The 54,029-nt window shown below is 59.9% G+C and carries 60 protein-coding genes, 1 tRNA gene and 1 other RNA gene (1 of these 62 only partly in view); 33 read left to right on the forward strand and 29 right to left on the reverse strand.

Annotated elements, in window-relative coordinates:
• The first annotated feature begins 32 nt into the window (after positions 1 to 32).
• Positions 33 to 1,103, forward strand: a complete 1,071-nt coding sequence (lptG, locus tag BN1123_RS01485) for an LPS export ABC transporter permease LptG (protein WP_042025012.1) — start codon at positions 33 to 35, stop codon at positions 1,101 to 1,103.
• Between the two features lie 64 nt (positions 1,104 to 1,167).
• On the opposite strand, the gene BN1123_RS01490 is transcribed toward lptG, so the two are convergent.
• Positions 1,168 to 1,701 (reverse strand): RDD family protein, encoded by a 534-nt coding sequence (locus tag BN1123_RS01490; protein ID WP_042025013.1) that lies wholly within the window; start codon positions 1,699 to 1,701, stop codon positions 1,168 to 1,170.
• 143 nt (positions 1,702 to 1,844) lie between these two features.
• Between BN1123_RS01490 and BN1123_RS01495 the strand changes: the two genes are divergently transcribed.
• Positions 1,845 to 1,930, forward strand: a tRNA-Leu gene (locus BN1123_RS01495).
• Between the two features lie 237 nt (positions 1,931 to 2,167).
• On the opposite strand, the gene BN1123_RS01500 is transcribed toward BN1123_RS01495, so the two are convergent.
• From BN1123_RS01500 to BN1123_RS01520, 5 genes are all read right to left on the reverse strand, one after another.
• Positions 2,168 to 2,848 carry a PepSY-associated TM helix domain-containing protein gene (locus BN1123_RS01500; RefSeq protein WP_224212428.1) on the reverse strand — a complete coding sequence of 227 codons (681 nt, stop codon included), beginning with the start codon at positions 2,846 to 2,848 and terminating at the stop codon, positions 2,168 to 2,170.
• A gap of 4 nt (positions 2,849 to 2,852) precedes the next feature.
• A complete protein-coding gene (locus BN1123_RS01505) occupies positions 2,853 to 4,895 on the reverse strand; it encodes a TonB-dependent receptor (protein WP_042025167.1) in 2,043 nt (680 codons plus the stop codon).
• A 221-nt stretch (positions 4,896 to 5,116) separates the two neighbouring features.
• On the reverse strand, positions 5,117 to 6,154 hold the full coding sequence (locus BN1123_RS01510; protein ID WP_042025015.1) for an acyltransferase family protein: 1,038 nt from the start codon (positions 6,152 to 6,154) through the stop codon (positions 5,117 to 5,119).
• 224 nt (positions 6,155 to 6,378) lie between these two features.
• The gene (gene pbpG / locus BN1123_RS01515) at positions 6,379 to 7,290 is read right to left on the reverse strand and encodes a D-alanyl-D-alanine endopeptidase (protein ID WP_042025016.1); all 912 of its coding nucleotides are present in this window, start codon (positions 7,288 to 7,290) and stop codon (positions 6,379 to 6,381) included.
• A gap of 327 nt (positions 7,291 to 7,617) precedes the next feature.
• Positions 7,618 to 8,679: a porin gene (locus BN1123_RS01520; RefSeq protein WP_042025018.1), complete on the reverse strand. Its 1,062-nt coding sequence runs from the start codon at positions 8,677 to 8,679 to the stop codon at positions 7,618 to 7,620.
• 219 nt (positions 8,680 to 8,898) lie between these two features.
• Between BN1123_RS01520 and glpX the strand changes: the two genes are divergently transcribed.
• Together glpX and BN1123_RS01530 are read left to right on the forward strand one after the other, a co-directional pair.
• Positions 8,899 to 9,909: a class II fructose-bisphosphatase gene (gene glpX, locus BN1123_RS01525; RefSeq protein WP_026457183.1), complete on the forward strand. Its 1,011-nt coding sequence runs from the start codon at positions 8,899 to 8,901 to the stop codon at positions 9,907 to 9,909.
• A gap of 158 nt (positions 9,910 to 10,067) precedes the next feature.
• Entirely contained in the window at positions 10,068 to 10,319 is a 252-nt protein-coding gene (locus tag BN1123_RS01530) for a YkgJ family cysteine cluster protein (protein WP_042025019.1), read from the forward strand.
• Positions 10,320 to 10,386: 67 nt separating this feature from the next.
• Here the strand turns inward: BN1123_RS01530 and BN1123_RS01535 are convergent, their stop codons facing one another.
• From BN1123_RS01535 to hemC, 4 genes are read right to left on the reverse strand one after another with little or no spacing between them, the layout of a single operon-like run.
• Positions 10,387 to 11,550, reverse strand: coding sequence for a heme biosynthesis HemY N-terminal domain-containing protein (locus BN1123_RS01535; protein ID WP_042025020.1), 1,164 nt, complete (start codon positions 11,548 to 11,550; stop codon positions 10,387 to 10,389).
• 10 nt (positions 11,551 to 11,560) lie between these two features.
• Positions 11,561 to 12,610 carry a uroporphyrinogen-III C-methyltransferase gene (locus BN1123_RS01540; protein ID WP_042025021.1) on the reverse strand — a complete coding sequence of 350 codons (1,050 nt, stop codon included), beginning with the start codon at positions 12,608 to 12,610 and terminating at the stop codon, positions 11,561 to 11,563.
• Positions 12,607 to 13,341, reverse strand: coding sequence for a uroporphyrinogen-III synthase (locus BN1123_RS01545; protein WP_042025022.1), 735 nt, complete (start codon positions 13,339 to 13,341; stop codon positions 12,607 to 12,609). Before BN1123_RS01545 ends, BN1123_RS01540 begins: the two co-directional genes overlap by 4 nt.
• Complete coding sequence (hemC, locus tag BN1123_RS01550; protein WP_042025023.1) at positions 13,338 to 14,267, reverse strand: hydroxymethylbilane synthase; 930 nt, start codon at positions 14,265 to 14,267, stop codon at positions 13,338 to 13,340. Before hemC ends, BN1123_RS01545 begins: the two co-directional genes overlap by 4 nt.
• A gap of 324 nt (positions 14,268 to 14,591) precedes the next feature.
• On the opposite strand from hemC, the gene BN1123_RS01555 reads away from it, so the two are divergent.
• A complete protein-coding gene (locus tag BN1123_RS01555) occupies positions 14,592 to 17,111 on the forward strand; it encodes a class I adenylate cyclase (RefSeq protein ID WP_042025024.1) in 2,520 nt (839 codons plus the stop codon).
• 80 nt (positions 17,112 to 17,191) lie between these two features.
• On the opposite strand, the gene BN1123_RS01560 is transcribed toward BN1123_RS01555, so the two are convergent.
• Both BN1123_RS01560 and cyaY read right to left on the reverse strand, forming a co-directional pair.
• The gene (locus BN1123_RS01560) at positions 17,192 to 17,845 is read right to left on the reverse strand and encodes an alpha/beta hydrolase (RefSeq protein WP_042025025.1); all 654 of its coding nucleotides are present in this window, start codon (positions 17,843 to 17,845) and stop codon (positions 17,192 to 17,194) included.
• Between the two features lie 14 nt (positions 17,846 to 17,859).
• Entirely contained in the window at positions 17,860 to 18,174 is a 315-nt protein-coding gene (gene cyaY / locus BN1123_RS01565) for an iron donor protein CyaY (protein WP_026457068.1), read from the reverse strand.
• 73 nt (positions 18,175 to 18,247) lie between these two features.
• On the opposite strand from cyaY, the gene lptM reads away from it, so the two are divergent.
• The 6 genes from lptM (at position 18,248) to BN1123_RS01590 (ending at position 23,184) form a co-directional block, all read left to right on the forward strand.
• Positions 18,248 to 18,424 (forward strand): LPS translocon maturation chaperone LptM, encoded by a 177-nt coding sequence (gene lptM, locus BN1123_RS20650; protein ID WP_082037442.1) that lies wholly within the window; start codon positions 18,248 to 18,250, stop codon positions 18,422 to 18,424.
• Between the two features lie 20 nt (positions 18,425 to 18,444).
• A complete protein-coding gene (lysA, locus tag BN1123_RS01570; protein WP_042025027.1) occupies positions 18,445 to 19,695 on the forward strand; it encodes a diaminopimelate decarboxylase in 1,251 nt (416 codons plus the stop codon).
• A 134-nt stretch (positions 19,696 to 19,829) separates the two neighbouring features.
• Positions 19,830 to 20,660, forward strand: coding sequence for a diaminopimelate epimerase (dapF, locus tag BN1123_RS01575; protein WP_026457066.1), 831 nt, complete (start codon positions 19,830 to 19,832; stop codon positions 20,658 to 20,660).
• Between the two features lie 106 nt (positions 20,661 to 20,766).
• A complete protein-coding gene (locus BN1123_RS01580; RefSeq protein WP_042025028.1) occupies positions 20,767 to 21,447 on the forward strand; it encodes a DUF484 family protein in 681 nt (226 codons plus the stop codon).
• Entirely contained in the window at positions 21,440 to 22,396 is a 957-nt protein-coding gene (gene xerC / locus BN1123_RS01585; RefSeq protein ID WP_042025030.1) for a tyrosine recombinase XerC, read from the forward strand. Before BN1123_RS01580 ends, xerC begins: the two co-directional genes overlap by 8 nt.
• A gap of 77 nt (positions 22,397 to 22,473) precedes the next feature.
• A complete protein-coding gene (locus BN1123_RS01590; RefSeq protein WP_042025031.1) occupies positions 22,474 to 23,184 on the forward strand; it encodes an HAD-IA family hydrolase in 711 nt (236 codons plus the stop codon).
• A 59-nt stretch (positions 23,185 to 23,243) separates the two neighbouring features.
• Here BN1123_RS01590 and BN1123_RS01595 read toward each other — a convergent pair whose 3' ends face one another.
• Positions 23,244 to 24,770: a mechanosensitive ion channel family protein gene (locus BN1123_RS01595; RefSeq protein ID WP_042025032.1), complete on the reverse strand. Its 1,527-nt coding sequence runs from the start codon at positions 24,768 to 24,770 to the stop codon at positions 23,244 to 23,246.
• Positions 24,771 to 24,869: 99 nt separating this feature from the next.
• Between BN1123_RS01595 and BN1123_RS01600 the strand changes: the two genes are divergently transcribed.
• Positions 24,870 to 25,298: a hypothetical protein gene (locus tag BN1123_RS01600; protein WP_042025033.1), complete on the forward strand. Its 429-nt coding sequence runs from the start codon at positions 24,870 to 24,872 to the stop codon at positions 25,296 to 25,298.
• A gap of 6 nt (positions 25,299 to 25,304) precedes the next feature.
• Here BN1123_RS01600 and BN1123_RS01605 read toward each other — a convergent pair whose 3' ends face one another.
• Both BN1123_RS01605 and yjgA read right to left on the reverse strand, forming a co-directional pair.
• Positions 25,305 to 26,084 carry a gamma-glutamyl-gamma-aminobutyrate hydrolase family protein gene (locus BN1123_RS01605; protein WP_042025034.1) on the reverse strand — a complete coding sequence of 260 codons (780 nt, stop codon included), beginning with the start codon at positions 26,082 to 26,084 and terminating at the stop codon, positions 25,305 to 25,307.
• 385 nt (positions 26,085 to 26,469) lie between these two features.
• Positions 26,470 to 26,994 carry a ribosome biogenesis factor YjgA gene (gene yjgA / locus BN1123_RS01610; RefSeq protein ID WP_042025035.1) on the reverse strand — a complete coding sequence of 175 codons (525 nt, stop codon included), beginning with the start codon at positions 26,992 to 26,994 and terminating at the stop codon, positions 26,470 to 26,472.
• Between the two features lie 113 nt (positions 26,995 to 27,107).
• On the opposite strand from yjgA, the gene pmbA reads away from it, so the two are divergent.
• Complete coding sequence (pmbA, locus tag BN1123_RS01615; protein WP_042025036.1) at positions 27,108 to 28,451, forward strand: metalloprotease PmbA; 1,344 nt, start codon at positions 27,108 to 27,110, stop codon at positions 28,449 to 28,451.
• 94 nt (positions 28,452 to 28,545) lie between these two features.
• Here the strand turns inward: pmbA and murA are convergent, their stop codons facing one another.
• From murA to mlaF, 7 genes are read right to left on the reverse strand one after another with little or no spacing between them, the layout of a single operon-like run.
• Positions 28,546 to 29,802 (reverse strand): UDP-N-acetylglucosamine 1-carboxyvinyltransferase, encoded by a 1,257-nt coding sequence (gene murA, locus BN1123_RS01620; protein ID WP_042025037.1) that lies wholly within the window; start codon positions 29,800 to 29,802, stop codon positions 28,546 to 28,548.
• A gap of 18 nt (positions 29,803 to 29,820) precedes the next feature.
• Positions 29,821 to 30,078, reverse strand: coding sequence for a BolA family iron metabolism protein IbaG (gene ibaG / locus BN1123_RS01625; RefSeq protein WP_026456362.1), 258 nt, complete (start codon positions 30,076 to 30,078; stop codon positions 29,821 to 29,823).
• On the reverse strand, positions 30,078 to 30,350 hold the full coding sequence (locus BN1123_RS01630; protein ID WP_026456361.1) for an STAS domain-containing protein: 273 nt from the start codon (positions 30,348 to 30,350) through the stop codon (positions 30,078 to 30,080). The genes ibaG and BN1123_RS01630 overlap by 1 nt, the downstream gene beginning before the upstream one ends.
• Positions 30,347 to 30,979: a phospholipid-binding protein MlaC gene (mlaC, locus tag BN1123_RS01635; protein ID WP_026456360.1), complete on the reverse strand. Its 633-nt coding sequence runs from the start codon at positions 30,977 to 30,979 to the stop codon at positions 30,347 to 30,349. The genes BN1123_RS01630 and mlaC overlap by 4 nt, the downstream gene beginning before the upstream one ends.
• 9 nt (positions 30,980 to 30,988) lie before the next feature.
• The gene (mlaD, locus tag BN1123_RS01640; RefSeq protein ID WP_026456359.1) at positions 30,989 to 31,480 is read right to left on the reverse strand and encodes an outer membrane lipid asymmetry maintenance protein MlaD; all 492 of its coding nucleotides are present in this window, start codon (positions 31,478 to 31,480) and stop codon (positions 30,989 to 30,991) included.
• 7 nt (positions 31,481 to 31,487) lie between these two features.
• Positions 31,488 to 32,267 (reverse strand): lipid asymmetry maintenance ABC transporter permease subunit MlaE, encoded by a 780-nt coding sequence (gene mlaE / locus BN1123_RS01645; RefSeq protein ID WP_042025039.1) that lies wholly within the window; start codon positions 32,265 to 32,267, stop codon positions 31,488 to 31,490.
• Complete coding sequence (gene mlaF, locus BN1123_RS01650) at positions 32,267 to 33,067, reverse strand: phospholipid ABC transporter ATP-binding protein MlaF (RefSeq protein WP_026456358.1); 801 nt, start codon at positions 33,065 to 33,067, stop codon at positions 32,267 to 32,269. Before mlaF ends, mlaE begins: the two co-directional genes overlap by 1 nt.
• Before the next feature lie 207 nt (positions 33,068 to 33,274).
• Between mlaF and BN1123_RS01655 the strand changes: the two genes are divergently transcribed.
• The 10 genes from BN1123_RS01655 (at position 33,275) to npr (ending at position 40,092) form a co-directional block, all read left to right on the forward strand.
• Complete coding sequence (locus BN1123_RS01655; protein ID WP_042025040.1) at positions 33,275 to 34,270, forward strand: KpsF/GutQ family sugar-phosphate isomerase; 996 nt, start codon at positions 33,275 to 33,277, stop codon at positions 34,268 to 34,270.
• Positions 34,270 to 34,824 (forward strand): 3-deoxy-manno-octulosonate-8-phosphatase KdsC, encoded by a 555-nt coding sequence (gene kdsC / locus BN1123_RS01660; protein WP_026456114.1) that lies wholly within the window; start codon positions 34,270 to 34,272, stop codon positions 34,822 to 34,824. Before BN1123_RS01655 ends, kdsC begins: the two co-directional genes overlap by 1 nt.
• Positions 34,821 to 35,381: an LPS export ABC transporter periplasmic protein LptC gene (gene lptC / locus BN1123_RS01665; protein WP_026456113.1), complete on the forward strand. Its 561-nt coding sequence runs from the start codon at positions 34,821 to 34,823 to the stop codon at positions 35,379 to 35,381. Before kdsC ends, lptC begins: the two co-directional genes overlap by 4 nt.
• Positions 35,368 to 35,895 (forward strand): lipopolysaccharide transport periplasmic protein LptA, encoded by a 528-nt coding sequence (lptA, locus tag BN1123_RS01670; RefSeq protein ID WP_026456112.1) that lies wholly within the window; start codon positions 35,368 to 35,370, stop codon positions 35,893 to 35,895. Before lptC ends, lptA begins: the two co-directional genes overlap by 14 nt.
• 3 nt (positions 35,896 to 35,898) lie before the next feature.
• Positions 35,899 to 36,624, forward strand: coding sequence for an LPS export ABC transporter ATP-binding protein (lptB, locus tag BN1123_RS01675; protein WP_026456111.1), 726 nt, complete (start codon positions 35,899 to 35,901; stop codon positions 36,622 to 36,624).
• Positions 36,625 to 36,689: 65 nt separating this feature from the next.
• On the forward strand, positions 36,690 to 38,129 hold the full coding sequence (locus BN1123_RS01680; protein WP_042025042.1) for an RNA polymerase factor sigma-54: 1,440 nt from the start codon (positions 36,690 to 36,692) through the stop codon (positions 38,127 to 38,129).
• A gap of 21 nt (positions 38,130 to 38,150) precedes the next feature.
• Positions 38,151 to 38,438: a ribosome hibernation promoting factor gene (gene hpf, locus BN1123_RS01685; protein WP_005336323.1), complete on the forward strand. Its 288-nt coding sequence runs from the start codon at positions 38,151 to 38,153 to the stop codon at positions 38,436 to 38,438.
• A gap of 2 nt (positions 38,439 to 38,440) precedes the next feature.
• Complete coding sequence (gene ptsN, locus BN1123_RS01690; protein ID WP_005336322.1) at positions 38,441 to 38,887, forward strand: PTS IIA-like nitrogen regulatory protein PtsN; 447 nt, start codon at positions 38,441 to 38,443, stop codon at positions 38,885 to 38,887.
• 45 nt (positions 38,888 to 38,932) lie between these two features.
• The gene (rapZ, locus tag BN1123_RS01695; protein WP_042025043.1) at positions 38,933 to 39,799 is read left to right on the forward strand and encodes an RNase adapter RapZ; all 867 of its coding nucleotides are present in this window, start codon (positions 38,933 to 38,935) and stop codon (positions 39,797 to 39,799) included.
• 20 nt (positions 39,800 to 39,819) lie between these two features.
• Positions 39,820 to 40,092, forward strand: a complete 273-nt coding sequence (gene npr, locus BN1123_RS01700; RefSeq protein WP_026456107.1) for a PTS phosphocarrier protein NPr — start codon at positions 39,820 to 39,822, stop codon at positions 40,090 to 40,092.
• Between the two features lie 117 nt (positions 40,093 to 40,209).
• On the opposite strand, the gene degS is transcribed toward npr, so the two are convergent.
• From degS to BN1123_RS01715, 3 genes are all read right to left on the reverse strand, one after another.
• Entirely contained in the window at positions 40,210 to 41,313 is a 1,104-nt protein-coding gene (degS, locus tag BN1123_RS01705) for an outer membrane-stress sensor serine endopeptidase DegS (protein ID WP_042025044.1), read from the reverse strand.
• A gap of 90 nt (positions 41,314 to 41,403) precedes the next feature.
• On the reverse strand, positions 41,404 to 42,765 hold the full coding sequence (locus BN1123_RS01710) for a Do family serine endopeptidase (RefSeq protein WP_042025045.1): 1,362 nt from the start codon (positions 42,763 to 42,765) through the stop codon (positions 41,404 to 41,406).
• Between the two features lie 81 nt (positions 42,766 to 42,846).
• Complete coding sequence (locus tag BN1123_RS01715) at positions 42,847 to 43,227, reverse strand: Z-ring associated ZapG family protein (RefSeq protein WP_042025046.1); 381 nt, start codon at positions 43,225 to 43,227, stop codon at positions 42,847 to 42,849.
• A gap of 139 nt (positions 43,228 to 43,366) precedes the next feature.
• Between BN1123_RS01715 and zapE the strand changes: the two genes are divergently transcribed.
• From zapE to BN1123_RS01755, 8 genes are all read left to right on the forward strand, one after another.
• On the forward strand, positions 43,367 to 44,461 hold the full coding sequence (gene zapE / locus BN1123_RS01720; RefSeq protein ID WP_042025047.1) for a cell division protein ZapE: 1,095 nt from the start codon (positions 43,367 to 43,369) through the stop codon (positions 44,459 to 44,461).
• Between the two features lie 266 nt (positions 44,462 to 44,727).
• Complete coding sequence (gene rplM, locus BN1123_RS01725; protein ID WP_026456103.1) at positions 44,728 to 45,156, forward strand: 50S ribosomal protein L13; 429 nt, start codon at positions 44,728 to 44,730, stop codon at positions 45,154 to 45,156.
• Positions 45,157 to 45,171: 15 nt separating this feature from the next.
• On the forward strand, positions 45,172 to 45,564 hold the full coding sequence (gene rpsI, locus BN1123_RS01730) for a 30S ribosomal protein S9 (RefSeq protein WP_005336286.1): 393 nt from the start codon (positions 45,172 to 45,174) through the stop codon (positions 45,562 to 45,564).
• A gap of 294 nt (positions 45,565 to 45,858) precedes the next feature.
• Positions 45,859 to 46,449, forward strand: coding sequence for a ubiquinol-cytochrome c reductase iron-sulfur subunit (gene petA / locus BN1123_RS01735; protein ID WP_042025048.1), 591 nt, complete (start codon positions 45,859 to 45,861; stop codon positions 46,447 to 46,449).
• Positions 46,450 to 46,451: 2 nt separating this feature from the next.
• Positions 46,452 to 47,669 carry a cytochrome b gene (locus BN1123_RS01740; RefSeq protein ID WP_026456155.1) on the forward strand — a complete coding sequence of 406 codons (1,218 nt, stop codon included), beginning with the start codon at positions 46,452 to 46,454 and terminating at the stop codon, positions 47,667 to 47,669.
• A complete protein-coding gene (locus BN1123_RS01745; protein WP_042025049.1) occupies positions 47,666 to 48,400 on the forward strand; it encodes a cytochrome c1 in 735 nt (244 codons plus the stop codon). The genes BN1123_RS01740 and BN1123_RS01745 overlap by 4 nt, the downstream gene beginning before the upstream one ends.
• Before the next feature lie 87 nt (positions 48,401 to 48,487).
• Positions 48,488 to 49,117 carry a stringent starvation protein SspA gene (sspA, locus tag BN1123_RS01750; RefSeq protein ID WP_026456153.1) on the forward strand — a complete coding sequence of 210 codons (630 nt, stop codon included), beginning with the start codon at positions 48,488 to 48,490 and terminating at the stop codon, positions 49,115 to 49,117.
• A complete protein-coding gene (locus BN1123_RS01755) occupies positions 49,114 to 49,539 on the forward strand; it encodes a ClpXP protease specificity-enhancing factor (RefSeq protein ID WP_042025050.1) in 426 nt (141 codons plus the stop codon). Before sspA ends, BN1123_RS01755 begins: the two co-directional genes overlap by 4 nt.
• A 43-nt stretch (positions 49,540 to 49,582) precedes the next feature.
• Here the strand turns inward: BN1123_RS01755 and dolP are convergent, their stop codons facing one another.
• The 4 genes from dolP to BN1123_RS01775 are packed head-to-tail and all read right to left on the reverse strand — an operon-like array spanning position 49,583 to position 52,866.
• The gene (gene dolP, locus BN1123_RS01760; protein ID WP_026456152.1) at positions 49,583 to 50,161 is read right to left on the reverse strand and encodes a division/outer membrane stress-associated lipid-binding lipoprotein; all 579 of its coding nucleotides are present in this window, start codon (positions 50,159 to 50,161) and stop codon (positions 49,583 to 49,585) included.
• A 4-nt stretch (positions 50,162 to 50,165) separates the two neighbouring features.
• Entirely contained in the window at positions 50,166 to 50,756 is a 591-nt protein-coding gene (locus BN1123_RS01765) for a D-sedoheptulose-7-phosphate isomerase (RefSeq protein WP_026456151.1), read from the reverse strand.
• A gap of 9 nt (positions 50,757 to 50,765) precedes the next feature.
• A complete protein-coding gene (locus tag BN1123_RS01770; protein WP_026456150.1) occupies positions 50,766 to 51,137 on the reverse strand; it encodes a YraN family protein in 372 nt (123 codons plus the stop codon).
• Positions 51,079 to 52,866 (reverse strand): penicillin-binding protein activator, encoded by a 1,788-nt coding sequence (locus BN1123_RS01775; RefSeq protein ID WP_042025051.1) that lies wholly within the window; start codon positions 52,864 to 52,866, stop codon positions 51,079 to 51,081. Before BN1123_RS01775 ends, BN1123_RS01770 begins: the two co-directional genes overlap by 59 nt.
• A gap of 199 nt (positions 52,867 to 53,065) precedes the next feature.
• On the opposite strand from BN1123_RS01775, the gene rsmI reads away from it, so the two are divergent.
• Together rsmI and rnpB are read left to right on the forward strand one after the other, a co-directional pair.
• Positions 53,066 to 53,899, forward strand: coding sequence for a 16S rRNA (cytidine(1402)-2'-O)-methyltransferase (gene rsmI, locus BN1123_RS01780; protein ID WP_041210140.1), 834 nt, complete (start codon positions 53,066 to 53,068; stop codon positions 53,897 to 53,899).
• 61 nt (positions 53,900 to 53,960) lie between these two features.
• An RNA gene (rnpB, locus tag BN1123_RS20430) (RNase P RNA component class A) lies at positions 53,961 to 54,029 on the forward strand (it continues 317 nt past the right edge of the window).

Here is a 54,029-nt window from a genome sequence, read left to right on the forward strand (position 1 = left end):
AGCATGATGCTACAACAGGGGAGTCTCTGCTGATGTTTGGCATTCTCGACAGATATATCGGCCGGATCATTTTCATGTCGATCCTGCTGTGCGAAGTGACACTGGTCGGCCTGGCTGCGCTCATCAAGTATGTGGAGCAGCTCAAGTCGGTTGGGGACGGCAACTACGACATGGTCAATGCGCTCTATTTTGTGCTGCTCTCCATGCCGAAAGAGGCCGTGCTCTTCTTCCCGCTGGCGGCCCTGCTGGGCGGTCTGATTGGTCTGGGCCAGCTCGCTACCAGCTCAGAGCTGGTGGTGATGCAGGCGGCGGGTCGCTCCAAGATCAGCATCGTTATGGCGGCGCTCAAGACGGCCATTCCCCTGATGATAGTGGTGGGCCTGATGGGCGAATACGTGGCGCCCATCGCCAAGCGGATGGCGGATGACATCAAGGCGGGAGCCCTGTCGGAAGGGCGCCTGACGGTTTCGGCCTATGGCGTCTGGGCTCGCGATGGCAACAACTTCGTCAATATCAATGGGGTGCGCAACGATGGCGCCCTGACCGGCATCACCCTCTATCGCTTCACTCCGGATCGCAAGCTCATCGACGTCATCCAGGCGCAGGAGGGCGTGTTCGAGCAACACCACTGGCTGCTCAAGCAGACGCAGGTGACCCGTTTCGATGACCCGACCCGGATCCAGAGCGAGCAGCATGAGAAGATGGAGTGGCGCTCCGAACTCACGCCCAAGCAGCTGGGGGTGGTGAGTGTCGATCCGGAGAACCTCTCGGTCTCCGGTTTGCAGGACTATATCGGCTATCTGGATGCCAACAAGCAGGATGCCGGTCGCTACAAGCTGGAGCTGTGGCGCAAGCTGCTGTCACCTCTCTCCGTGGTGGCGATGATCCTGCTGGCCTCCTCTTTCATTTTCGGCCCGCTGCGCTCGGTGAGCATGGGGGCACGGATGCTGATGGGGATCATGACCGGCTTCGCCGTCTACGTGAGCGATCGGGTGTTTGGCCCCGTCAGCCTGGTCTATTCGGTGCCCCCTATTCTGGCGGCCGTGGCCCCCAGTTTGCTGTTTGGTGGCATCTCCTTCTACATCCTCAGTCGCAAGCAGTAACGCGCTGTTTGAAATGCAAAGAGGGCACCCATCGGGTGCCCTCTTTCGTTGCTGCCGGTGTGAATTACTTGTTCAGCAGCTCCAGGTTGGCCTGTTTGTCCAGCACCACGACCCTGCATTCGGCCCAGATATCCTGGAAGGCACGCGGCTCCTTGCGGTTGAACAGGCACATCAGGTTGCCAAGACCGAAGGCGGCTGTGGCGAGGCGGATCAGCGCCTGGGTGATGCGAATGTTGCTGCCATCTTCATTCTGGATGCGCAGACGCCAGGCGCGCATGCCGATGGTCTGGCCGGCGCGGGTCCAGAACCAGGTGTAGAAGCCGCAGATGACGAAGGCGAGCCAGAGGGTGTAGATCAGGCTGTAGCGGTGGCGGGTCAGCAACCAGAGGGAATCTTCCCCTGCCGGCACGCTGGCCATGCCGGTCACCAGCAACAATTTGGCCACTGCCATGCCGATGAAGCCGGCAATGATGAGCAGGGAGGTCACCACCAGGGAGTCATAGATCAGGGCGCCGAGACGGCGCAGCAGCCCGGCAGACGGGTAGCTTGGTGTAGTGGAAGAGGGGGGCGTTTGTTGGACTTGTTTGCGCTTGGCCATCGTTTTTATTCCATTAAGATGATGGCGGCATTCTATGTAACTGATCCTGCATCGGCAAGGCGTTGAATAAATGAACAAATAGGCGTGGGCAATAGAAAAACACCTTGCATGGTATCGCGCCATTCGTATAATTCCCCGCAGTTGCCCGGGTGGCGAAATCGGTAGACGCAGCGGATTCAAAATCCGCCGGTGAATAACCGTGTCGGTTCGAGTCCGACCCCGGGCACCATCAAATTCATGACAAAAGGCCATCAGCAATGATGGCCTTTTGTTTTTTTGTGCTCCGCGTTTGTTCCGTACCGCCAGCACCATGGTGAGTTATCCCGTTATCCCGTTATCCCGTTATCCCGTTATCCCGTTATCCCGTTATCCCCACCTTTCGTGTCTCCTGCATCGCTCCTCGAATAGCCGATAAATAGCGACATTTACCCGCAATATCCCGTCACTTTATCTTTTTTCACAACTATCACCCCAGCAGAGCAAACAGCAGGGTACCGAGTGTGCCGGCCAGCGTCATCAGGACGAGGATCCCGGGCTTGCCATGGAGCTTGGTCCACATAAACAGGCTGGTGAGGGCGAGCAGCAGCAGGGCCAGTGCGGCCAGATCGCCAAACAGCTGCCAACCGAGGCCGGTGCCCATGCCCCGATGCAGTCGGTTGAGGCTGGCGGCAAAGTTGGCCTGCTGCAATTCGGTGCGCACCAACAGGGTACCTTCCACATAGCTGGCGGCGACGCTTTGGGTGAGGGTGACCGCGCGCATCTCCCAGCGAGCGGGCAGGGTGAGCGAGCCGGTTGGGGTGGGCAGGGTCTGGGCCGGCGTGATCATGGCGTGCCCTTCGTCAAAGCCGTCCGGATAACGCTGGCGCAGCAGGGATTGCAACGCCTCCGGGCTGGTCAGCGGCGCGTCCAGTGCTATCTCTTCGCTCGACTTCTCGGTATGGGGGCCCGGAATGGGCAGGACGGCCCTGTGTTGCAACCAGAGGCCGGTGAGACCGTAGATCAGCATCAGGGTGAGGGTGAAAAAGCCGGCCCAGGCATGCAGGCGGCGCACCCATTTGTTGTTGTGAAGGGGAAGTCGGTGTCGTTTCATGGTGTGGCGCGTCATAAAAAACTGGCCAGCATACGCCGGCCAGTGGGTCTGGGTGATGGGATCAGAAGCGATAGCTGCCGGTCAGGTGCAGCTGGCGCGGCGTGCCCGGCATGATCTGGCTGGCACTGGTGGAGCTGACGAAGTAGTCGTGGTCGGTCAGGTTTTCGGCACTCAGCTGGGCCTCCCACTGCTGCCAGCGATAGCCAACGCGGGCATCGAAGCGGGCATAGCCGGGCAGGGTGGTGGTATTGGCGTTGTCGGCGAAGCGATCACCCACGGCCGTCACCCCGGTTTCGCCGAACCAGCCCAGCTTGCCGCTTTGATAGCCGACAAACAGTTGGCCATTCTGGCGTGAGACGTTGCTCGGGCGCTTGCCTTGCAGATCCGCGTCCGCCTTGACCTGCTCGGCATCCTGGATGGCGACGCCGCCGCGCAGATAGAGCTCGTCCGTCAGGCGGGCATGGGCGCTCAGTTCGACACCTTCGGTGCGCTGCAGACCGGTGAGGATCACCCTGGTGGGATCCAGCGGATCCTTGCTGCGCTTGTTGTACATCTCCAGCCGGTAGAGGGAGAGGGTGGTTGCCAGGCGGCCATTCAGCCAGTCGCTCTTCACGCCACCCTCATAGAGGCGGGTGTTCTGGGGATCCAGGTTGTTGTTCTGGTCTCCCGGCGTCAGCCCAATCAGTTCGCCACCCACAGGGGTGAACGTTTTGCTGTAGGAGGCGTAGAAGGCGTGCTCCTCGAGAGGATTCCATACCAGTCCCAAGCGCGGGCTCAGGCTGGTGACCGAGCGGGTCTCTTCCTTGTTGAGGTCGTTGCGGCGGCTGGTGACGGTAAAGTCGTCACGGCGCAGGCCACCGACCAGATGCCAGTCGCCCAGGGTGAGTTGATCCTGCAGATAGAGGCCGACTCCGCGCACCTTGTGGCTGGCATCGCTGGCGAGCTTCATGGCGCCGTCATGGCGGGGCAGGGCCGATGGATGATAGAGGCTGCCCGCCGGGATGGGGGTCGCATTCTGGTAGAGCTTGGGGGTGCGCTCCTGCCAGCTCTGCTCCAGGCCGACCAGCAGACGATGGCCGACGGGACCAGTCTGCAGCTGGCCTTCCGCTTCTGTGTTGCTGATGAGGCTCCTGGCCTGCAGATCCTGCTGCCAGCGGGCGCGGGTCACCTTGTCCCCTTTCACACTGGTGACATAGGTGTTGTCAAACTGGCTGTCGAGGGTGCTGTAGCCGAGTTGCTGGCGCAGCTGCCACTGCTCGTTGATATCCCAGGTGAGGCGGGAGCGGGTGGATTGCGCCACGTCGTCGATGAAGTCGCGGCTGGTGTCGCTGTAGACGAACTCCCGCGGCACATCGGCCGGATGGCCGTTGACGCCGGGGATGCCGCGATCCGGGGTGCGATCATGCTCGTTGCGCTCGTATTGCACCAACCAGTTCAGGTTGTCGCTGATCTCCCAGTTGACGGAGGGGGCCAGCAGGGTGCGTTTGCCCTCCACACCATCGCGGAAGCTGTCGGTATCTTCCTGGGCCAGGTTGAGGCGCAGCTGCACCCGCTCGCTCGCTTCTCCGTTGAGGTCAGCGGCCAGACGCTGGCTGTCAAAGCTGCCCAGCCTGGCGGTGACGCTGGATGCCTGTCCCTTCTGCGGCGTCTTGCTGACCCGGTTGATGATGCCCCCCGTGCTGCCACGGCCGTAGAGCACGGCCGCCGGCCCCTTGAGGACCTCTACCCGCTCTATATTGCCGAGATCCCGGGTGTACTGCATGTCATCGCGAAAACCGTCGAGATAGAAGTCGTTGCTGGCACTGAAGCCACGGATATTGACGCTGTCGAAGCGGGTGTCGCCGCTGGCGTTGACCCCGGGAATGCCGCTCAGGGCCTCGCTCAGGGTGGGCTGGCCAAAGGCAGTCAGCTCGCTGGCCGAGACGCTGTCGATGGTCTGGGGGACCAGCTTGGCCGGGGTATTGGTGCGGGTGGCGGTGGCTACCTCTTGATGCTGGGTGCGTTTGCCTACCACTGTCAGGGTTTCATCGGCGGCCTGAGCCTGAAACGCCGAGCCAAACAGAGCCAGCGAAACCAGGGTTCTGCGAAAATGAGGGTGCTGCATGTTCAATGTTGATTCTCTAAATGTCGACCGAACGGCCTGAACTTGTTGATTTAGTTGTAATTAATTTTGACCCACACAAATTGGATCGCAATGATATTGATTTTCATTTATGTGGCAAGTGAATTTGGGGAGATAACGGGGGCGTTCGACGAAGGGTGAGATGAGTGGATAAAAAGGAAAGGTGCATCCAGCCCCCTGCGCAGGAGGCCGGATGCCGAGGGTCAACGGATATGCAGCAAGCGGACGGTGAATACGTTGCTGGATAACAGTCCATAGGCCAGCAGAGAAGCACCGAGCAGCAGCGGCACCTTGGTGATCTCCCACAGGAGGGACGCCTCCTGCGGGCCGAATACGAACAGCCACACCACCAGGATCATGTGCAGGCAATAGAGTCCGAGCACCTTGGGGGCCTGGCGTTCCAGCCAACTGCCACGTCCCCAATCCGGGTTGGCCAGCAGCAGGCCAAACAGACCGAGAGCCCAGGGCACGGAACCGTGCAGAAAATCGTGGCGAGTGAGCGGTACCTGCGCCAGCTGATTGAGGGCGATAGCCTCCAGCGCATAGAGCCCCAGCCCCATGACCACCAGTCGGCGGCTCATCCGTGTCGTGGGTTGCCAGGCTCGCGCGCGCAGCCTGGCCCCCAGAGCGACGAACAGCAGGGAGAAGAAGGGGCCGTTGCGGGTCAGGATGGGCCACTCGGCCCCCAGCAAGGGCTTGGCATAGGAACCGCCCAGCAGCGCCAGCAGATAGAGCAGGGCGCCTAAATAGAGTGCCAGCGCCGGTTTGCCCAGCCACTGGCACAGCGCCAGAATGCCCACGGCCAGCACCAAGGCGGGCAGGAACCAGAGGTGGATCATGCCGCCGACCAGCCAGTCGTTGAGGGGATCGCCGAGCTGGAATTGCCACTGCCCGCGCAGGGAGGCCAGATAGCCCTGATTGACGGCCTCCAAGGGGTTGAACGGCAACAGCAGATAGAGAAGGCTCCAGGCCAGCCAGAGCAGCAGCAGGGGGCGGCAGTAGCGCCAGGCCACGCTCAGCGGTGCGGCGCCAGTCAGCTTGGGTTGCAGGAAATAACCGGCGCAGAGGAAGAACAGGGGCACGGCGAAGCGGCACAGCTGATTGATGAGCGCGCTGAGCCAAGGATAGGGAGCGCTCCCCCACAAGTCGGGGTTAAACGGATGGGCGAAGGGAGAGACATGGATGGTCATCACGGCCAGGATGGCCAGCACCCGCCCGCACTCGATACTGGATATTCGCATGTTTGCTCGGCGTCACAGGGTTGTGCCGGTACGCTAAAAGAGCCGCTCCATATTTTCAACCAGTTGATTTTACTAGTGTGAGTCTCGTTGTTGAGTCGTTACGTTTTGTAACCTGAAGGGGGCTGGTGTCCCCCGTGACGAGACCCGGATCCCGTCAGGGGGGCGAGCGTCAGGCATGAAAAAGCGAGGCATTTGCCTCGCTTCCTGATGTCGTCATGGGGATCTTATTGGCTGCTCAGCATGGCATTGCTGTTGGAGGCCAGCGTGGTGCGGCCCGAGGTCTCCAGCCAGGTCCTGATCCGCTTGGCATCGGCAACCCTGTCATTGGTGGTTTCGGCATTGAGCAACACAATGATCACGGGTTCATGATTGACCCTGGTCCCCAGCACCAGGCAGCGGCCCGCCTCGCGGATATAACCGGTCTTGGAGAGGGTGAATTCCCACTGCCCCTCGCGGATCAGTCGGTTGGAATTGAGGTAGTGCAGCTGGCGCTTGTTGGTACGCACATAGCTCTGATCGTCGGTGGAATACTGGCGGATCAGTGGATAGGCGGAGGCGGCGACGGCCAGCTTGGCGAGATCCTGGGCGGTAGAGACATTGCGCGGATTGAGGCCTGTACTGTCGGCGTAGCGGGTGTTCCACATCCCCAGCATGCGGGCCTTGGCATTCATCGCCTCGATAAAGGCACGCTGCCCTCCCGGATAGTGGCGGGCGAGGGCCGAGGCGGCGCGGTTTTCCGACGACATCAGGGCGATGTGCAGCATTTCGGCCCGGCTGAGGCGAGTACCGATGGCCAGTCGTGAGCCCGTGCCCTTGATGCGGTCTATGTCGGCATTGGTGACCGTCAACGTCTCGTTGAGTCGCTGGTTCGCATCCAGCACCACCAGCGCTGTCATCAGCTTGGTGAGGGAGGCGATGGGCATGACCCGGTTGCCATTGCGCTCGGAGATCACCTCGCCGGTTCTGTGGTTGGCCACCACGAAGGCGGCCGAGCTGAGGTTGGGGATGTCCCGTCGTTCGAGAAAGCCGCCGTTACCGTGACCGCTGGCGGAAAAAGGGTTGGCATGGGCACTGTCCATAGTGGCCGGCAGCATCGCTGCGCCAAGCAACAGGGGGAGGAGGGAACGCATCATCATGATCTGCTCTACCGGACGAAATTCAGGGATAACTCGCTAAGTTATATGTCGCGAATTGACGCTTCACAATGCTTCTTGCCTTGATCCTGACAATTTACTGCTTTAAGCCGTCCGTTCAGGGTTTGGGTGGATTTTAGTGAGTCTTTTTTTGGCGGAAATGATGCGAAAAAGGGACCTCATGATGCTCTTGCGGTCACTGGCGGTATTGCCGAACAAAAAGAGTTTTTGGCAAGGATCCGGATAGAGGGACGAGAGGGTGCTGAGATAAATGCCGCGTAATAAAAAAGCGCGATGGCAGGCCATCGCGCTTGATGCCGGGAGGCTCGATCAGAAGTCGTAGCGGGCCGCCAGCTGGAAGTCATCCTGGTTGGCGGTCGCCTTGTTGGCCACGCTGTCCAGGTTGTTGATGCGGTACTCGCCGATCACCCGCAGGTTCTTGTTGAACTTGTACTGGGCGCCCAGGGTGTAGTAGTCCACGTTGTCCTTCTTGGTGCCGGCCTTGTCCTGCTCCTGCTTGTTCCACAGGGCCATCAGACCGAAGCCGTTCTCGAAGTTGTAGCCCAGTGCGGCTTCCCAGCCGGTATGGTCGGTGCCGGTGGCCAGAAAGTCACTGCCATCGGCATAGCTCAGGGCGGCATAGGCGGCCTTGTTGTCGAATTTGGCGGAGATCAGCCACAGCTTGGCATCCTCTTCACCGCTCTTGTCACGCAGGCCGACGTTGTAGGCGGTACCCAGCGACAGATTGAACGGGAAGGTGTAGGCCAGGGCAGCGCCATAGGCGGCATCGCTATCCTTGCTGGTGGTCTCTTCGGTGTCACCGCCATCGAACTTGTAGCTGGTATCGATCTGGAAGCCGTTGAACAGACCGGAGTATTTCAGCACCGAGCCGGCCCGGTTGGTGGCGAAGGTATCGGTCTTGGCGCCCAGCGCATCGTTGCCATAGCCATCGGAGAGGGAGACGTCAGTCCAGTCAGCCAGGAAGCCAGGTGCCCCCTTCTGGCGACCGAAGGTGACGCTGCCCCAGTCAGCCCCCACCCCGGCAAAGGCCAGACGGGTGCGCAGGTTGTCCGAGTTTTCGCTGATGGTCTTCTCGCTGTCGTTGATATACATCTGCACTTCGTACTGGGCCAGCGCCTTCAGACCCGTGTTGATCTGGGTCTCGGCCTTGGCGCCGAAGCGCACGAACTGGTTGGCGCCCTGCTTGGCACTGTAATCCTTGGTGCCGTTCGGGTTGGTGGCGTCGACACCTTCCTTCTTGTCCCCGAAGAAGTGGCCGGCATAGATGCGGCCATACAGATCCACCATGGTGGTGTCGTTTTTGTACACTTCAACGGCTTGAGCCTGGAACGCGGCGGTCAGCGCCATGGCCACTACAGTCAGCTTTTTCATCTTAATCCCTTGTGTTGCAAGCTTTTGTTTTAAAGACGGGGCCATGCTAGGGAGGCGGTGTGACAGCGAGGTGACGAAGAGATGAAGAGGCGGTGTCAGTTTGATGTCATCTGGATGAATCGCCCCCTTTTCGTGGCGTAGGCGCCACTTTTATGCGCAAAGGTTTGCCCTTGTGGTAGAATGCCGCCCGTTTTTCGAGCTCCATAGGTTGGATATGCGATGAGACGTGAACTGGCAATCGAGTTTTCCCGAGTGACGGAAGCGGCAGCACTGGCTGGCTACAAGTGGCTCGGACGTGGTGACAAAAATATCGCTGACGGGGCGGCCGTTGCGGCCATGCGCCACATTCTCAACCAGATCGAGATCGATGGTGAGATTGTGATCGGCGAAGGCGAGATCGATGAAGCGCCCATGCTCTACATCGGCGAGAAGGTGGGCACGGGTCACGGTGACGCGGTGGACATCGCGGTCGACCCCATCGAGGGCACCCGCATGACCGCCATGGGGCAGGCCAATGCGCTGGCGGTGCTGGCGGTCGGTGACAAGGGATCCTTCCTCAAGGCCCCCGACATGTACATGGAAAAGCTGATCGTCGGGCCCAAGGCCAAGGGGGTGATCGATCTGGATCAGGCTCTCGAGCTGAACCTGAAAGCGGTCGCCAAGGCGCTGGGCAAGCCGCTCTCCCGCCTGACCGTCATTACCTTGGCCAAGCCGCGTCACGACAAGGCCATCAAGGAGATGCAGGGTCTGGGTGTGCGGGTGTTCGCCATCCCTGACGGCGACGTGGCCGCCTCCATCCTCACCTGCCTGCCGGATAGCGAAGTCGACATGCTGTACGGCATCGGTGGTGCGCCGGAAGGGGTGATTTCCGCGGCGGTGATCCGTGCCCTGGATGGCGACATGCAGGCTCGCCTGGTGCCCCGTCACCGGGTCAAGGGCGACAGCCCGGACGTACGCGAACTGGGCGAGCAGGAGATTGCCCGCTGCGAAGCCTTGGGCATCGACGTGAACAAGGTGCTCAAGCTGGAAGACATGGCGAAGAATGACAACGTCATCTTCTCCGCCACCGGCATCACCAAGGGGGATCTGCTGGAGGGCATCACCAGCGACGGCATCATGGCGACCACCGAGACCCTGCTGATCCGCGGCAAGTCCCGTACCATCCGTCGTATCAAGTCGATCCACTATCTGGAGCGTAAAGACAGCGTGGTGCGTGACATCATTCTGTGATGCCGATGCATTGAGCCGACTGGTTTGCTGCAAGCCCGATCGTCGAACGATCGGGCTTTTTCATGTCTGCCCGCTACTTTTGTCGATCGGCTTGGGCTATGGTGGCGGCACGGACCAGTTGGCATGGTGCCGGGTTAACGGCCACGGGAGGTGGTGATATGGAGTGTCGTGCCGGTTGCGCTGCCTGTTGCATCGCCCCCAGCATCAGCAGCGCGATTCCGGGCATGCCTGACGGCAAGCCGGCCGGAGTGCCTTGCGTGCAGCTCGACGAGCATCTGGGTTGCAAGATCTTCGAGTCGCCGGAGCGCCCTGCCGTGTGCGGTGGCTTTCGCCCGATGGCGGATGTGTGCGGCAGCCACAGGGCCGAGGCCATCTGGCTGATCGGCGAGCTGGAGCGGCTGACGAGCTGAGTTCTGAACAGAGTCGCAGATAAAAAAGAGGCCGCATCATGCGGCCTCTTGCGTTGCTCTTTGCCGATCAGATCCCGGCCAGTGCCAGGGCCTGACGGTAGTACTCGTTGGCCTTGTTGGTGAGGCGACGCTTGTCCATCAGCTGACCCAGGGCATGGTAGGCGGCAGCGCTCGGAGCCCGGGCCACCTCCTGCTCCAGCAGCTTCTGGGCCTCGTCCAGCTGGCCGGACAGCAGGTAGAGCTGGGCCAGCGCGGTGTCGGCCTCGGGCTGGCCCTGCATTTTCTGCAGTTGCGCTAGCAGCGGCTGGTAGTTGTCGAGCTTCAGCCTGGGCAGTCGAGCCAGCAGCTGCGGCATGGCCTGTTTGCGCAGTGCCTCCTGCCACAGGGTGGCTGCCTCGCCATCGGCACCCAGCTGGCACAGCATGTCGCCGTAGCGCACCAGCAGCTCGGGCTCCAGGCGCAGTTTGCGGGGCAGCTCCTGCCAGGTCGCCTTCAGGGTATCGAGGGACTCGGCGGCTTGCTGCAGGCGGCCACTCCAGGCTTGTTGCAGCAGATCTTCTTCCTGCTTGGGCGTCAGTTTGCCGACCTTGTGCAGCACCGGGATCAGGTCGCATAGAGCGCTCCAGTCCTGGCGTGCCTGGTGTACCTGGCGCAGCTGGTCCAGCACCATGGGGTGGCGCGGGTTGAGGGCGTAGACGGACTCCAGGGTTGCCAGCGCGGTGTCGTACTGGCCCTGTTCGATCTGTAGCTGGGTCTGGGTCAGAGTCAGTGCCAGCTCGGCCTTGGGGTTCTCCTCCTGAGCCTTTTGCAGATACTGGTCGCGGCGGGCATCGTCACCCCTGGCCTGGGCCGCCTTGGCGGCGCTCAGGTAGTTGAGCAGCGGGGTGTCGCTGTTGCTGGCGCCCTTGATGAGCAACTTCTCGGCCTGGCTGTATTGGCCCTCGGCCATCGCTAGGGTGGCGGCCACCGTCTGTTGGTTGGCCTTGCGACGACGACGGGAGCCATACCAGCCCAGCGTCTTGCGGCGCAGACCGAACACCCGGCCCAGGATCCACTCCACCAGCAGCAGGGCGCCGTAGAAGAGGATCGCCAGGATCACCGCGCTGGTGACGGAGGATTCGATGGTGTAGTTGCCAAGGGCAATCAGCACGTAGCCCTTGTTACCCGAGGCTTCCGGGCCAAACATCAGCCCTGCGACCATCACGGCAACCAGAATGATTATACGGATCATGGTGCCCTCCTCAGTTGCCGGCCAGAATGCGTTGCAGACGCTCGGTCAGCACCTGTTCCAGCATGGCCTGGGTCTTGAACTGATCCGGATAGTCGAACTGGATCTGCTCACCCTTGAGCTTGTCGATCTCGCCCAGCATGTAATGGGTGGCGCTGTTTTCGGTGTCGAAATACTGGTTCAGCCAGCGCTGGGCCTTGTCCAGGCTGTCTTCATAGAGTGCCTGCTGCTCGCGGTAAACGGCGAGCTGGGCCTGCAGCAGCTTGGTCTTGAGGTTTTCCCGCAGGAAGATCTCCTGTTGCGGGGAGAGCAGGGCCTCCACGGCGCCATCGCGACGGCGGATAGTGATGAAATTCTCGGTGAACTTGACCCAGTTCTTCTTCAGGTTGCTTTCCCACTCGTCCGGATTGGTGCTGACCGCCTGATCCGGTTCGGCTTTCGCCTCCGGCATGCTGACGGTGGAGAGGGGCAGCAGCTCGATCTGATCGGAGAGAGCGGCCAGCTTGAGGGTCAGCCCCTCGCGGTCGATGCGCGGCATTCCCTTGAGCTTGGCGATGTCTTCGGCCAGCGCCTTGCGGATCGGCATCAGGCTGGGATCGTTGAGGGCGGCGATGCGCTCGTCGGCGTTGCCCAGCAGGGTGATGGCGGAGACGAGGTCATGCTCCAGCCACAGCTTGCGGCCGGCCATGCGCACCAGGTATTCCGATTCGGCCAGCATCCAGTCATTGGGACGCTTGTCGTTGAGATCCAGCACCCGGTTCTGCAGCCCCTGCATCTCGCCCTGCAAGCGCTGCTGGGTCTGCTCCAGAGCGGTCAGCTGTTCGGCATCCTTGTTGCTGCTCTGGTCGATTTTGCTGATGGCACTGGCCAGCTGCTGTTTGAGCTGGGCCAGCTCGGCCTGCTGGGCGACCGCATTCTTGTGGCCGTGCAGATAGAGGCCGCCGGTCAGGCCAAGCGCCAGCAGGATGGCAACACTACCCAGCACGGCACCGGAGCGGTTCTTGCTGCCATTGGCCGCAGCGGCCGGCTGTGGGGTCACCTGGGATTCTTGTTGTTCTGTCATTCCATCTTCCTCAGTTCCAGTGCGGCCATCAGGGCCTGGTTGGATGCACCTTGGGCAATCGTGATATGGATGAAGCCCGCAGCACTGGCCATCTCGGCCACGCGGGGGCTGGGGACCACCAGATGGCGGTCAAAAAGCCAGGGGTGCTGACGCTCGGGAACCAGCGCCAGCAGCCGTTGCAACAATTCGCCACTGGTGATGAGCAGGCTGTCCAGCCCGGCTGCCTGCCAGTGGCGCGTCAATGTTTCCCCATCAAAGTCGGGGTAATGCCGTTCATAGGTTGCACAATAGTGCACCAGAGCACCGCGTGAGGCCAGCGTGCTGGCGATGAGATCCCGCCCGCCATTGCCACGCAGGATCAGCACCCGCTTGCCGCTTACCTGCTGCAGGGCTGGGAGGGCCAGCAGCCCCTCGCTGCGGGGATCGTGCGGGCAACTTGCGCTGATGCCCGCCTCGGCGAACGCATCCGCACTGGCCTGGCCGACAGCAAAGTACTCAATATGTGGCCAGGTCAGACCAGTTTGCAACAAAAAATCGTGAGCAAAATGAACGGCATGAATGCTGACGGCGATAACGATGTCTGCCTGTGCCAGCAGTTCGGGCAGGCGAGGGAGGTCGCTGCCCGCCACGGTTTCCAGCAGTGGGCAGCAGAGCGGTGCGTGACCGTGCTGGCGCAGCAACTGCTCCAGCTCGGTGGCCTGGGCGGCCGGGCGCACCACCAGCGGGATCATGTACGGTAGACCTCGGCCAGGATGACGTCGGCACCGGCAGCCAGCAGGCGCTGGGCCAACTGTTCACCCAGGGCTTCCCCGTCGCTCACGGCGCCACGGATCTCGTCGCGGATCACCCGGGTACCATCCGGGCTACCCACCAGGCCCCGCAGCCAAATCTGCTCTCCTTCCACCAGCGCATAGGCACCGATAGGCACCTGACAGCCCCCTTGTAGGGCGCGGTTCATGGCGCGCTCGGTCAGCACCCGGGCGCGGGTCTCACTGTGCTCAAGCGGTGCCAGCAGGGCGTGCAGTTCGTGATCGTCGAGGCGGCATTCGATGCCGACCGCGCCCTGGCCATTGGCCGGCAGGCTCTGCTCCGGCTCGATGAAGGCGGTGATACGGTGATCCATCTCAAGCCGTTTCAAGCCGGCGGCGGCCAGGATGATGGCGTCGTATTCGCCGGCATCCAGCTTGGCGAGGCGGGTGTTGACGTTGCCACGCAGGTCGCGGATCACCAGATCCGGGCGGGCGGCGCGCAGCTGACACTGGCGGCGCAGGCTGGAGGTACCGACCACGGCACCCTGCGGCAGCTCATCGATAGCCTGAAAACGGTTGGAGACAAATGCATCGCGGGGATCTTCCCGCTCGCAGATGGTGTGCAGGCCGAGCCCCTCCGGGAACTCCACCGGCACGTCTTTCATGGAGTGGACGGCGATGTCGGCGCGTCCTTCCAGCATGGCAGTCTCCAGCTCCTTGACGAACAACCCTTTGCCGCCGACTTTGGCGAGCGGGGTATCCAGGATCTTGTCGCCCTGGGTGCTCATGGGAACCAGCTCGACCCTTAGCTCGGGATAGAGGGCTTCCAGCCGGTCTTTGACGAAGTTGGCCTGCCACAGGGCCAATGGGCTCTTGCGAGTGGCAATTTTCAGGGTTCGGGCTGCCATATCAATCAGTTGTTTTATCTTTATGAAGGAAGTCGATATTACCACCCTTTGCCCGGGCTTTCATGGCGGAGCCGCCAAAAGCGGGGGCAAGCTCAAAAAGGACCGCTGAAAATGATTTTCATTAAGTCGGGTGATTAGTCTAAATATTTGAATATTAATTAATTTATTGTTTTCTTCTGATACTGTTTAGTGACATCTAATAAATAATCCCGGGATTGCATGCGGGCTTGTTTACCACTGCTGTTTGCATTGTTAACATGATCACACTTTTTTGACGTCTCCCCATTTTGGTGCGTCACTTCCCATCTCGATATAGGCAGGTCATTGCTGGCAAAACTCGATACGCTGGTGGCGCGTTATGACGAACTCAATCGTCTCAAGACGCAACGTGCGTTAGGTCTCATGAGTCGCTACGGGCAGCAGGTCTTCCAGCTGTTACCCGTCATGCTGCACTTCAATCACCCCCTGCTGCCCGGTTATGTGGCGGGTGATGTGCCCCATGGTATCTGGAGTTTCACTGCCAACGAGGCCCAGCAGGCCTTCATCCAGGATCTCTGCCAGAACGCCAACTGCCAGAATGGCCTCGCCACCCATGACAAGTCGATCCAGGGGCTCTACTCCATGGGCAGCACCTCGTCCATCGGCCAGTGCTGTCACTCGGACCTCGATATCTGGGTCTGCCATGTGGCCGGCCTGTCGAGTGAGCGACTCGCTCTGCTGGAGCTCAAGTGCCAGCACCTGTCGAAATGGGCGGAGCAGCGGGGGGTCGATCTCAACTTCTTCCTGATCCCCGAAGACAAGTTCCGCCAGCGCAACGATGCCCAGATGCAGGGGGAGAGCTGCGGCAGTGCCCAGCACCTGCTGCTGCTCGACGAGTTCTATCGCAGTGCCATGATGATCGCGGGCAAGCGGTTGCTCTGGTATCTGGTGCCTGCCGAATACGACGATCACTACGACGAGTACGTCAGCGGGCTGTTCGAGAGCGGTCAGCTCAATCAGGATGACTGGCTCGATTTGGGCAGTTTCAACCGGATTCCGGCCGAGGAGTACTTCGGCTCGGCCCTGTGGCAGCTCTACAAGGGGATCGATTCCCCCTACAAGGCGGTGCTCAAGTCGGTGCTGATGGAGGCCTACTCCCACGAGTACCCCAATACCCGACTGCTGTCGATGATCGGTCGCGACTGGTTCCAGCACAACGAGGGGATGCACTACCGGCTCGACAACTACTGCCTGATGCTGGACAAGGTGACCAACTACCTCAAGTCCATCGGCGACATGGCCCGTCTCGATCTGGTGCGCCGCTGCTTCTACCTCAAGGTGTGTGACGGCCTCAGTCATCCCAAGGATGAGCATTCGCCGGACTGGCGTCGTGAACAGATGAGTCAGCTGGTGGCCTACTGGGGATGGAGTCACGAGAAGCTGTATCAGCTGGACCATCGCCATGAGTGGAAGGTCGAAGAGGTCAAGATAGCCCACGCCGAGTTGCTGGAAGCCCTGATGCTGAGCTATCGCAACCTGATCCAGTTCGCCCGGCGCAACAACATCAGCGAGTCGATCAACCCGGAAGACATCGGCATCTTGTCGCGCAAGCTCTATGCCGCGTTCGAGAGTCTGCCGGGCAAGGTGCAGCGGGTGAACCTCAAGATAGCGCCGGACTTGAGCGAGCCGGATCTCAGCTTCGTGCAGGTGCCCCACGGCCGCCTCAATCGTGCCGGTTGGTACCTCTACAAGCATTCGCTGGAGCCGGTGGATATCATCGGGCGGGCGCCGCTTGAGTTCAACAGCTACATCAGCAAGCTGGTGGCCTGGGCCTATTTCAACGATCTGCTGACGCCGCAATCCCGGGTGCACCTGTTCAATCAGGGTTCGGATCTGCACATCGACAACCTGCACCAGTTCTGTCGCGATCTCTCCGGCTGTTTCCCCGAGAAGTATCCGCTCGCGACCAACCTGGCGCTCAGTCGCCCCTGCGAGATCCGCCAGCTCTCCATCTTCCTGAACCTGGAGGTGGATCCCTCCAGTCACTGGGTGGGGCAGGTGATCGAGTTCGATGCCAATACGGTGGATGTCTTCTCGTTCGGCCGCAATCAGGAGTGTCTGGTGGGCTCGGTGGATCTGGTCTATCGCAACTCCTGGAGCGAGATCCGTACCCTGCATTTCCAGGGCGACGAGGCTGTGGTGGACGCTCTCACCACCATTCTCGGCAAGATGCATCAGGATGCCGCCGCCCCCGAGATGATCGAGGTGTTCTGCTACAGCCAGCACTTCCGCTCCCTTGTTCGCTCCCGCTTCCAGAGTCTGGTGGCGGAGTGTATCGAGCTGCGCCTCGCCCGTGACAAGCAGCAACTGGTCAAGACCATGGCGCTGGGCAAGGAGAAGTACGGCATCTTCTTCGAGCGGCGCGGGGTGTCGGTCAAGAAGCTGGAGAACGCCATCGACTTCTACCGCCACATCTCCCACAACAAGCTGGATCACCTGCCGTTGCGGCTCGACAAGACCCATAGCCAGCATCTGCCAAGCATTGTCGATGCCTATGCCAGCGAGGGGTTGGTGCAATTTTTCTTCGATACCCGGGATGCGGGCACCAACATCTACATCCTGGATGAGGCGAACCGGGTGGAGGTGTACCAGCACTTTGCCGGCAACAAGGATGAGCTGGTGACCGGGGTCAACCGTTTCTATACCTCCAGCCACGAGCGCTTCAGCGACGATGGCCAGTTCATCAATTTCAACTTGCCCCAGTATTACGAGATAGTGCAGCAGGGTGGCGAGCTTGCTGTGATCCCCTATCGCAGCCAGGGAACGGGACGGGAACAGACCCCGCCGACCCGGGATGTGGGTTGATATGGGCGAGTGTCCCATCGCACGACACCGATAAAAACGGCCTGCTGATGCAGGCCGTTTTTATCGGGAGTGAACTGCCGTCACGCACCGAGACGGGCCAGCAACCAGTGCCGGATATCATCGAGCTGCGGTCGGCAGATCTCGTGGCGCATGGGGTACTCGTGCCACTCGGGGGAGAGCCCCGCCGCCTCCAGCCGGTTCTTGGCATCCCAACCCAGCGACAGGCTCACCACATCGTCGTAGATGCCGTGCATGTAGCAAATCGGCAAGGTACGAGCGGCCTCGCTCATCTCGCCGGCCAGTGCATCGGGCACCGCCAGATAGGTGGACATGCAAAGCAGGCCCGCCAGCATCGCCGGATAACGCAAGGCGGTGAAGGAGGCGATCACCCCGCCCTGGGAGAAGCCGGCCAGCACGATCCGCTCGGGAGCAAACCCCTCGGCCACCAGCCGATCCAGCAGGGCCGTGATCTGGGCGGCAGACTCGCGAACATGAGACTCCACGGCACGCTCGGCCGGATCCTCGAAGCTCCTGATGTCATACCAGCCGCGCATCTTGTACCCCATGTTGATGGTGATGGGGCGTTCGGGCGCATCGGGCAGCAGGTGACGTACCGGCAGATCGGCGGGCAGATCCAGGGCATCCACCAGCGGGGCGAGCCCGGCGCCGGAATCCCCCAGGCCGTGCAGCCAGATCACCGCATGACGAGCCCCCTCGGGGTGGAGATCGATCATGGCAGGTTGCGCCATCATGGGAACTGGACGGGTTCGCCCGCCTGGGCGCTGCAGGCCTGGCTCAACAGGGCCTTGAGCTCGTGACCGAAGCGGTTGTCGATCCAGGTTTCACCCTGCAGCTCGAAGTGGAAGCCGTTCTCGCGGGTGGCCACCCAGATCTGGTGCAGCGGCTCCTGCTTGTTGATGATGACCTTGGTCTTGTTCTCGAACGACAGGGTCAAGACGCCCCCGTTGCGTTCGCAGTCGATATCCGGATACCCCTCGTCGAGCGTGTCCTCCACATACTGGAAAAAGGCGTCGGTCAGGGCGTGATACTCGTGATCCTTCATCGGTTTATCCTGTTGCTTTTAACAATGTGAGTGCGATTATAGAGGGCCAAAAATTTTTTCGCAGCGAACCATTATGATTACCCAGTTCACCAAGTGTCTGCTTGCCACTCTTCTCTCTCTCGGGTTGGCCGCCTGCGGTCTGAAAGGGCCGCTCTACATGCCGCCCCCCGAGCAGCCCCAGAGCCAGAGTACACCGCAAACGGCACCGTCTGCGACCTCAGAGGCTGCCACCGAGGCCGCACCGCACTAAATTCAGGAAGGAACCGCCCCTTGGATCACTTTAACTACGACGCCGACGGCCAGCTTCAGGCCGAACAAACCTCGCTGCAACACCTTGCCGAGCAGTACGGCACCCCGCTTTACGTATACTCCCGCGCGACCCTCGAGCGTCACTGGCACGCCTTCGACAAGGCGGCCGGCGATATTCCCCACCTGATCTGCTATGCGGTCAAGGCCAACTCCAACCTGGCGCTGCTCAACCTGCTGGCCCGCCTGGGCTCAGGGTTTGACATCGTCTCCGGCGGCGAGTTGTCGCGGGTGCTGGCAGCGGGGGGCGATCCGGCCAAGGTGGTCTTCTCCGGGGTGGCCAAGAGCGAAGCCGAAATGCGCCTCGCGCTGGATAAAGAGATCCTCTGTTTCAATCTGGAATCGGAAGCCGAGCTGGAGCGTCTGAACCGGGTGGCGGGCAGCATGGGCAAGAAGGCCCGGGTGTCGGTGCGGGTCAATCCGGATATCGATGCCGGCACTCATCCCTATATCTCCACCGGCCTCAAGCAGAACAAGTTCGGCATTCCCATCGAACAGGCCCCCGCCATCTACCGCAAGGCGGCGGCCATGGCCCACATCGAGATCGTCGGGGTGGATTGCCATATCGGCTCCCAGCTCACCGAGCTCAATCCCTTTATGGAGGCGGCTGACAAGCTGCTGCGGCTGATCGACGAGCTGGCGGCAGACGGTATCCGCATCCATCACCTGGACGTGGGGGGCGGCCTTGGGGTCAACTATGGCGCCGAGCAGCCACCTCATCCCACCGAGTATGCCGAGGCGCTCAAGCAGAAGCTGGCCGGCCGCGACCTGACCCTGTTGTTCGAGCCGGGCCGTGCCATCGTCGCCAATGCCGGCGTGCTGCTGACCCGGGTCGAGTACCTCAAGCCGGGTGAGACCCGCAATTTCGCTCTGATCGATGCAGGTATGAATGACATGCTGCGCCCGTCCCTCTACGGCGCCTGGATGAACATCATCGAGGTGGATAGCCGCGCCGGCCATACCTCCGCGCTGTACGACGTGGTGGGCCCGGTGTGCGAGACCGGCGACTTTCTCGGCAAGGAGCGCACCCTGGCGATCGCCGAGGGTTCCCTGCTGGCGGTGCGTTCGGCCGGTGCTTATGGCTTTACCATGTCATCCAACTACAACACCCGTCCCCGTGCGGCCGAAGTGTTGGTGGATGGCGCCCAATCGTTCCTCATCAGGGAGCGTGAACAGTTGGCCGATCTCTGGCGTGGTGAGCACCTGGTGCCCTGACGCCGTGCCCTGAATAGAAGAGCGCGACCCAGCTCGCGCTCTTCGGGATGCCGGGGCTTTGGATAACGACTTCACTGTGTTTGTCGAGCTTGGGTTCGGTGAGCATTTACGCCCTAACGGCACAGGAATGCACGATGTTGATAGATTTTTCCAAGATGCATGGCTTGGGTAACGACTTCATGGTGGTGGACGGCGTCACCCAGAAGGTGTTTTTCAGCAATGACGTCATCAAGAAGCTGGCGGATCGCCACTTCGGGATCGGATTTGACCAGCTGCTGCTGGTGGAGCCGCCCTATGACCCTGAACTTGACTTTCACTATCGCATCTTCAATGCCGATGGCAGCGAGGTGGAGCAGTGTGGCAATGGCGCCCGCTGTTTTGCCCGTTTCGTGCGTCTCAAGGGATTGATCAACCGGGATCGCATCGCGGTGAGTACGGCCCGTGGCCGCATCGTGCTGCAACTGGAGGGGGAGAACCAGGTCACGGTCAACATGGGGGTACCCCAGTTCGAGCCGGGCAAGATCCCGTTTCGTGCCCAGAAGGCGGAGAAGACTTATCTGCTGCGGGCACAGGAACACACAGTGATGTGCGGCGCCGTCTCCATGGGCAACCCCCACTGCGTCATCGAGGTGCCCTCGGTGGCCGATGCGCCGGTGACGACCCTGGGAGCCATTATGGAGCGGCACGAGCGTTTCCCCGAGCGGGTCAACGTCGGCTTCATGGAGATGGTCGACGCCACCGAGATCAAGCTTCGGGTATTCGAGCGTGGCGTGGGGGAGACCCTCGCCTGCGGCACCGGCGCCTGTGCGGCGGCGGTGATTGGCATGAGCCAGGGCAAGCTCAAGGAGAGGGTCACCGTTACCCTGCCGGGGGGCAAGCTGACCATCGCCTGGAAGGGGCCGGGTCAGCCTGTCTATATGACGGGGCCGGCCGAGCATGTGTTTGACGGTCAGATAGAGGTGTAGGCAGTTGCCAGTTTCTGGCAGATGCGGTTGGGATGTGGGGGCTATGTCCCCCTTTGCCCATGATATCGGGGCCAGAGGCCCTGTTTTGCAATGGATCGAACAATTTATGAGTGAACTCAAACGGCAGGAGCCACTGGTGGACGAAGCCTGTGTGCTGGAGTACCTGGCCCGTTACCCCGAGTTTTTCCAACGTCACGCCACCGTGCTGGACCGGATCCGCATTCCCCACGAGCGCAAGGGCTCGGTCTCGCTGGTGGAGCGCCAGCTTGACCGGCAGCGCGAGCGGATCGAGCAATTGGAGCAGGAGATCACTGAACTGATGGGGATCGCCAGCGAAAATGAGCGGATCTTCCGGATTTATGCCGATCTGTATGGCGACCTCTATGGTTGTCAGACCCTGTTTGAAATGAGCGCCGTAATGGGTAAGACATTCGTGCAGCGCCTGCGCCTGACCGGGTTGCGCCTCTGGCTCAATCCCAAGAAGTTCCTCCTGAGTGGCCCGGAGGCGCGTTTTCTGGCCGAGGGCAAACAGCTGGAGCAGCTGCTGGGGCAGCGCCTGCCGGGGCAGGATTACTACTTCGGCCGTCTGAGCCAGAGCGAGAAACAGACGCTGTTTGGCCACGACGTGCTGGTCAACTCGGTGGCCCTGATGCGGCTCGGCGATCTCGGCGTGCTGGCCTTCGCCAGCTCGGATCCCAGCCACTTCACTCCCCATAACGATACTCTGCTGCTGGGCCAGCTGGGCCGCCTGTTGCAGCTGCGGCTGCCCGAGCTGGCGCATGGCTAAGGGGCCTGTTTCCACTAGCGAGCCACTGCCTCCCGCGCTGGCGGAGGAACTGGCGGCCTTTATCGAATACCTGAGGGTCGAGCGCCAGCTCAGCCCTCACACCCGAAGCAACTACCAGGCCCATCTGGAGGCCATGACGGTCGAGCTGGTGAAACTGGGGCTTGATGACTGGTGTCGGCTTGAGGCCAGCCAGGTGCGCAGCCTGGTGACCCGGATGCACAAGGCCGGTCTTGCGCCCCGATCGCTTGCCACCAAGGTCTCCGCCCTGCGCAGCTTCTGCGACTGGCAGGTGCGCCAGGGACGACTCGTCGCCAACCCGGCTCGCGGCATAGTGACCCCCAAGCAGGGAAGGCCGCTGCCCAAGAACCTGGACGTGGACGAGATGTATCAGCTGCTCAACATCACTGACGAGCAGGACCCACTGGCGGTGAGGGATCGCGCCATCATGGAGCTGATGTACTCCTCCGGCCTGCGCCTTGCCGAGCTGGTGGGGCTCAATCTGGCGGATGTGAAGCTTGACGAGCGCCAGCTCAGGGTGACCGGCAAGGGATCGCGGGAGCGGGTGCTGCCCATGGGGCGGATGGCGGTGGAGTGGCTGCACAAATGGCTCAAGATGCGTCCCCTGCTGGCTGGCGACGAGGCCGAGGCGCTGTTCGTCTCCAGGCGCAAGCAGCGACTGTCGGCCCGCTCGGTGCAGGAGCGGCTCGATGGCTGGGGCAACAAGCAGGCGCTCAATGCCCATGTCCATCCCCACAAGCTGCGTCACAGCTTCGCCACCCACATGCTGGAGTCATCCGGCGATCTGCGGGCGGTGCAGGAGCTGCTGGGGCACGCCGATCTCTCCACCACCCAGATCTACACCCACCTCGACTTCCAGCATCTGGCCAAGGTCTATGACAGTGCCCATCCCAGGGCCAAACGTGAGTCCGGGTCAGGGGATGATGAATGACGTGTTGCCGGGCGCCTCTTGCCGCCTGGCCAGCCGGCAGGGCGTGAGTCCACACCGGCCCTGATTGAGGAGTGTGCATGCATTTTTATCGCCGCTGGCAGCCGGTTGCTGCCATCTCGTTCGATCTCGACGATACCCTCTATGACAACGGTCCCGCCATCGAGCGGGCCGAACAGTGGATGCTGGCTCACTTGCGCAGTGAATACCTGGCCACCGCCATGCTCGACCAAGCGCGCTGGCAGGCACTCAAGCGCGAGGTGCTGCTCGTATCTCCCGAGCTGCGCCACGACGTCAGCCTGGCCCGTGAACACTGCATTCGCGAAGCCATGATGGCGGGGGGGATGGCGGAATCTCAAGCCTCAGAAGAGGCGACCCGGGTCTTTGCTGCTTTTCTCGCCGAGCGCTCGCGGATCGAGGTGAGCGCATCGACCCATGCCCTGCTGGCCCGTCTGGCGGAGCGTTATCCGTTGGCGGTCATCACCAATGGCAATCTGGACCTGGCGCAGGCCGGGCTGGCCGATTACTTCAGTCTGGTCTGCAAGGCCGGGGAGGGCGCGAGGATGAAGCCGGCGCCGGACATGTTCAGGCAGGTACAGGAGAACCTCGGCCTTGCTCCCGAGCAGATACTGCACGTCGGGGATCACCCTGAGACCGATGTGCTGGGGGCGCGCCTGCACGGTTTTCGCGCCGCCTGGCTCAACGAGCGGCAGCAGCCCTGGCGGCAGTTGAAGCTATTGCCGGATGTGGAGCTGGCGACCCTGGATGAGCTGGGCGAGCTGCTGCTCTGATGCGGATCATGAGCCCCGCCATATGCGGGGCTCGGTTCCAAAAGAGGGCTGGTTTGCGGCTAGCGGCCCCTGAACAGGGTCATCAGCTTGTCCAGCAGGTCGCGCGGCGGGGTCAGCTGTTTCATTGACTCTGCCTCCCGTGCCAGCAAGGCCTGCTGCTCTTGCTGGCGCTCACTCAAGACCTGGTAGAGCGGCTCGACCAGGGATTCGCGCTGCAGCACCAGTGCCTGGAACATGGCCTGATTGATGCGGTAGGTTTCGACGGCCCCCAGGGCGCGCACGGTAAACGAGCTGGGCTCGCCGGTGAGCATGCTCAGCTCGCCGAAGAAGTCCCCAGCCTGCAGGGCGCCGAGCCGCAGCTCCCGCCCTTCCAGATGGACCAGCATCTCGGCCTCGCCTCGCACCAGCACAAACAGCCAGCCCGAGATCTCCCCCTGCTCCAGCATGATGTCGCCGCTCACGAAGGGGGCGAACTTCACCTGATCCGCCAGCTGGGCCAGCTCCTCCTCCTGCAGCATGGCAAACAGCGGCAGCTTGCGCAGGGTGGCGGTGCGCTCGGCGGTATGCCGCTTGTGGCGCGCATCTTGATGCTGTTTCTCCTTGCTCATGAAGACGTTGAAGATGGGGGGCGTGAGGCGGCGATCGTTGCGACGCAGGGCTGCATCGACCAGGCTGCGCACCATGGAGTCGGTCGGATCGTCGCGAGCCAGATCGGTCAGCCAGTAGCGCACTGCATAGCGGGCTATTCCCCCTTCCACGTTCATCAGCAGGCAGTCGGGGGGCGGTGATTTGGCGACGCAGGGCAGCTTGGTTTCCCGTAATGCCTTCTCGATCAGTGCAATGATCTGGGTCGGCAGGGTATCCAGGGTGAGATCGAACCAGACCCAGCGCCGTAGTTGCAGGGGCTGGCCGCGCCGGCGCCCGAGCACGGTAAAGCGCTGCTTGAGCAGATGACTGTTGGGGATCACCACGGTTTCCCAGTTGCGGGTCTCTATGGTGGTGGCGCGCCAGTTGATCTCCACCACCCGGCCCTGGATGGTGTCCACTTGCAACCAGTCACCGATGGCGATGGAGTTGTCGAGCTGAATCGAGACGCCGGCCAGCAGGTTGCCCAATGTGTCCTGCATGGCAAAGGCGATGACGGCGGTGATCACCGCCGAGGTGGTGACTATCTCTCCCAGCGCCATGCCGGAGGCATAGAGCCTGAACAGCCCCCAGCCGATGTAGCCGATGGTGATGACGATGTCGGCAATGATGCGCGGGATCTTCACATGGCAGAGGGGGAGCAGCAGCTCGAACAGCAGGATCCCCCAGAGTTTGACCAGCACCAGACCTGCCAGCAGGGTGGAGATCTCGATCAGCCAGTGGCGGGGCAGTGGCAGGCGAAACCAGCCTCCCTCCAGCTGGATCAGCAGTATGATGACCAGGCTGATGATCACGAACCCGAGTTCGGAGAGTTTCTCTCGCCGTTGCCCCGGGTTGCGCCAGAAGTGGATCAGCAGGAGTGACAGGGTGAGCAGGATCCAGAACGGGTGTTCCAGGATCCAGATCAGGGTCGGCAGCATGATGAGATTATCGCCAGACATAACAGCCCCTTGTGACTATTTACATCCAGCATAGTTGGAGTTGTGAGGGTAAATGGTGCAGCGGCGGGGCAATTTATTTATGCTGTGCCGAACAAGTCAATGGAGTGCAATCTTGTGCAATTATCAAAGAAAATCATCTGCTTGATGGCGGTATGGCCATTGGCGGGTTGTGATTTGCTGGTGGACAGATACAGGGTCGAGTTCAGGGACGGTTCCTGGCGCGAGATCGCCATCACGCCCTTTTCCAACGAGGTGCACTGGCGTGAAGGGTGCGCCACCGGCGAGGTGTTGAGCGACATGGCGCTGCCGCTCAAACGGGGGGACGTCGTCAATGGCCGGGAGCAGTTGCTGATCGGCGGCGAGCGATTCGAGCTCGACGACAACAAGCTCTATCGCAGCAACGGCATGGTATTTGGCCACTCTCCGGACTACATCCAGCGCGGGCTGAAGGGGCTGGATAGCTGCCGCGAAATGCGCCTTCAGCGGGGCGCGCTGCCCAAGCTCAAGGCGCGTGGTTTCGACGAGTAACTCTCCTTAGGCTGCGAGGCGAGCGCTGCGTTGGCGGCAGGCATCGCCAAAAGCCTGGAATATCTTGATGGAGTGGGGGTTTTCGCTGGCCTTCCACTCCGGATGCCACTGCACCGCCAACAGGAAGGGGGAAATTGTCGGGGCGTGGATTGCCTCTATCAACCCGTCTTCCGCGTGAGCCAGCGGCTCCAGACCTTCACCCAGCCGGTCGATCCCCTGGCCATGGAGCGAGTTGACCGGGATGCTTTCCTCCCCCATCAGTTGGGCAAACCAGCTGCCTGGCACCAGATTGATGGGGTGGCTCTCGCCATACTGCTCATCGACCGGATCGTCGGCATCTTCCCGGTGATCGTCGTAGCCAGGCTCGCAGTACACCTTCTGATGAATATTCCCCCCCAGTGCCACGTTGATCTCCTGCATGCCGCGACAGATCCCGAGGATCGGCAGCCCCCGCCGAAGCGCGGCCTTGATCAGTGGCAGATCGAACAGGTCACGCTCCCGATCCTGCTGCTTCTCCGGGGTGAGGTTCTCCTGACCGTAGAGCGCCGGATCTATGTTGGAGCCAGCCCCGCTCAGGTATACCCCGTCGGCCAGATCCAGATACTGCTCCAGATCGGCGGTGCCGCAACAGGTGGGCACCAGCAGCGGGACGCAACCGCTGATCTCCACCAGCGGGGCAATGTATTTGTGGGTCATAACCTGATAGGCGTGACCGTTACGGGGCTGGGCGCCCATGGTCATCAGCACGACAGGTTTGCGATTGCTAAAGGTTGTGGGATTGGGCATAGGGCACCTTGGCTATCCTTGGCGGTGAAGTCTCGTCCTGTGCCTTGGGCAAGCCCTTGCAACTCCATGTTTGGCAAAGGCATGCCGAAGGCATGATCTCGCAATCCCGTGTTGCATGGGGTCAGCATCGTCGATCGGAGCGGACAGCAACAGCCGGGATCTTCTTTCCAGTCTGCCAATGCCGTTCAATATGTCAAACAAAATGATGCAATATTGTTAACAAAATAAAAATGGTATCGCTTGAGAGCCCCTTTATATGGGTGTTTAGTGCGTATGGGTAGCTTGCCAAGTAGAGTCTGTGGTGGATATATTAAACGCAGAGAAAAAGGGGATGTTAAGGGGGCAATGACAAACACGCCTCCGCAGGGGAGGCGTGTTGCGGGGATCACAGCAGATCTTCGATTTCGCCGCGCAGATACTGGTAAATCTCGCGGAAGGCCACCGGCGGTTTGTTCAGCTCCCGCTCCTTGTTGGCGTTGCGGATCAGCTGGCGCAGTTTCTGGCGGTCCAGCTCGTGGAACTGGGCCATCAGTTCGTTGAGGGCGCTGTCCCCTTCGCTGATCAGCCGTTCCCGCCACTGCTCCAGACGGTGCAGGCGAGCATTCACGGTGGAGTGACGGTTCTTGATGATGGAGAGCGCTTCGGCGATGGGTTCCACATCCCGGCTGCGCATCAGGCGGCCGATGAACTGCAGATGGCGGCGGAAGGATTCATCCTTCTTCGGCTTGAGTTTGCGGCCCAGCTCGACAGCCTCGGCCAGCTCTTCATCCAGCGGGATCTTCTCCAGCTCGCTATGGCTGAGGGAGACGATCTCCTCACCCATCTTCTGCAAGGCCTCGGCGTCGCGCTTGAGCTGGCTCTTGCTGGGGCCCCAGTCTTCCCAATCGTTGTCGTCTTGATAGTGACTCATCGGTCTCTTGATTCCTGTCTTTCACGTTTGGCGGATATGTTACCAGCTTCTCCCGCTGGGCGCAGGGGTCTGATATGCTTAGCCCCTTTCCTTCCTTCATACAGATGTGAGTTATGGATCAGCAAGACCAAATCCGCCAGGATCAAGCCCATCTCGAGGCCGTGGTTGCCGAGGCCCTGGAGATAGCCAAAGGACTGGGCGCCTCGCTGGCCGAAGTCTCCATCAGCAAGCAGACCGGGCTGTCGGTGAACACCCGGGGCTGTGAACTGGAAAGCATCGAATTCAACAAGGATGGGGCACTGGGCATCGCCGTCTATCGCGACGGTTGCAAGGGGTCCTCCTCGACCACGGACCTGAGCAAGCCGGCCATTCGTGCCGCCGTCGAGGCGGCGATGGAAATTGCCCGTCACACCTCTCCCGACGACTGTGCCGGCTTGGCGCCCGCCGAACTGCTGGCCTGGGATGCCCCGGATCTGCAGCTGTGCCATCCGGTGGCCCTCGATCCCCAGCATGGCATCGAACTGGCCATCGAGTGCGAGCGGCTGGCGCTGGGGCGCGATGCGCGCATCAAGCACTCCGATGGTGCCGGCTTCTCCAGCCACCTCGGCATCAAGGTCTATGGCAACAGTCACGGCTTCGTCAAAGGCTATGCGGCGTCGCGCAACTCCCTGAGCTGCGTGCTGATCGGCGAGCAGGATGGCGACATGCAGCGGGATTACGGCTACTCCTCCAGCCGTACCCTCGAGGGGCTGTGGAGCCCGCAGCGCATCGCCGACGAGGCGGTGGAGCGCACCCTATCTCGTCTCGGCGCCCGCAAGATCGCCACCCGCCATGCTCCCGTGCTGTTTCATCCCGATACGGCGGCCGGGCTGTGGGGCCACCTGGTGATGGCCATCAGCGGTGGCAATCTTTACCGCAAGTCGAGCTTCCTGCTCGATAAGTTGGGCAAGCAGATCCTGCCCAAGTGGCTCACCATCCAGGAGTTCCCCCACCTGCCGGGCGGCCTGGCCAGTACCCCGTTTGACGGGGAAGGGGTGCTCACCCGCGACATGGATATAGTGCGCAACGGCGAGCTGATGAGCTGGCTGCTCACCTCCTACTCTGCCCGCAAGCTGGGGCTCACCACCACGGGCCATGCCGGCGGCATCCACAACTGGCAGGTATCCAATACCGGTCAGGATTTCCAGGGGATGCTCAAGGAGATGGGCACCGGCCTGCTGGTGACCGAGCTGATGGGGCAGGGGGTCAACATCGTCAATGGTGACTACTCCCGCGGCGCCGCCGGTTTCTGGGTTGAAAATGGAGAAATCGCCTATCCGGTTGAGGAGATCACCATCGCCGGCAATTTGGCTGATATGTTCAGCCACATAGTGGCGGTGGGTTGCGACGAGGATGAACGCTCCAGCCTCAAGACCGGCTCAGTGCTGGTCGAGAACATGAAGCTGGCGGGGCATTAATCCTCCGCCCGTTCGAACCGATCAGCCGGCATGAAAAAGGCCCCCTCGCGTTGGCGAGGGGGCCTTTTTATCAGCCGTGATCAAGGGGTGGCAATCAGCCCTTGATGCGCTCGATGCAACCGCCCAGGCCTTGCAGCTTCTGCTCGATGTCTTCGTAGCCACGGTCGATGTGGTAGATGCGATCGACAATGGTGGCCCCTTCGGCCACGAAGCCGGCCAGCACCAGGCTGGCGGAGGCGCGCAGATCGGTGGCCATCACCTGGGCACCCTTGAGCTGCTGGGCGTCGCGGCAGATGGCGACGTTGCCCTGCAGTTCGATGTCGGCACCCATCCGTACCAGCTCGGGTACGTGCATGAAGCGGTTCTCGAAGATGGTCTCGGTGACCATGCCGGTACCCTGAGCTACCGCGTTCAGCACGGTGAACTGGGCCTGCATGTCGGTCGGGAACGCCGGGTAGGGGGCAGTCTTGATAGTGACAGGCTTGAGGGTGCGACCTGTCATGTCCAAGGTGATCCAGTCTTCACCCTTCTCAATCAGGGCGCCGGCCTCTTCCAGCTTGACCAGTACTGCTTCCAGCAGGGTCGGGTCTGTCTTGCGGCAGGTGATCTTGCCGCCGGTCACGGCTGCGCCCACCAGGAAGGTTCCGGTCTCGATGCGGTCAGGCTGCACGCTGTAGCTGCCACCGTGCAGACGCTCGACGCCATCGATGACCAGGGTGTCGGTGCCCGCCCCTTGGATCTTGGCGCCCAGGGTATTGAGGAAGTTGGCCAGATCGACCACTTCCGGCTCGCGCGCGGCGTTTTCGATCACGGTGCGACCGTCAGCCAGGGTTGCGGCCATCATCAGGTTCTCGGTACCGGTGACGGAGACCATGTCCATCAGGATGTGGGCACCTTTCAGACGACCGTCGACGCGGGCCTTGATGTAGCCATCCTCGATGGCGATCTTGGCACCCATCAGCTCCAGGCCGTGCACATGCAGGTTGACCGGGCGGGCACCGATGGCGCAGCCACCGGGCAGGGAGACGTCGGCCGCGCCGTAGCGGGCAGCCAGCGGGCCCAGGGCCAGGATGGAGGCGCGCATGGTTTTGACCAGCTCGTACGGGGCCACGTGGTTGTTCACGGCACCGGCCAGCACGGTGACGTTGCCGTTCACCTTGGTGGTCGCGCCCAGCATCTCCAGCAGCTTGATGGTGGTGCCCACGTCTTTGAGACGCGGTACGTTGGAGAGCTGAACCTCTTCGTCGCACAGCAGGGTGGCGAACAGGATCGGCAGGGCGGCGTTTTTGGCGCCGGAGATGGTCACTTCACCGGAGAGGGTGCAGGGGCCGGTGATCTTGAATTTGTCCATGGTTACTTCGTTACCAAATCAGGAGGGCAATAGGAATTTACGTTCGCGCTTCCACTCGGCTTCGGTAAAGGCCTTGATGGAGAGGGCGTGAATGGCGTTGCTGGCGATCTTGTCCATCAGCGGGGCATAGATGGCCTGCTGTTTCTTGACTCGGCTCATACCGTCAAACATGTCGCCGACGGCAATCACCTGGTAGTGGCTGCCATCCCCTTTGACATGGACTTCGGACAATGGCAGAGCCTCAAGGAGTATCGCTTCAATTTCAGAGACTTGCATTATGCGTCCTCAGTTGTGAGCGGGGTTGATTGAAACAGACTGGCCACCCCGTAGAGGTTGGCCAGGGTATAGAAATCAGTGGAGGCGCCCACCAGTTGCGGTGTGGCGCCTCGTGCCAGGGCGGCTTTGGCCCATTTGACCAGCAGGGCCAGGCCGGCGGAGTCCAGGGTGGTGACCTGGCTCAGCTCCAGCTTGTCATCCTGCCACCAGTCGGCGCGGCGTTGCCACAGGTCATTGACCTGTGGCGCCTGCAGCTCGCCCCTGAAGATCATGACTTGATCACCAGCGGCTTGGCGTTGTGCTCGCGCAGCTGGGCGATCACTGCATCGATGCCGTCCTGGCGAATGAGGCCACCTAGCTCGCTCTGTTTGGCGGAGAGCAGGCTGATCCCCTCGGCGACCATGTCGAAGGCTTTCCATTCGCCGGTCTTGTTGTTCTTGCGCAGCTTGAACTCGAGGAAGATATCCGGCTTGCCGGCCTCTTTCACGCTGACGTTGACGGCAGTGATGTTGCCGTTGGGTGCCTTGCCCGGCTCGACCTTGACGGTCTGCTTGTCGAAGTGGGCCAGGGCATCGGCGTAGGAGCTCACCATGTACTCGGTGAAGACCTCGACGAAGGCGTCGCGCTGGGCCGGGGTGGTCTGCTTGATCTGGTTGCCAAGCACCTTGTAGGCGGCGAAGCGGTTATCCACGTAGGGCAGCAGCTCCTCGCGGATGATGACGCGCAGGTGGTCAGGGTTGCTTTTGATCTGTGCCTGATCGGCCTTCAGACGAGCGAAGGTCTGCTTGGCGGCCATGTCGACCAGCGCATTGGGATCGGTGGCGTCCACCGCGGCCTGGGCGGAGAGGGAAAAGAGCATGCTGGTCATCAGGCCCAGCAGCAGGGCGATCTTCTTGAACATGGTTACTCCTTACTTGCTGTCTGATTTGCTATCGGAGGATTGGCTGTAGAGGAACTTGCCAATCAGATCTTCCAGCACGATGGCGGATTTGGTGTCTTCAATCATGTCACCATCCTTGAGCATGCCGGTGCCCATATCCTCATCGGTGAAGCCCGGGGTCAGACCTATGTACTGCTCGCCGAGCAGGCCGGAGGTGAGGATGGAGAGAGAGCTGGTTTCGGAAAACTCGCCTGCACTCTTTTGCATCTGCAGGGTGATTTCGGGAACCTGGGTTTGCGGGTCGAGTGTAATGTCGCTCACCCGACCGACCACCACGCCACCGACCTTGACCGGAGAGCGTACTTTCAGGCCGCCGATATTATCGAAATGCGCGTGCAGGGTATAGGTTTCTCCCTCCGGTTTGAAGCTCAAACCGGCCACTTGCAGAGCCAGTGCCAGAATGGCACCGATGCCAGCCAGCATGAAGAGGCCGACCAAGAATTCTACTTTGCTGAACTTCATCTTTACCTTATCCAAACATGACTGCGGTGAGTATAAAATCCAGACCGAGCACGGCCAGGGATGAGTGAACCACGGTGCGGGTCGTGGCCTGGCTGATCCCGGCCGAGGTCGGCTTGGCATCATAACCGTTGAAAAGGGCAATCCAGGTGACCACAAGGGCGAAGATCAGGCTCTTGATGGCACCTTGCATGATGTCATCCTGCCAGTCGACGGAGGCCTGCATGGCGGACCAGAAGCCCCCTTCATCCACTCCCAGCCAGTCCACGCCGACCAGCTTGCCACCAAAGATGCCGATCAGGCTGAACATGAAGGCCAGCAGCGGCATGCTGATGACCCCGGCCCAGAAGCGGGGTGCCACCACCCGGCGCAGGGGGTCTACCGCCATCATCTCAAGGCTGGAGAGTTGTTCGGTGGCCTTCATCAGGCCGATTTCCGCGGTCAGGGCAGAACCCGCGCGGCCGGCAAACAGCAGGGCGGTCACCACAGGACCCAGTTCCCGCAGCAGGGAGAGGGAGACCAGAGGGCCCAGGCTCTGCTCGGCACCGAAGTCTTTCAGTACGTTGTAGCCCTGCAAGGAGAGCACCATGCCGATGAACAGACCAGACACCAGAATGATGGCCACCGACTGCACCCCGACCACATAAAGTTGCTGGATCAGCAGCGGGAAGTGCTTGCGCGGCTCGGGTTTGCCCGCCAGCGCATGGAACAGCATGATGGTCGCCCGGCCGATGGCGGTAATGAAACGTACGCCGCGTCGTCCCAGCTTACTTATTTGGCTTGTCAACATCAGAGATCCTGTAGCAGGTCGCCTGCCGGAAAATGAAACGGAACAGGACCGTCGGGCAATCCTTTCAGGAACTGCTCGACTTCGGGGTTGTGCTCCTCGCGCAGTTGCGCCGGCGTGCCGTGGGCCACCACCTGGCGGTTGGCAATGATGTAGGCGTAATCGGCGATGCCGAGCACCTCCTTCACATCGTGGGTGACGATGACGGAGGTGATGCCGAGGGCATTGTTCAACTCCTTGATCAGCTTCACCAGCACCGCCATGGTGATGGGATCCTGACCGACGAAGGGTTCGTCATACATGATGAGGTCGGGGTCGAGCGCGATGGCCCGTGCCAGCGCCGCGCGCCGTGCCATGCCGCCGGAGAGCTCGGATGGCATCAGCTTCGCCGCCCCGCGCAGCCCCACGGCCTGCAGCTTCATCATGACGATGGTGTGGATCAGTTCTTCCGGCAGGCCTGAGTGCTCGCGCAGCGGGAAGGCCACGTTGTCGTAGACCGTCATGCCGGTGAACAGGGCGCCGCTCTGAAACAGCATGCTCATCCGCTTGCGCACCTCGTAGAGGCGCGAACGGGAGAGGCTGGGGATATCTTCCCCGTCAAACAGGATGTGACCGGACTCGGGCTTGAGCTGGCCACCGATCAGCCGCAGCAAGGTGGTCTTGCCGATGCCGCTCGGGCCCATGACGGCGGTGACCTGGCCACGGGGAATGGTCAGGTTGATCCCGTCATACAACAGCCTATCTCCGTGACTGAAGGTCAGGTCGGAGATGGTGATCAGGTCATTGTTCAAACAATTGTCCATCCGGTGCAAATGAGGAGCGAATTTTATGGGCTAGTCTAGGTCTAAGCAACATCAAGGAACAACTATTGAACAGGCTGGCAGCCCGTTTGTACGCCAAATTTGTGTAACAAAGTGCGTCATCCAGCCGGGGATCCACCATCCGATTCGCTTATCCGGACAGACTTTTTTATAATCCCGCAGCTAATTTCGGCCCGGAGCTGTGTCTTTATGTCTGTAAAGCCTGAGAAAGTGTCTGACCTGTTCGATTTTCGTCGCAGTGCCCGCGCGGTGCTGGACACGGAAAAGCAAGCGATTGATGGGCTCTACCAGTATCTGAATGACGCCTTCGACAAGGCGTGCGAGATGGTGCTGCGTTGTGGTGGCAAGATAGTGGTCACAGGGATGGGCAAGTCTGGCCATATCGGCAGCAAGATTGCCGCGACCCTGGCCAGCACCGGCACTCCCGCCTTCTTCCTCCATCCGGGGGAAGCCAGCCATGGGGATCTGGGGATGATTTCCGCAGGCGATCTCATTATCGCTATCTCCAACTCGGGCGAGAGCGACGAGATCCTGGCCCTGCTGCCGGTGCTCAAGCGCCGCGGCATACCGCTCATCTGCATGACCGGCAACCCCGCTTCCACCATGGCCAAGGAGGCCAATGTGCACCTGTGCATCAAGGTGGATAAAGAAGCCTGCCCGCTGGGACTCGCGCCCACGTCGAGCACCACGGCAACTCTGGTGATGGGGGATGCGCTGGCGGTAGCCCTGCTGGAGGCGCGCGGCTTCACCGCCGATGACTTTGCTCTCTCCCACCCGGGCGGGTCGCTGGGCAAGCGCCTGTTGCTGCGGGTCGGCGATCTGATGCACAGTGGTGACCTGTTGCCCCTGGTGTCTATTGATGCCACCATCAGCGAGGCACTGCTGGAGGTGAGCCGCAAAGGGCTTGGCATGACGGCAGTCGTCGATCAGCATGGCCTGCTGGCGGGACTCTTTACCGATGGCGACCTGCGCCGCATTCTCGATCAGCAGGTGGACATCCATCACACCCCGATCAGCCGCGTGATGACCGCCAACTGTGTTACCGTAGGGCCGGAAATGATGGCGGCGGAAGCCGTCAAACTGATGGAAACCAGAAAGATCAACGGATTACTGGTGGTGGATGGAGACAAGCGCCCGCTGGGTGCCTTCAACATGCACGACCTGCTGAAAGCCGGAGTAATTTGATGCAAAACGTACCGACCCTTTATGGTCCGGTGACGCGCAGCCAGTATGACAAGGCGGCGCAAATCCGCCTGCTGGTGTGCGATGTGGATGGGGTACTCTCCAATGGCCTTATCTATATGGGTAACAACGGCGAGGAGCTGAAGACCTTCTGTACCCGCGATGGTGCAGGCATGCGGGCGCTGCTCAACGCCGGGATCGAGATCGCCATCATCACGGGGCGCAACTCCCGCATCGTCAGTGATCGGATGAAGAGTCTCGGAGTGAATCACGTGGTGCAGGGGGCGGACAAGAAATTGCCCCACTTCGAGGCATTGCTGGCCAAGCTGGGCCTAGATGCGTCGCAGGCTGCCTACATGGGCGATGACACCATAGATCTGCCGGTGATGGAGGCTTGTGGCCTTGGTATTGCGGTGGCCGATGCCCATCCTCTGGTCTTGCGCCGGGCCGACATGGTGACTCGCCTGGCTGGCGGCACAGGTGCGGTGCGCGAGGTATGCGACCTGATCCTGCAGGCCCAGGGGCACGGAGATTACCAGCCTGAGGCATCGGTATGAACAGACAGACCCTGTTGTTTGCCCTGTTGTTTCTGGTTGCCCTGGTCGCCTGGCAGTTGAGCAAGGTGGAGCTGGTGCCGGAGAGCACGGTAAAAACCGAGCATTATCAGCCGGATTTTGTCGCCAAAGAGTTGGTGACCACCCGTTTCGATGTGAACGGCAAGCGTACCGAACGGTTGGAGTCGGCCTATGCCGAGTACTACCAGATCATCGAGCAGGCGACATTCGACAAGCCCGTCGTCTACATGTTCGATGACAAGGGGGAGGCTGAATGGAAAGTCACGGCCGACACTGGTGTGCTCAACACCGATGACAACGTGATCATGCGGGACAAGGTGCATCTGGACGGTCTGCTGCCCACCTCCTTCATCTCCACGCTCGATACTCCCTATCTGGAGCTGGACCTGGTGACCCAGGATGTGCGCAGCAATCGGGAAGTGAAGATTTTGGGTCAGGATTTCCAGACCGAAGGGGTTGGCCTGAAAGGCCATCTGGACCGCAAATATTTTGAGTTACTGGATCAAGGTCATGCCATCTATTTCAATGAAAAACGTTAATCTGGCCCTCGCAGCCTTGTTGTTCTGCGGTGTTGTGACCGCCAAAGAGTCCGACTTTGCCGAGAAGGTCTATGTCGATGCCATCAAGCAGGTCGCCGAGATGCAGGATAATCGCGTCACCTTCGAGCAGGATGTGATCATCACTCAGGGCACTATCAAGATTAAGGCCGACAAAGTTGTTGTGACCCGCTCCGGCGAGAAAGGGGCTGAGGTGATGACCGCTTATGGCAAGCCCGCTACCTTCTTCCAGATCCTGGACAACGGCAAGCCGGTCAACGCCCACGGCAACAGCATTCGCTACGAGTTGAAGAAGCGCCTGGTGACCATCACCGGCAATGGCCAGCTCAAGCAGGAAGATAGTCAGGTCAATGGTGACCTGATCCGCTACGACATCGTTAAACAGAAGATGATCGCCGAGAGCAAGACACCGAACCAGCGGGTCAAAACCGTCTTCCTGCCGGATCAGGTAGAGAATTTCGACAAGCCGGCCGATCAGCAGACCCAGGGAAAATAAGCCATGGCAGTATTGAAAGCAGTGGGCCTGCAGAAGAGCTACAAGCGCCGCATGGTGGTCAGTGATGTGAGTCTGGAGGTAGGCACAGGCCAGATCGTCGGCTTGCTCGGACCCAACGGCGCCGGCAAGACGACCTCGTTTTACATGATCGTCGGCCTGGTGCAGCGTGATGCCGGTCTCATCACCATCGATGATCAGGATATCAGCCTGCAGCCCATGCACGTGCGTGCCCGCAACGGCATCGGCTATCTGCCGCAGGAAGCCTCGATTTTCCGCCGTCTCTCGGTGTTCGACAACCTGATGGGAGTCATGCAGACTCGCAAGGGGTTGAGTCGCGAGGAGCGGGAAGACAAGGTCGAACAGCTGCTGGAAGAGTTCAACATCACCCACATCCGCGACAACCTGGGTCAGAGTTTGTCCGGTGGCGAGCGGCGCCGGGTCGAAATTGCCCGCGCCCTGGCGGCGGAGCCGCGCTTTATCCTGCTGGATGAGCCGTTTGCCGGTGTGGATCCCATTTCTGTGATAGACATCAAGAAGATCATCCAGCACCTGAAAGATAGGGGGCTGGGCGTCTTGATTACCGACCACAACGTCAGAGAGACTCTGGACGTATGTGAGAAGGCCTATATCGTCAGCCACGGCCAGATGATTGCTGAAGGTGCGCCGGCTGATATCCTCGCCGATGAGCAGGTCAAGCGCGTCTATTTGGGCGATCAATTCAGTCTATAGTAAGGGGGCATGCCTTCATTTCCTTTGCCGCGTGCCTCGCTGAACATAAGGATATCCCGACGTAGATGAAGCCGACATTACAGTTGCGTCTCGGTCAATCCCTGACCATGACGCCGCAATTACAACAAGCGATTCGTCTGCTCCAGCTCTCCTCTCTGGAACTTCAGCAGGAAATTCAGCAAGCGCTCGAAAACAATCCCCTGCTGGAGCAGGAAGAGAGCGAGGTGCAGGAGACATCCCCGCAAGATCAGGTCGATGCCAGCCAGCTGGATTCCAGCGATGCCATGGCCCAGGATCAGATGCCGGACGAGTTGCCGGTGGATACGACCTGGGACGAGGTCTATTCCGCGGGGACGGCCCAGAGTGCCGGACCCATCCATGATGGGGATGACACCGTCTACCAGGGGGAGACCACAGAGAACCTGCAGGACTACCTGTTGTGGCAGATGCGCCTCACCCCGTTCAGCGATGTGGATGCCGCCATCGCGCTTGCCATCATAGATGCCATCGACGAATCCGGTTATCTGACAGTGTCGCTGGAGGATATCCAGACGGCGGTGAGCAGCGACGAGGTGGAAGTCGAACTCGACGAAATCGAGGTCGTGCTCAAGCGGGTGCAACACTTCGATCCCGTGGGTATTGCCGCCCGTTCGGTGCAGGAGTGCCTGCTGATCCAGCTGGAACAGTACGACCCCGAGACTCCCTGGATCAGTGAGGCCAAGGAGGTGATCCAGGAGCACATGGATCTGCTTGGCAACCGCGATTACCGCACCCTGGCCCGCAAGACCCGGCTCAAGGAGAGCGACCTCAAGGAGGTGCTGGATCTGATCCAGCTGTTGGAACCGCGGCCGGGCAACGGCATCATCCAGAGCGACTCCCAGTACGTGATCCCGGACGTTTCCGTGGTCAAACGGCAGAATCGCTGGGTGGTGGAACTCAATCCCGATTCATCCCCGCGCATCCGGGTCAACGAGACCTATGCCGCTATGGCCCGGAACGCCCGTAGCAGCACGGATACCCAGTTTATCCGCTCCCACTTGCAGGAAGCCAAGTGGTTCATCAAGAGCCTTGAGAGCCGCAACGACACCCTGTTGAAAGTGGCCAGCTGCATCGTCGAGCAGCAACAGGGCTTTTTCGAATATGGTGAAGAGGCGATGAAGCCGATGGTGCTCAACGATATCGCCGAAGCGGTGGAGATGCACGAGTCGACCATCTCCCGTGTAACAACCCAGAAATACATGCATACCCCCCGCGGTATTTTCGAACTGAAGTTTTTTTTCTCCAGCCATGTGAATACAGAAGGAGGAGGAGAGTGCTCATCGACCGCAATCCGTGCGCTCATCAAGAAGCTGGTGACGGCGGAGAACCCCGCCAAGCCGCTAAGTGATAGCAAGATCGCGGATTTGCTGGCCGAACAGGGTATTATGGTGGCTAGACGCACGATCGCTAAGTACCGCGAATCCCTGTTTATCCCACCTTCCAATCAGCGCAAACGCCTGGTTTAGGCAAAACAAAAGGATGACGTTATGCAAATTAACCTGACCGGACACCATGTCGAGATTACCGAAGCTCTGCGTGATTATGTGAATAACAAATTTGCCAAACTCGAGCGTCACTTCGACCACATCAACAACGTGCATGTGGTACTGAGCGTGGAAAAACTGAACCAGATCGCCGAAGCCAAACTGCATGTCAGTGGCGGCGAGGTCTTCGCCAACTCCGAGCATGCCGATATGTATGCCGCGATAGATACCCTGCTCGACAAGCTGGACAGGCAGATCATCAAGCATAAAGACAAGTTAAATAAAAAATAACCATGCAACTTGAACACATACTGAGTCGGGACTGCACCAAGAGTGCAGTCCCTTGTACTAGCAAGAAACGGGCCCTCGAAATCATCAGCGAGCTGGCCGCCGAGCGCCTGGGTACCTCACGCCAGGCGCTGTTTGAATGCTTGCTGGCCCGCGAAAAAATGGGCAGTACCGGGATCGGTGCCGGTATCGCGATCCCTCATGGTCGTATCGACGATGAATTTCCGCCCACCGCTATTCTGATGACGTTTGCCGATCCCATCCCTTTCGACTCCATCGACAATCAACCGGTTGACCTGCTGTTTGCTCTGCTGGTACCGGAAAGCGAGTGCAAACAGCATCTCAAGACCCTTTCCCTGATGGCCTCCAAGCTGGGTGACAAGGCGGTATGCCGCCAATTACGCCAGGCAACCAGCGATGAAGAGCTCTATCAGATCATGACCTCAGCCTGATATACAGGCCAGGATCACACACCCGTTTTGGCGTGAGGGAACAAGATGCAGTTAATCGTGGTAAGTGGACGCTCGGGCTCCGGTAAAACCGTAGCCCTGAGGGTATTGGAAGATCTGGGTTATTACTGTGTGGACAACCTGCCGGTCAACCTGTTGCCCCAGCTGATCGTTTCGGTCGAGAGCCAGTACGACAAGCTGGCAGTCAGCATAGACGTGCGCAACTTGCCGAATGATTCGGAAAAACTGGAGAATCTGCTGGCTCAGGTGCGCAACGAGGGCAGGGTCGAGTTTGCCAGCTTCTTCTTCGATGCCGACAACACCACGCTGCTCAAACGATATGGCGAGAGCCGCCGTCTGCACCCCTTGTCGCGCAACAAACTGTCGTTGGACGAGGCGATCCGGGAAGAGACCCATCTGCTGGCGCCGATCTCCTCAACTGCCGATCTGCGCATCGATACCACCAGCCTCAGCATTCACGACTTGAGCGAGCTCATCAAGACTCGGGTGCTCGGCAAGAAAGAGAACGAGTTGGTGCTGGTGTTCGAGTCGTTCGGTTTCAAATATGGCATACCCAAGGATGCCGATTTCGTGTTCGACGCTCGCTTCCTGCCCAATCCGCACTGGATCCCCGAGCTCAAACCTTTTACCGGCAAGGATGAGCCGGTGACCAGCTACCTCTCGGCCCAGGCGGACGTGATGCTGTTCACCCAGCAGATCGAACACATGCTGGTGACCTGGCTCCCCCATCTGGAGCGCAATAACCGCAGCTATCTCACGGTCGGCATCGGCTGTACCGGGGGCCAGCACAGATCGGTATTCATCGCCGAACGCCTGGCCAACTCCTTCCGGCAGCTCGGCAAGAACGTGCAAATTCGCCACCGCACCCTCGACAAGAGCAGTTCCCAAGCGTGATACCCCAATAGGACGACCTGATGACAGTTTCCGCCTCGGTTGAAGTGAAGAACAAGCTGGGTATCCACGCTCGGCCAGCCATGATGCTGTTCGAGCTGGTACAGGGTTTTGATGCCCATGTGCTGCTGCGCAATGAGGACGGTGTGGAGGCTGATGCAGACAGTGTGATTGGCTTGCTGATGCTGGACTCTGCCCAGGGCCGCCAGGTGGAAGTTCAGGTGGAGGGCCCCGACGAGGTGGAAGCCCTGGCTGCCGTTGTCGCGTTGTTTACGTCCGGTTTCAACGAAGAGTAAGCGAGCTGTCTTCTGGCGTATGAGGCGCCACGCATAAGGGGAATGCCTGCGGGAGAGTTAATCTTCTCAGGTATTCGCTATCCTTCCCACTCCGCTATCTCCTGCCGTCTGCGCTTCCTAGCGTGCCGCCCGCTTCTGGTAGCGCAGATCCTCTTCTATGGTGACCACGACTTCGAGCGGTTTGCCCTCACGAAATACCGAGATGGTGAGCTTGGTGCCCGGGCGACTCTCGACAATCTTGTCCATGGCAGCCCGAACGCCGCTGATGGCCTCGCCGTTGATCTTGAGCAGTACATCTCCCCGCTTCAGACCTCCCTTGCTGGCCGGGCCGTTGGGATCCAGGCTCTCCACCACCAGACCGCGCAGATCACCCAGGTTCATCATGCGAGCGACGATGGGGTTGATCTCGACGCTGGAGACACCGAGGTAGCCACGGATGACCCGACCATTGGCGATCAGCTCATCCATGATCCGCTTGGCAAGCCGGTAGGGGATGGCGAAGCTGATGCCGTAAGTCTCCTGATTGCCGTTGAGGTGATAAGTAGCGGTGTTGATCCCCACCAGATCGCCACGACCATTGACCAGAGCCCCGCCCGAGTTGCCCTCATTGATGGCGGCATCGGTCTGCAGCAGATCCTGGCGGCCATTGCTGTCGGGTCCCATGCTGGAGAGCCCGGCGCGCCCAGTCGCGCTGATGATGCCTTGAGTGATGGTTTGGCCAACGTTGTAGGGGTTGCCGATGGCAAGCACCACATCACCCACTTCGGGTTGTCGTTCAGGATCCTGCGGGATCACCGGCAGATTGTCCGCTTCGATATAGAGTACGGCGAGATCGGTCAGCTGATCGGTACCGACCAACTCGGCGCTGAACACCCGGCCATCCTGCAGTGCGACGATGATCTGGTCGGCATCGGCAATGACGTGATAATTGGTCAGCACGTAACCGCGGGAAGTCATGATGACGCCGGAGCCCAGCCCCTGTGGGCGCAGTTCCCCCTGATTCCCCTGATTGGCGGCAAAGCTGCGGGTGTAGATATTCACGACGGCAGGGCCGGCGCGATGGGCGGCGTAGGAGAAGCTCAACTCGCGGGCATTGGTGATGAGACCGGGTAGCTGGGCACCCCCACGAAAATTGGGAAACAACACAAGCAGCAGCGCCGCGACGGTCAAACCGAAGCCGATGGACTTGCCCAAGTAACTGACTAAAGGAGGGATTTTCATGTCATTCTCATCCGTACAGGCTGCGGGCAGAGAATAACATCATCGGTGGATAAAAATCACCCGCGGCGAATGTCGCGGGTGGGGGAGGGGTTAGCGGATCACCAGATAGAGTGAAGAGTCACCCCGCTGGATATTGAGTGCCAGCACGTCAGGTTTGTTCTTGAGTGCCTTGGTCAACTCGCCCAGCGTGTTGATCCGCAGGCGGTTGACGCCGATGATGATGTCACCTTTCTGCAAGCCCGAAGCCGCCGCAGGCGAGCGCGGGTCGATATCGGCCACGGCGACGCCGGAAACCGGCTCTGTAGTGGTGCTCAGCTTGGCCCCTTCCAGTGCCGGATGCAGGGCGCTGGCCAGGATCTCGCTATCATCTGCCTTCTTCAGGGTAACCTTGACGGTCTGCTCTTTTCCGTCGCGGATAAGGCCGAGGGCAACCTGCTTGTCGGCACCCATGGTCGCGATCTTGGCGCGCAGCTCACCAAACGAACGGATGGCTTTGCCATCGATGCTGACGATGATGTCGCCAGCCTTGATACCAGCTTTGGCTGCGGCAGAGTCAGGCATGACCTGGTTGACGAAGGCACCATCTTTCTTGTTGTAGCCGAAAGTCTTGGCAATCTCCGAAGTGAGCTCAGTGCCGGTGATCCCCAGCTGGCCACGACGCACTTCACCATATTTGATGATCTGCTCGGAGAGGTTGCGCACCATGTTGGACGGAATGGCAAAGCCGATGCCGATGTTGCCACCGTTGGGGCCCAGGATGGCGGTGTTGATGCCGATAAGCTCGCCACGCAGGTTGAGCAGGGCGCCACCCGAGTTGCCAGAGTTGATGGCTGCATCGGTCTGGATGAAGTTCTCCAGATTCTCGATGTTGAGGCCGCTACGGCCCAAGGCGCTGACAATACCCGAGGTCACTGTCTGGCCCAGCCCAAATGGGTTGCCGATGGCCAGCGCATAGTCGCCGACTCGCAGCTCGTCGGAGTCGGCAAACTTGATCTGCACCAAATCGTCGGCCTTGATTTGCAGCAGAGCGATATCGGACTGCTTGTCTTCACCAATCTTCTTGGCGGCGTACTCGCGGCCATCCTTCAAGTTGACCTTAATCTCGTCCGCTTCGTGTACCACGTGAGCATTGGTGATGACATAGCCTTTCTTGGCATTGATGATGACGCCGGAGCCCAGCGCCTGGAACGGCTGCTCGCTCACTTGCTCGTCAGGCATGTTGGGGCCAAAGAAGAAACGGAACTGTTCCGGCAGACGCTGACGGGTCACTTTCTTGCCGGAGACGGAGATATTGACCACGGCAGGGGTAACCTGCTCAAGAACCGGTGCCAGGCTAGGCATCTCCTGGTTAGACTCGAACAGGGAAGGCATTGCAGCCTGTGCAGGGGCCGCAGACATGGCGATACCGACACTGAGGGCTAGCACACTGAGCATGGAAAGAGGTTTACGCATATGAAAAACAGCTCCCAGAAAAAGTTGCATTGCAATCGTCAAGGTCAGACCACAGGGCTGGCGGATTAGTTCCGCGAGGAACTAGCTTGTTTGCTTGAGCAGACCGGAAGAGGCCCCGGCATAGTCACGGGGAGGAATGCCGGGTTCAGTCTCGGTGCTGGTTTGCGCTTCTTCTACCGGCGGCTCACGGAACAGGGGTTCTTGAGCCTTGGCCAGGAACTTGCTCTGCTCCGCCATGTGGCGGTAGAGGGTCTGATACTGCTCGGCCAGTTGCTCCATCAGCGCCGCGCTGTCGGCGAAGTGGGTATTGATTTGGCCCTGATAACTTTCGAGCTCTTTGTGGGCCTTCTTCAGTTCCTGTTCCAGACGGCCGGCATCACGGCTACGTACCGAGAAACGGCCGATGATGATACCGATGATCAGGGTCGCGACAGCCAGCAGGATCCCAGTTAACAGACTCATAGATGCTCCTTGTTACAGCTAAAACAGTGTGTTGATTCGGTTGAACAAACCGCCATGCCTGGTTGGCACTATACCGTGCGTCCCGAGGCCGTGATACCATTTTGTCCTCTATTCAGGGACTTGGAGAGGCACATCAAGGATGACACCGCAGCAAAAATATCAGCAGGATCTGCTGCGTCCGGGTTTTCAGGCCGACCCCGCCCAGCGTATGGCGATCAGCAGGCTGGAGCGACTGTATCAGGATTTGCAGCGGCGCCCGACTCCGACCAGATCCGGCGGACTGTTCGGTTGGCTGCAAAAGCCGAAACAGCCCGAGCCCATCCAGGGTATCTATATGTGGGGCGGTGTCGGCAGAGGCAAGACCTGGCTGATGGATACTTTTTTCGAGAGCCTGCCGGGTGAGCGCAAACTGCGTTGCCATTTTCACCGTTTCATGCACCGCATCCACGATGAACTGAATGCATTGAACGGCCAGACTGATCCACTCAAGCACATTGCCAGCAAGCTCGCCAGCGAGACGGATATCATCTGTTTCGACGAGTTTTTCGTCTCCGACATTACAGACGCCATGTTGTTGGGCTCCCTGTTTCAAGAACTGTTTGGCCGCGGCGTCGTGTTGGTTGCCACCTCCAATATTCCCCCGCAAGAGTTGTATCGCAATGGATTGCAACGAGCCCGTTTTCTGCCCGCTATCGCGCTGATCGAGCGTCATTGCGAGATACTTAATGTGGATGGCGGCATCGACTATCGCTTGCGAACCCTGGAGCAGGCCGAGATTTATCACTGTCCGCTGGATCTACAAGCAAAATCAAACCTTGAGCGTTATTTCCAGCAGTTAACAGGTGGCCACGAGGCCCAGGTGGGGGATCTTGAGATCAATCATCGCCAGCTGGTGTCGCTGGGGATGGGGGAAGGGGTGCTTTACATGGAGTTCGAGCAACTTTGCTGTACTCCCCGCTCCCAAAACGACTATATCGAACTGGCCCGGTTGTTTCACACTGTCTTGCTGGCCAACGTTCAGCCAATGGGAGCAGGCACGGATGACGTGGCTCGCCGCTTCATCGCCATGGTAGATGAATTCTATGAACGGCACGTCAAGCTCATCATTTCGGCAGCTGTGCCCATGGCGGATCTCTATGGTGAAGGGCTGCTGAATTTCGAATTCCAACGCTGTCTTTCACGGCTTCAGGAAATGCAATCGCACGAATACCTTGCAAGAGTGCACCTTCCTTAGTCACAATACCGCGCCTGCCAGTCGGATGGGCATCTGCGGCAGGTAGGGCCGGGCGACATTTGCTAGCTTCATGGCAGTGAAATTAGCAGGTGATATTTAAGGCAACTTCACTTATAATCGCCCGGCCCACGTTACAGCTGTCGATAAGACAGCAACACTTTAAGCTTTACTTGTATTCGAAGGGGTACAGGTAGGCCATCGTTTGTTGTTTGTGGGAGAGCCCCCATAAGCAATTGGGTCTGTAACAGGTAATTGGGTTTAACTTAATGAAAACTTTCGTTGCCAAGCCAGAAACCGTAAAACGTGACTGGTACATTGTGGACGCAGAAGGTAAAACTCTGGGTCGTATCGCAACCGAGATCGCTGCTCGTCTGCGTGGTAAGCACAAAGCTGAGTACACTCCGCACGTTGACACCGGTGACTACATCATCGTTGTAAACGCCGAGAAGGTACGTGTAACCGGTAACAAAACTACCGATAAAATGTACCACGCTCACTCCGGTTTCCCGGGTGGTATCAAGTCCATCAGCTTCGACAAGCTGATTCAGCGTAAACCGGAAATGGTAATCGAAGCTGCTGTTAAAGGCATGCTGCCGAAAGGTCCTCTGGGCCGTGCCATGTTCCGTAAACTGAAAGTTTACGCAGGCGCCGAGCACGCTCATGCTGCTCAGCAACCTCAAGTACTGGATATCTAATCGGGAACTGGCAACATGGCAGAAAATCAATACTACGGTACCGGCCGTCGCAAAAGCTCCACTGCTCGCGTATTCATCAAAGCGGGCAGCGGTAAGATCGTAATCAACCAGCGCTCCCTGGAGCAGTACTTCGGCCGTCCGACTGCCCGCATGGTAGTTCGTCAGCCGCTGGAACTGGTTGAGATGACCGAGAAACTGGATCTGTACATCACCGTTAACGGTGGTGGCATCTCCGGTCAAGCTGGTGCGATCCGCCACGGTATCACTCGTGCTCTGATGCAGTACGACGAAACCCTGCGTTCCGAACTGCGTAAAGCTGGCTTTGTTACTCGTGATGCCCGTAAGGTTGAGCGTAAGAAAGTTGGTCTGCACAAAGCTCGTAAGCGTCCGCAGTACTCCAAGCGTTAATTCGCTTCTGGTACTCACTCTTTCGAGTGTCAAAAAAGCCTGGCGATTGCCAGGCTTTTTTTATTGGTAATATTACCGATATCAATGCTAACCACAGGTCACAAAAGACAAAAAATTGTTTCTTTATTGTTTTCATTGCTCACCGCTCTTTCTTGTCAAGTTGTTATCTTTTCTTTAAAATTTCCCCTGTTTTCTGTGGCAATTGTAACTCCAGCTTCCGCCGCTGTTGTCACGGAGAAATGGGGAACAGGGACACTATAAGAATGCGCGGAGTCCACATGGGAGAGTTTTTGGATGAGCAATGCGCCAGTTGATACCGGTCGCCGCAGATTTCTTACCTGGTCAACGGTTGCCGTTGGTGGGGTAGGAGCTGCTTTTACCGCAGTGCCGTTTATAAAATCATGGAACCCGAGTGCCAAGGCAAAAGCCGCCGGTGCTCCGGTCGAAGTCGATATCAGCAAGTTGGAACCGGGCCAGCTCATCCGTGTCGAGTGGCGTGGCAAGCCGGTCTGGGTGGTCAATCGCACCAAGCAGACGCTGGATGCCCTGGCTGCTCATGATGACAAGTTGCGCGATCCCGCTTCTGATGAACCTCAGCAGCCCGATTATGCCCACAACGGTTACAGATCCATCAAACCCGAGATCTTCGTGGCTGTCGGTATCTGTACTCACCTCGGCTGCTCACCGACCTACTTGCCTGACAGCTTTGGCGAACAGGTACAGGGCGTCACCTCCGGGTTCTTCTGCCCGTGCCACGGCTCCAAGTTCGATATGGCCGGTCGTGTGTTCCAGGGGGTGCCCGCACCGCTCAACCTGGTCGTGCCGCCCTATCAATTCATTAATGACACCACCATCCTGGTCGGTGCCGATGGCAAGGAGGCCTGATCATGTTGAGTAAACTGATGGGCTGGATCGACTATCGATTCCCGCTCACTGCCATGTACAACGATCACATGGCCAAGTACCCGGCACCGAAGAACCTGAACTTCTGGTACTTCTTCGGCTCCCTCGCCATGTTGGTGCTGGTCAACCAGATCATCACCGGCATCTGGCTGACCATGAACTACAACCCCTCGGCGGAAGGTGCTTTTGCCTCCGTTGAGTACATCATGCGGGATGTGGAATATGGCTGGTTGCTGCGTTACATGCACTCCACCGGGGCTTCCGCCTTCTTCGTGGTAGTCTATCTGCACATGTTCCGTGGCATGATCTACGGCTCCTACCAGAAGCCGCGCGAGCTGCTGTGGATCTTCGGCATGCTGATCTTCCTGGTACTGATGGCCGAAGCCTTCATGGGCTATCTGCTGCCGTGGGGCCAGATGTCCTTCTGGGGGGCTCAGGTCATCATCTCGCTGTTTGGTGCCATTCCGGTCATCGGCGACGACCTGACCCTGTGGATCCGTGGTGACTACGTCATCTCAGGTGCCACCCTGAACCGCTTCTTTGCGCTGCACGTCATCGCCTTGCCGCTGGTACTGGTGATGTTGGTGGCGATGCACATCCTGGCGTTGCACGAAGTGGGTTCCAACAACCCGGATGGCATCGACATCAAGAAGCACAAGGATGCCAACGGTTGGCCGCTGGATGCGGTGGCGTTCCACCCCTACTTCACCGTCAAGGACATGATCGGTGTCGCGGGATTCCTGTTCTTCTTCTGCGCCATCATCTTCTTCAAGCCGGATATGTGGGGTTACTTCCTCGAGAAGCCGAACTTTGAAGTGGCGAATGGTCTGAAGACCCCGGCGCATATCGCTCCGGTGTGGTATTTCACCCCCTTCTACGCCATTCTGCGTGCGGTTCCTGACAAGCTGTTCGGGGTCATCATGATGGGTCTTTCCATCGTGGTACTGTTCCTGTTGCCCTGGCTGGATCGCTGCAAGGTGCGCTCGGTGCGTTACCGCAGCAAGCTGCACAAGCTGAACATTGCCCAGTTCGTGGTCTGCTTCATTATCCTGGGTGTACTGGGTGTGCTGCCGTCGACTCCGACTCTGACACTGGTTGCCCAGATCTGTACCCTGGGTTACTTCGGGTTCTTCGTCCTGTTGTTCTTCTACAGCAAAAACGAACAAACCAAGCCGCTGCCGGAAAGGGTGACATTCAAATGAAAAAAATAATATTTGCAGTGCTGGCCCTGTTACCCTGCCTGGCGGTCGCGGCAGGGGGCAATTTCCCGCTGGACAAGGCCCATTACGAACTGGATGACAAGGCCTCGTTGCAGCGTGGTGCCGCCACCTTCATGAACTACTGTGCCGGGTGCCACTCTACCCAGTACCAGCGTTACAACCGGGTTGCCGCGGATCTCGAGATCCCCGAGGATCTGATGAAAGCCAACCTCATCTTTACCGATGCCAAGGTCGGTGATCTGATGAAGAGCGCCATGTCCGAGAAGGATGCAGCCAAGTGGTTTGGTGCGCCGCCCCCCGATCTGACGTTGGTGGCCCGTGTTCGCGGGGCAGACTGGATTTACACCTATCTGCGCTCCTTCTACGTCGATCCGACCCGTCCGTTCGGGGTGAACAACGCAGTTTTCCCGTCCGTGGGCATGCCCCATGTGCTGGAGCCGCTGCAGGGCACACCGCGCGCCGAGTTTACGACACATACTGTCGATGGCGTCGAAACCCAGCAGGTTGTCAGCATCAAATCTGACGGCAATGGTGAAATGGATAACGAAGAGTATGATCAGACGGTGCTGGATCTGGTAAACTTCTTGGTCTACTCGGCTGAACCGGTACAACAGGAGCGTGAACGCATGGGCTTCTGGGTGCTTGGATTCATCGTAATCTTCTTCATCTTCACTGTGCTGTTGAAGAAGGAATTCTGGCGCGACGTTCACTAAGCGACCAGATACGGGTAATATAATGCACGGCAATGAAGTCCAAGATGCTTCATTGCCGTTTCTGCTTTTAAATGAGGGGAGGGTTCAATGGCTGTAGCTGCCAATAAGCGTTCGGTTATGACGCTGTTTTCCGGTGCCAACGATATGTTCAGCCATCAGGTGCGTATTGTCCTGGCGGAGAAGGGTGTTAGCGTGGATATTTGCCAGGTTGACCCAAACAATCTGCCGGATGAGCTGGCCGAGCTGAACCCGTACAACTCAGTACCGACTCTGGTAGACCGTGAGCTGGCGCTCTATACCTCGCGCATCATCATGGAGTATCTGGACGAGCGTTTCCCGCATCCGCCCTTGATGCCCGTCTACCCGGTTGCCCGCGGTAACAGCCGTCTGATGATGCACCGCATCGAGCTGGACTGGTACTCTCTGGCCGACAAGATCATGGCCGGTACCGATGCTGACGCTGCGCGCAACGAGCTGCGGGACAACCTGCTGGCCATCGCGCCGATCTTCGGTGAAATGCCCTATTTCATGAGCGAAGAGTTTGGTCTGGTGGATTGCTACATGGCCCCGCTGCTGTGGCGTCTGCCAAGCCTGGGTATCGATCTGACCGGTCGTGGCGCCAAGGAGCTGAAAGCTTACATGGTCCGCCTGTTCGAGCGTGAGTCCTTCCAGGCCTCCCTGACTGAAGCCGAGCGCGAGATCCGTGCCGGCGTATGAGCATGGAACCGACAATGACGCCGAGCCGCCCGTACCTGTTGCGGGCGTTTTATGACTGGTTGCTGGACAACGATTTGACCCCCCATCTGGTGGTCAACGTCAATATTCCCCATGTGATGGTGCCGATGCAGTTTGCCCAGGATGGCCAGATTGTATTGAACATTGCGCCTCGTGCCGTGATGCAGTTCCACATGGATAATGATGCCATCAGCTTCAGTGCCCGCTTCGGTGGCGTAGCCCAGCAGGTCTACATCCCGATGGCGGCGGTACTGGCCATTCATGCCCGGGAAAACGGCGTAGGAACCCTGTTCCCGCCGGAACCTGGCTATGATCTCTGGCTGGAGCAGGCAGAGGAGCCGGTAGAGCCGGACCCAGAGCCGCCACGCCCGAGCGGCAAGCCGACCCTGAAAGTCATCAAATAAAAAAACGCAGCCAACTGGCTGCGTTTTTTTATGGGCGCGGATATCAGTTCTGGGCGTATTCGAATGCCTTGATGACGCGCTTCACGCCGCTGACATGACGGGCGATATTGACCGCCTGCTCTCCCTCCTCGCGGGTCACCAGACCGATGAGGAACACCTCGCCATTCTCGGTGACTACCTTGACCTTGGCGCTGTCGAAGTTTTTGGCGGCAAACATGTCGGCCTTCACCTTGGAGGTGATCCAGGAGTCGTTGCTGCGGGTAGTGAAGCTGGCGGGCTCACCCAGACGCAGTTCGTTGTAGACATGGCGAACGCCGTCAATGCGCCCGACGATCTTGCCGGCTTCCAGCTTGTAGGCTTCGGAAGGAGTCTGACCAACCAGCAGCACCCGGGCATTGTTGCTATAGACGCTGATCTTGCTGGCTGCGCTCAGAGGTTTGTTGTCAGCCAGCAGGTTGGCCGCTTTCAGCTCTATGGTCTGATCATCCCACTGGGCACCCAGGGTGCGCCGGTCGCCGGACACCTTGGCGGTACCCGCGGCACCACCGACGACAACGGCAGCGCAACCTTGCAGCAGCAGGGAGCCGGTCAGCAGACCCAGCATGAGGAGCTTCTTGTTCATGGTTTCAATCTTCCTGTTGCGGGAAAAGAGTCTGGTCGATGAGATCACACAGGCAGTGCAGGGTCAACAGGTTCACCTCCAGAATGCGAGGACGGCGGGCTGATGGCACCCGGATCTCCACGTCATTCGGCCCCAGCAGGCCGGCCATCTCGCCGCCATCGCCCCCGCTCAGCACCACTATGGTCATGTCCCGTGACAGGGCGGCTTCGGCAGCCTTGATCAGGCTGCGACTGTGGCCCGAGGTGGTGATGGCGACCAGGATGTCGCCCGGTTGGCCCAGGGCGCGGATCTGCTTGGCATACACCTCTTCGAAGCCGTGGTCGGTCGCGATGGCGCTGATGGTGGCCATGTCGGGGGTGAGCGCCATGCCAGGCAGGGAAGGGCGCTGGGTTTCGTAGCAGTTGACCAGCTCTGAGATAAACAGCTGGGCCAGGGCGGCAGAGGGACCATTACCGCATGCCAGCACCTTGTGGCCATTGAGCAGACAGATGGTGATCATCTGAGCTGCCGTATGGATGGCATCCGGCAGCGCCTCGGCGGCGGCAATCTTGGTCTGGATGCTTTCGGTGTAGTTCTCTTTGATGCGGTCAGTCATAGGGTCCTCTTAAAATGCGTTCTGGAACCAGTCGGGCTGGTCGCCCTCAAACGCAATCACATCGAATCGGCAGGCCTGGTTGGCCTCGTTGATGGCATGTTGCTTCAAATAGTGGCGCGCGGCCAGCTTGATCTTCTGTTGCTTGGTGCGGGTGACCGAGCTGGCGGCCCCGCCATGGCTGGTGGTGGCGCGGTATCTTACCTCAACAAACACCAGGGTCTGGCCCTGGTGCATGATGAGATCGATCTCGCCGCCACGGCAGCGGTAGTTGCGTGCGGCAAGTTGCAGGCCGCGCGCGGTCAGCCAGCGCTCGGCCTGCTGTTCAAAGTACTGTCCCTTGCTCGTCGCTGACGGGAACAGGTTCTGCCACTGCTGGTTCATCCACGCCAATGCTCTCTTCATTGGAAGGGGCCTCCAGTTGCGGGGCTGCGTTGTCATCGACCAGCTTGCCATTCCGGTAAGTGCCCCAGTTCAGCGTTCTGATGATGTTGCCCTTGGCATCCACGCTCAGCTGGCCGCTCATGCCCGCTTGCTGCATGGTGCCGAGCTTGCGCATTTGCGGCAGGTTTTCAGCCAGGCTGATGGCATCATAGCCCATGGCAAACAGGCGCAGCAGGTCTCCCTGGGTCTGTGGCCAGAGCAGGGCGATCTGCTCGCGTTCCTTCTCGAAACCGCCCAGCAGCAGCGGCATCTCGCCGATATGCAGGCCGTTGAGTTCGGAGGCGACCTCGGTGGCGGCGCTGTCATAGCCACGGGAACCGGTATAGATGGGCAGGCTGCCCATCGGATTGACCGAGATGTCCACGTAGGGCTTGATCATCCGGGTTTCCAGGCTGTTGGCCACAACATAGACGGCATCGATGCTGCGCGGGGCCGCATCGGAGAGCTGCACCACTTCGCCGGCGCGGGCGGTGGAACGGCCGCTCAGGGCGTTTTTCACCATGCCCTGCACCTCGTTGCGGGCGCCAAAGGTGGCGACCACGGGCTTGTCCTGGCTCAGGGTGGCCCAGGTCTGCTCGAACGCCTTGATGCTGCTGTAGCCGATCCGCCCTTGGGCGGCGATCAGCAACGGCTTGCGGTAGCCCTGGCCATAGAGGTACTGGGCGGCCTGGGCGGCATCGGCAGCAGCCGAGAGGGAGAAGTAGTAGGTGCTGTCATTGACGATTGGCTGATCCAGCTCGTTGAGCGCCAGCACGGGCACGGTCGGGTTGGCCTTGAGCAGTTCCCCGACCCTGTCTTTGAGCAGCGGACCTATGATCATGTCCGCCCCTTCCTGGAGCGCCTGCTTGTAGAGCTCTGCGGTCGATTTGAGCTGGGTGTCGTAGAAGTTCAGGCTGAACTGACCCTGGTTCTCCTTGTAGGACATCAGCATGCCGTTGCGAATGGCAGCCCCTTGCGGCTCCAGATTGCCGGAGAGGGGGAGCAGCACCGCAATTTGCTGCACGGTGGTGCCACTGGTGGAGGCCAGATCGCCAAGGCCGGCGGGCATGTCACTCTGGGCAGGGTGGTTCGGGAAGTCACGCTTCCACCCATCCAGCTGGCGGGCCAGCAGGTTCGGCTGGGCGCCAAATTCGTTGACCAGGGCCGCCAGTCGCAGCCAGCCTGTGGTCACGTCGGGGGCCGGGGCCTCTTCCAGCGCCTGCAGGGTGGAGGGGGTCATGCTTTTCAGCAGCGACCAGATCTGCTGGTGGTTGGTGGTCAGCTCGCTCTGGGCCAGGTAGGGCTCCATGGCGATGAGAGACTTGGCGGCACCAAACTTGTTGTTGATGTCCAGTTGCAGCACGACTCGCTGGCGATACCAGTTCTTCTGGGTATCGGCATCCAGCGCGACATCCGGCTTGCCTTCAAGCAGGATCAGCGCCTGATTGGCGTGCCCTTGGGCCAGCAACAGATGAGCCTGCAGCAGTTGCAGCTGCGCCTTCTGCTCTGGACTCTGCGCCTGTTTCTGCAACTGCTGGAACAGGGCTGCAGCTGGCTTGCTCTGGCCGAGCGCCAGATAGCTGCGCGCCGCCAGCATCTGCCAGGTGAAGGCTTCCGCCGGCTTGGCCGGGTCCACCTGCTCCAGATACCACTGGGCGTTCTTGGTGATTTCCGAGAAGGCGGACGGCATGCCCGGCTGTCCGGAAGATTGATTGGGCTCCGACGCACAGGCGGCAAGCAGGACTGCCGCGAGTATGATGCCGAAGAGTCGTGATACACTTAGCTGCTTTGTAACCCGGTTCAAGTTCATTCCCCGACCAGTGTTGAAATTCCCCCTAGTGTAAACGGGCCAATATGACGACACAATTGTCGGGGCACTCGGAGATCCCATGAGTGACATCCCAACCCTGTATATAGTCCCCACCCCGATCGGCAATTTGGCGGATATCACCCAGCGGGCCCTCGATACCCTGCGCAGTGTCGATCTGGTGGCCGCCGAAGATACCCGCCATACCGGCATCCTGCTCAGCCACTACCAGATCTCGGTGCCGACCTTCGCCCTGCACGACCACAACGAGCAGCAGAAGGCCGATGTGCTGATCGGTCGAATCAAGGAGGGCAAGAGCGTCGCCCTCGTCTCCGATGCCGGCACCCCGCTTATCAGCGACCCCGGTTACCATCTCGTCACCCGCTGTCGCGAAGCGGGTGTCAAGGTGGTGCCGCTACCTGGCCCCTGCGCCGCCATCACGGCCCTGAGCGCCGCCGGCCTGCCTACCGATCGTTTCGCGTTCGAGGGTTTCCTGCCAGCCAAGAGCAAGGGGCGTGACGATCGGCTGCAGGCGGTCATCGAAGACACCCGCTCCCTGGTGTTCTACGAATCCCCGCGCCGGGTGCAGGACACGGTGGAGGCGATCGCCCGTATCCTCGGTGAACGCCAGGTGGTGGTGTGCCGCGAGCTGACCAAGACCTTCGAGTCGATCCACGGCCTGCCTGCTTCCGAGATGCTGACCTGGCTCGGCGAGGACGAGAACCGCTGCCGTGGCGAAATCGTGCTGGTGGTGGCAGGTGCCAATAAAGAAGAAGAGGAACTGCCGGCCGAGGCGATCCGTACCCTGGGGCTGCTGGTGGCCGAGCTGCCGCTCAAGAAGGCGGCGGCCCTCACCGCCGAGATCCACGGGGTGAAGAAGAACGCCCTCTACAAATACGGTCTCGAACACTATTAATTCCGGTTAACGGGAATTGCCGGTTTACCCGACTCCGTCACGAGGCTATAATCCGCGCCTCGGAGTTGGCCGGGCAGTCGCTGCTTCGTCGTTGTGTCCCTCGGGACAGACGGGCGGAGGGGAGGAAAGT

The sequence above is a fragment of the Aeromonas enteropelogenes genome (assembly GCF_000819845.1).
GTDB classification, from domain to species: Bacteria; Pseudomonadota; Gammaproteobacteria; order Enterobacterales; family Aeromonadaceae; genus Aeromonas; species Aeromonas enteropelogenes.

Coding starts and splice junctions, on each gene's coding strand:
- BN1123_RS01745 (WP_042025049.1), top strand. CDS start 47,666: ATGAAAAAAATAATATTTGCAGTGCTGGCCCTGTTACCCTGCCTGGCG.
- BN1123_RS01580 (WP_042025028.1), top strand. CDS start 20,767: ATGAGTGAACTCAAACGGCAGGAGCCACTGGTGGACGAAGCCTGTGTG.
- mlaD (WP_026456359.1), bottom strand. CDS start 31,480: ATGAAGTTCAGCAAAGTAGAATTCTTGGTCGGCCTCTTCATGCTGGCT.
- lptM (WP_082037442.1), top strand. CDS start 18,248: ATGATTACCCAGTTCACCAAGTGTCTGCTTGCCACTCTTCTCTCTCTC.
- BN1123_RS01680 (WP_042025042.1), top strand. CDS start 36,690: ATGAAGCCGACATTACAGTTGCGTCTCGGTCAATCCCTGACCATGACG.
- kdsC (WP_026456114.1), top strand. CDS start 34,270: ATGCAAAACGTACCGACCCTTTATGGTCCGGTGACGCGCAGCCAGTAT.
- zapE (WP_042025047.1), top strand. CDS start 43,367: ATGACACCGCAGCAAAAATATCAGCAGGATCTGCTGCGTCCGGGTTTT.
- ptsN (WP_005336322.1), top strand. CDS start 38,441: ATGCAACTTGAACACATACTGAGTCGGGACTGCACCAAGAGTGCAGTC.
- mlaF (WP_026456358.1), bottom strand. CDS start 33,067: ATGGACAATTGTTTGAACAATGACCTGATCACCATCTCCGACCTGACC.
- xerC (WP_042025030.1), top strand. CDS start 21,440: ATGGCTAAGGGGCCTGTTTCCACTAGCGAGCCACTGCCTCCCGCGCTG.
- lptC (WP_026456113.1), top strand. CDS start 34,821: ATGAACAGACAGACCCTGTTGTTTGCCCTGTTGTTTCTGGTTGCCCTG.
- BN1123_RS01510 (WP_042025015.1), bottom strand. CDS start 6,154: ATGCGAATATCCAGTATCGAGTGCGGGCGGGTGCTGGCCATCCTGGCC.
- BN1123_RS01590 (WP_042025031.1), top strand. CDS start 22,474: ATGCATTTTTATCGCCGCTGGCAGCCGGTTGCTGCCATCTCGTTCGAT.
- rplM (WP_026456103.1), top strand. CDS start 44,728: ATGAAAACTTTCGTTGCCAAGCCAGAAACCGTAAAACGTGACTGGTAC.
- BN1123_RS01600 (WP_042025033.1), top strand. CDS start 24,870: ATGGAGTGCAATCTTGTGCAATTATCAAAGAAAATCATCTGCTTGATG.
- BN1123_RS01505 (WP_042025167.1), bottom strand. CDS start 4,895: ATGCAGCACCCTCATTTTCGCAGAACCCTGGTTTCGCTGGCTCTGTTT.
- pbpG (WP_042025016.1), bottom strand. CDS start 7,290: ATGATGATGCGTTCCCTCCTCCCCCTGTTGCTTGGCGCAGCGATGCTG.
- lptG (WP_042025012.1), top strand. CDS start 33: ATGTTTGGCATTCTCGACAGATATATCGGCCGGATCATTTTCATGTCG.
- BN1123_RS01605 (WP_042025034.1), bottom strand. CDS start 26,084: ATGCCCAATCCCACAACCTTTAGCAATCGCAAACCTGTCGTGCTGATG.
- murA (WP_042025037.1), bottom strand. CDS start 29,802: ATGGACAAATTCAAGATCACCGGCCCCTGCACCCTCTCCGGTGAAGTG.
- yjgA (WP_042025035.1), bottom strand. CDS start 26,994: ATGAGTCACTATCAAGACGACAACGATTGGGAAGACTGGGGCCCCAGC.
- glpX (WP_026457183.1), top strand. CDS start 8,899: ATGAGACGTGAACTGGCAATCGAGTTTTCCCGAGTGACGGAAGCGGCA.
- BN1123_RS01770 (WP_026456150.1), bottom strand. CDS start 51,137: ATGAACCAGCAGTGGCAGAACCTGTTCCCGTCAGCGACGAGCAAGGGA.
- degS (WP_042025044.1), bottom strand. CDS start 41,313: ATGAAAATCCCTCCTTTAGTCAGTTACTTGGGCAAGTCCATCGGCTTC.
- dolP (WP_026456152.1), bottom strand. CDS start 50,161: ATGAACAAGAAGCTCCTCATGCTGGGTCTGCTGACCGGCTCCCTGCTG.
- BN1123_RS01740 (WP_026456155.1), top strand. CDS start 46,452: ATGTTGAGTAAACTGATGGGCTGGATCGACTATCGATTCCCGCTCACT.
- lptB (WP_026456111.1), top strand. CDS start 35,899: ATGGCAGTATTGAAAGCAGTGGGCCTGCAGAAGAGCTACAAGCGCCGC.
- BN1123_RS01535 (WP_042025020.1), bottom strand. CDS start 11,550: ATGATCCGTATAATCATTCTGGTTGCCGTGATGGTCGCAGGGCTGATG.
- hpf (WP_005336323.1), top strand. CDS start 38,151: ATGCAAATTAACCTGACCGGACACCATGTCGAGATTACCGAAGCTCTG.
- BN1123_RS01520 (WP_042025018.1), bottom strand. CDS start 8,679: ATGAAAAAGCTGACTGTAGTGGCCATGGCGCTGACCGCCGCGTTCCAG.
- BN1123_RS01490 (WP_042025013.1), bottom strand. CDS start 1,701: ATGGCCAAGCGCAAACAAGTCCAACAAACGCCCCCCTCTTCCACTACA.
- cyaY (WP_026457068.1), bottom strand. CDS start 18,174: ATGAAGGATCACGAGTATCACGCCCTGACCGACGCCTTTTTCCAGTAT.
- lptA (WP_026456112.1), top strand. CDS start 35,368: ATGAAAAACGTTAATCTGGCCCTCGCAGCCTTGTTGTTCTGCGGTGTT.
- rpsI (WP_005336286.1), top strand. CDS start 45,172: ATGGCAGAAAATCAATACTACGGTACCGGCCGTCGCAAAAGCTCCACT.
- BN1123_RS01765 (WP_026456151.1), bottom strand. CDS start 50,756: ATGACTGACCGCATCAAAGAGAACTACACCGAAAGCATCCAGACCAAG.
- BN1123_RS01715 (WP_042025046.1), bottom strand. CDS start 43,227: ATGAGTCTGTTAACTGGGATCCTGCTGGCTGTCGCGACCCTGATCATC.
- BN1123_RS01655 (WP_042025040.1), top strand. CDS start 33,275: ATGTCTGTAAAGCCTGAGAAAGTGTCTGACCTGTTCGATTTTCGTCGC.
- hemC (WP_042025023.1), bottom strand. CDS start 14,267: ATGGCAGCCCGAACCCTGAAAATTGCCACTCGCAAGAGCCCATTGGCC.
- ibaG (WP_026456362.1), bottom strand. CDS start 30,078: ATGCAAGTCTCTGAAATTGAAGCGATACTCCTTGAGGCTCTGCCATTG.
- rapZ (WP_042025043.1), top strand. CDS start 38,933: ATGCAGTTAATCGTGGTAAGTGGACGCTCGGGCTCCGGTAAAACCGTA.
- petA (WP_042025048.1), top strand. CDS start 45,859: ATGAGCAATGCGCCAGTTGATACCGGTCGCCGCAGATTTCTTACCTGG.
- rsmI (WP_041210140.1), top strand. CDS start 53,066: ATGAGTGACATCCCAACCCTGTATATAGTCCCCACCCCGATCGGCAAT.
- sspA (WP_026456153.1), top strand. CDS start 48,488: ATGGCTGTAGCTGCCAATAAGCGTTCGGTTATGACGCTGTTTTCCGGT.
- BN1123_RS01775 (WP_042025051.1), bottom strand. CDS start 52,866: ATGCCGTCCGCCTTCTCGGAAATCACCAAGAACGCCCAGTGGTATCTG.
- BN1123_RS01630 (WP_026456361.1), bottom strand. CDS start 30,350: ATGATCTTCAGGGGCGAGCTGCAGGCGCCACAGGTCAATGACCTGTGG.
- pmbA (WP_042025036.1), top strand. CDS start 27,108: ATGGATCAGCAAGACCAAATCCGCCAGGATCAAGCCCATCTCGAGGCC.
- BN1123_RS01755 (WP_042025050.1), top strand. CDS start 49,114: ATGAGCATGGAACCGACAATGACGCCGAGCCGCCCGTACCTGTTGCGG.
- BN1123_RS01530 (WP_042025019.1), top strand. CDS start 10,068: ATGGAGTGTCGTGCCGGTTGCGCTGCCTGTTGCATCGCCCCCAGCATC.
- npr (WP_026456107.1), top strand. CDS start 39,820: ATGACAGTTTCCGCCTCGGTTGAAGTGAAGAACAAGCTGGGTATCCAC.
- mlaC (WP_026456360.1), bottom strand. CDS start 30,979: ATGTTCAAGAAGATCGCCCTGCTGCTGGGCCTGATGACCAGCATGCTC.
- mlaE (WP_042025039.1), bottom strand. CDS start 32,267: ATGTTGACAAGCCAAATAAGTAAGCTGGGACGACGCGGCGTACGTTTC.
- BN1123_RS01560 (WP_042025025.1), bottom strand. CDS start 17,845: ATGATCGATCTCCACCCCGAGGGGGCTCGTCATGCGGTGATCTGGCTG.
- BN1123_RS01595 (WP_042025032.1), bottom strand. CDS start 24,770: ATGTCTGGCGATAATCTCATCATGCTGCCGACCCTGATCTGGATCCTG.
- BN1123_RS01540 (WP_042025021.1), bottom strand. CDS start 12,610: ATGACAGAACAACAAGAATCCCAGGTGACCCCACAGCCGGCCGCTGCG.
- BN1123_RS01710 (WP_042025045.1), bottom strand. CDS start 42,765: ATGCGTAAACCTCTTTCCATGCTCAGTGTGCTAGCCCTCAGTGTCGGT.
- dapF (WP_026457066.1), top strand. CDS start 19,830: ATGTTGATAGATTTTTCCAAGATGCATGGCTTGGGTAACGACTTCATG.
- BN1123_RS01545 (WP_042025022.1), bottom strand. CDS start 13,341: ATGATCCCGCTGGTGGTGCGCCCGGCCGCCCAGGCCACCGAGCTGGAG.